53 protein-coding genes and 7 pseudogenes (2 of these 60 cut by a window edge) are annotated in these 57,671 nt (G+C 38.2%); 13 read left to right on the top strand and 47 right to left on the bottom strand.

Annotated features, from left to right (window positions below):
• From FTX43_RS14515 to FTX43_RS14505, 3 genes are all read left to right on the top strand, one after another.
• Nucleotides 1-613 (top strand): IS3 family transposase gene (locus FTX43_RS14515; RefSeq protein ID WP_094889737.1) (it extends 514 nt beyond the left edge of the window). Within the gene, nt 1-613 belong to an annotated coding region that runs on past the window's edge; the region does not span the whole gene.
• A gap of 492 nt (nt 614-1,105) precedes the next feature.
• Nucleotides 1,106-1,786 carry an IS6-like element IS1216 family transposase gene (locus FTX43_RS14510; protein WP_187160013.1) on the top strand — a complete coding sequence of 227 codons (681 nt, stop codon included), beginning with the start codon at nt 1,106-1,108 and terminating at the stop codon, nt 1,784-1,786.
• 41 nt (nt 1,787-1,827) lie between these two features.
• Entirely contained in the window at nt 1,828-2,211 is a 384-nt protein-coding gene (locus FTX43_RS14505; protein ID WP_002334635.1) for a prealbumin-like fold domain-containing protein, read from the top strand.
• Between the two features lie 87 nt (nt 2,212-2,298).
• Here the strand turns inward: FTX43_RS14505 and FTX43_RS14500 are convergent, their stop codons facing one another.
• From FTX43_RS14500 to FTX43_RS14480, 5 genes and pseudogenes are all read right to left on the bottom strand, one after another.
• Entirely contained in the window at nt 2,299-4,824 is a 2,526-nt protein-coding gene (locus tag FTX43_RS14500; RefSeq protein ID WP_016629115.1) for a sigma 54-interacting transcriptional regulator, read from the bottom strand.
• A 176-nt stretch (nt 4,825-5,000) separates the two neighbouring features.
• Nucleotides 5,001-5,822 (bottom strand): PTS system mannose/fructose/sorbose family transporter subunit IID, encoded by an 822-nt coding sequence (locus tag FTX43_RS14495; RefSeq protein ID WP_197082477.1) that lies wholly within the window; start codon nt 5,820-5,822, stop codon nt 5,001-5,003.
• 5 nt (nt 5,823-5,827) lie between these two features.
• A complete protein-coding gene (locus FTX43_RS14490) occupies nt 5,828-6,646 on the bottom strand; it encodes a PTS mannose/fructose/sorbose/N-acetylgalactosamine transporter subunit IIC (protein ID WP_002329955.1) in 819 nt (272 codons plus the stop codon).
• A 20-nt stretch (nt 6,647-6,666) separates the two neighbouring features.
• Nucleotides 6,667-7,164 carry a PTS sugar transporter subunit IIB gene (locus tag FTX43_RS14485; protein WP_002329956.1) on the bottom strand — a complete coding sequence of 166 codons (498 nt, stop codon included), beginning with the start codon at nt 7,162-7,164 and terminating at the stop codon, nt 6,667-6,669.
• A 33-nt stretch (nt 7,165-7,197) separates the two neighbouring features.
• A pseudogene (locus FTX43_RS14480) lies at nt 7,198-7,619 on the bottom strand (PTS sugar transporter subunit IIA).
• Nucleotides 7,620-7,952: 333 nt separating this feature from the next.
• Here FTX43_RS14480 and FTX43_RS14475 point away from each other — a divergent pair.
• Nucleotides 7,953-8,633 (top strand): IS6-like element IS1216 family transposase, encoded by a 681-nt coding sequence (locus tag FTX43_RS14475; protein ID WP_001015311.1) that lies wholly within the window; start codon nt 7,953-7,955, stop codon nt 8,631-8,633.
• Nucleotides 8,634-8,767: 134 nt separating this feature from the next.
• On the opposite strand, the gene FTX43_RS14470 is transcribed toward FTX43_RS14475, so the two are convergent.
• Nucleotides 8,768-9,385: a CadD family cadmium resistance transporter gene (locus FTX43_RS14470; protein ID WP_002341317.1), complete on the bottom strand. Its 618-nt coding sequence runs from the start codon at nt 9,383-9,385 to the stop codon at nt 8,768-8,770.
• Nucleotides 9,386-9,401: 16 nt separating this feature from the next.
• A complete protein-coding gene (locus tag FTX43_RS14465) occupies nt 9,402-9,764 on the bottom strand; it encodes a metalloregulator ArsR/SmtB family transcription factor (protein ID WP_002341318.1) in 363 nt (120 codons plus the stop codon).
• Nucleotides 9,765-10,071: 307 nt separating this feature from the next.
• Between FTX43_RS14465 and FTX43_RS14460 the strand changes: the two genes are divergently transcribed.
• Complete coding sequence (locus tag FTX43_RS14460; RefSeq protein WP_002329961.1) at nt 10,072-10,281, top strand: DUF6442 family protein; 210 nt, start codon at nt 10,072-10,074, stop codon at nt 10,279-10,281.
• Nucleotides 10,278-10,514, top strand: a complete 237-nt coding sequence (locus FTX43_RS14455) for a helix-turn-helix transcriptional regulator (protein WP_002329962.1) — start codon at nt 10,278-10,280, stop codon at nt 10,512-10,514. The genes FTX43_RS14460 and FTX43_RS14455 overlap by 4 nt, the downstream gene beginning before the upstream one ends.
• A gap of 269 nt (nt 10,515-10,783) precedes the next feature.
• Here FTX43_RS14455 and FTX43_RS14450 read toward each other — a convergent pair whose 3' ends face one another.
• The 7 genes and pseudogenes from FTX43_RS14450 to FTX43_RS14420 all read right to left on the bottom strand — a co-directional run bounded on the left by FTX43_RS14450 (nt 10,784) and on the right by FTX43_RS14420 (nt 17,840).
• Complete coding sequence (locus FTX43_RS14450; protein ID WP_016628643.1) at nt 10,784-12,688, bottom strand: heavy metal translocating P-type ATPase; 1,905 nt, start codon at nt 12,686-12,688, stop codon at nt 10,784-10,786.
• 197 nt (nt 12,689-12,885) lie between these two features.
• Nucleotides 12,886-13,119, bottom strand: a complete 234-nt coding sequence (locus tag FTX43_RS14445) for a heavy-metal-associated domain-containing protein (RefSeq protein ID WP_002292161.1) — start codon at nt 13,117-13,119, stop codon at nt 12,886-12,888.
• Nucleotides 13,120-13,265: 146 nt separating this feature from the next.
• Nucleotides 13,266-14,121: pseudogene (gene lgt / locus FTX43_RS14440) on the bottom strand (prolipoprotein diacylglyceryl transferase).
• The gene (locus FTX43_RS14435) at nt 14,106-14,444 is read right to left on the bottom strand and encodes a hypothetical protein (RefSeq protein WP_002320187.1); all 339 of its coding nucleotides are present in this window, start codon (nt 14,442-14,444) and stop codon (nt 14,106-14,108) included. Before FTX43_RS14435 ends, lgt begins: the two are co-directional and overlap by 16 nt.
• A 227-nt stretch (nt 14,445-14,671) precedes the next feature.
• A complete protein-coding gene (locus tag FTX43_RS14430) occupies nt 14,672-15,376 on the bottom strand; it encodes a Crp/Fnr family transcriptional regulator (RefSeq protein ID WP_025481494.1) in 705 nt (234 codons plus the stop codon).
• Between the two features lie 144 nt (nt 15,377-15,520).
• Entirely contained in the window at nt 15,521-16,093 is a 573-nt protein-coding gene (locus FTX43_RS14425) for a Dps family protein (RefSeq protein WP_002292150.1), read from the bottom strand.
• 532 nt (nt 16,094-16,625) lie between these two features.
• The gene (locus tag FTX43_RS14420; protein ID WP_261801566.1) at nt 16,626-17,840 is read right to left on the bottom strand and encodes an IS256 family transposase; all 1,215 of its coding nucleotides are present in this window, start codon (nt 17,838-17,840) and stop codon (nt 16,626-16,628) included.
• A 156-nt stretch (nt 17,841-17,996) separates the two neighbouring features.
• Here FTX43_RS14420 and FTX43_RS14410 point away from each other — a divergent pair, with 156 nt between their 5' ends.
• Both FTX43_RS14410 and FTX43_RS14405 read left to right on the top strand, forming a co-directional pair.
• Nucleotides 17,997-18,935 carry a 2-dehydropantoate 2-reductase gene (locus FTX43_RS14410; RefSeq protein WP_002335374.1) on the top strand — a complete coding sequence of 313 codons (939 nt, stop codon included), beginning with the start codon at nt 17,997-17,999 and terminating at the stop codon, nt 18,933-18,935.
• 25 nt (nt 18,936-18,960) lie between these two features.
• Complete coding sequence (locus FTX43_RS14405; protein ID WP_002339771.1) at nt 18,961-19,998, top strand: PTS sugar transporter subunit IIC; 1,038 nt, start codon at nt 18,961-18,963, stop codon at nt 19,996-19,998.
• Nucleotides 19,999-20,302: 304 nt separating this feature from the next.
• Here FTX43_RS14405 and FTX43_RS14400 read toward each other — a convergent pair.
• Nucleotides 20,303-21,256 (bottom strand): annotated as a pseudogene (locus tag FTX43_RS14400) (IS256-like element ISEfm2 family transposase); the annotation flags it as partial.
• Between the two features lie 221 nt (nt 21,257-21,477).
• Here FTX43_RS14400 and FTX43_RS14395 point away from each other — a divergent pair.
• Nucleotides 21,478-21,807 carry an AbrB family transcriptional regulator gene (locus FTX43_RS14395; protein WP_104885612.1) on the top strand — a complete coding sequence of 110 codons (330 nt, stop codon included), beginning with the start codon at nt 21,478-21,480 and terminating at the stop codon, nt 21,805-21,807.
• Nucleotides 21,797-22,084: a type II toxin-antitoxin system RelE/ParE family toxin gene (locus FTX43_RS14390; protein ID WP_104885613.1), complete on the top strand. Its 288-nt coding sequence runs from the start codon at nt 21,797-21,799 to the stop codon at nt 22,082-22,084. Before FTX43_RS14395 ends, FTX43_RS14390 begins: the two co-directional genes overlap by 11 nt.
• Before the next feature lie 194 nt (nt 22,085-22,278).
• Here FTX43_RS14390 and FTX43_RS14385 read toward each other — a convergent pair whose 3' ends face one another.
• Nucleotides 22,279-22,842, bottom strand: a complete 564-nt coding sequence (locus FTX43_RS14385; RefSeq protein ID WP_104885614.1) for a recombinase family protein — start codon at nt 22,840-22,842, stop codon at nt 22,279-22,281.
• A gap of 256 nt (nt 22,843-23,098) precedes the next feature.
• Nucleotides 23,099-25,018 carry a heavy metal translocating P-type ATPase gene (locus FTX43_RS14380; protein ID WP_162781497.1) on the bottom strand — a complete coding sequence of 640 codons (1,920 nt, stop codon included), beginning with the start codon at nt 25,016-25,018 and terminating at the stop codon, nt 23,099-23,101.
• Between the two features lie 350 nt (nt 25,019-25,368).
• Here FTX43_RS14380 and FTX43_RS14375 point away from each other — a divergent pair, with 350 nt between their 5' ends.
• Nucleotides 25,369-25,638, top strand: a complete 270-nt coding sequence (locus tag FTX43_RS14375; protein ID WP_104885939.1) for a metalloregulator ArsR/SmtB family transcription factor — start codon at nt 25,369-25,371, stop codon at nt 25,636-25,638.
• A gap of 29 nt (nt 25,639-25,667) precedes the next feature.
• On the opposite strand, the gene FTX43_RS14370 is transcribed toward FTX43_RS14375, so the two are convergent.
• From FTX43_RS14370 to FTX43_RS14235, 27 genes and pseudogenes are all read right to left on the bottom strand, one after another.
• Nucleotides 25,668-26,350 (bottom strand): IS6-like element IS1216 family transposase gene (locus tag FTX43_RS14370; RefSeq protein WP_002329884.1). Its coding sequence is split into 2 segments (ribosomal slippage): nt 25,668-26,152 and nt 26,152-26,350, totalling 684 coding nucleotides; the frame shifts between segments, so codons are not numbered across the junction.
• Nucleotides 26,351-26,479: 129 nt separating this feature from the next.
• Entirely contained in the window at nt 26,480-27,601 is a 1,122-nt protein-coding gene (locus tag FTX43_RS14365; RefSeq protein ID WP_002375434.1) for a class C sortase, read from the bottom strand.
• A complete protein-coding gene (locus FTX43_RS14360; RefSeq protein ID WP_002375436.1) occupies nt 27,598-28,794 on the bottom strand; it encodes a class C sortase in 1,197 nt (398 codons plus the stop codon). The genes FTX43_RS14365 and FTX43_RS14360 overlap by 4 nt, the downstream gene beginning before the upstream one ends.
• Before the next feature lie 86 nt (nt 28,795-28,880).
• Nucleotides 28,881-30,368, bottom strand: coding sequence for a SpaH/EbpB family LPXTG-anchored major pilin (locus FTX43_RS14355; protein ID WP_002375438.1), 1,488 nt, complete (start codon nt 30,366-30,368; stop codon nt 28,881-28,883).
• A gap of 64 nt (nt 30,369-30,432) precedes the next feature.
• Entirely contained in the window at nt 30,433-31,164 is a 732-nt protein-coding gene (locus FTX43_RS14350) for a pilin N-terminal domain-containing protein (RefSeq protein ID WP_002375439.1), read from the bottom strand.
• A gap of 1 nt (nt 31,165) precedes the next feature.
• Nucleotides 31,166-34,393, bottom strand: a complete 3,228-nt coding sequence (locus FTX43_RS14345) for a VWA domain-containing protein (protein ID WP_002375441.1) — start codon at nt 34,391-34,393, stop codon at nt 31,166-31,168.
• A gap of 782 nt (nt 34,394-35,175) precedes the next feature.
• A protein-coding gene (locus tag FTX43_RS14335; RefSeq protein WP_147607150.1) for an IS6-like element ISS1N family transposase occupies nt 35,176-35,857 on the bottom strand; the annotation gives its coding sequence in 2 pieces (ribosomal slippage) (nt 35,176-35,505 and nt 35,507-35,857; 681 coding nt in all).
• A gap of 36 nt (nt 35,858-35,893) precedes the next feature.
• Nucleotides 35,894-36,648, bottom strand: a pseudogene (locus FTX43_RS15550) (S8 family serine peptidase).
• 373 nt (nt 36,649-37,021) lie between these two features.
• A complete protein-coding gene (locus tag FTX43_RS14325; RefSeq protein ID WP_002292681.1) occupies nt 37,022-37,570 on the bottom strand; it encodes a hypothetical protein in 549 nt (182 codons plus the stop codon).
• Complete coding sequence (locus tag FTX43_RS14320; protein WP_002292680.1) at nt 37,571-38,428, bottom strand: ParA family protein; 858 nt, start codon at nt 38,426-38,428, stop codon at nt 37,571-37,573.
• A 285-nt stretch (nt 38,429-38,713) separates the two neighbouring features.
• Nucleotides 38,714-39,001 (bottom strand): type II toxin-antitoxin system RelE/ParE family toxin, encoded by a 288-nt coding sequence (locus tag FTX43_RS14315; RefSeq protein WP_002300557.1) that lies wholly within the window; start codon nt 38,999-39,001, stop codon nt 38,714-38,716.
• On the bottom strand, nt 38,991-39,320 hold the full coding sequence (locus tag FTX43_RS14310) for an AbrB family transcriptional regulator (protein ID WP_002292678.1): 330 nt from the start codon (nt 39,318-39,320) through the stop codon (nt 38,991-38,993). Before FTX43_RS14310 ends, FTX43_RS14315 begins: the two co-directional genes overlap by 11 nt.
• Before the next feature lie 76 nt (nt 39,321-39,396).
• Nucleotides 39,397-39,483 (bottom strand): annotated as a pseudogene (locus FTX43_RS15360) (Txe/YoeB family addiction module toxin); the annotation flags it as partial.
• Nucleotides 39,484-39,527: 44 nt separating this feature from the next.
• Nucleotides 39,528-40,208, bottom strand: coding sequence for an IS6-like element IS1216 family transposase (locus tag FTX43_RS14300; RefSeq protein ID WP_044145876.1), 681 nt, complete (start codon nt 40,206-40,208; stop codon nt 39,528-39,530).
• Nucleotides 40,209-40,332: 124 nt separating this feature from the next.
• Nucleotides 40,333-40,884, bottom strand: coding sequence for a tyrosine-type recombinase/integrase (locus FTX43_RS14295; RefSeq protein WP_002307628.1), 552 nt, complete (start codon nt 40,882-40,884; stop codon nt 40,333-40,335).
• Between the two features lie 237 nt (nt 40,885-41,121).
• Entirely contained in the window at nt 41,122-41,739 is a 618-nt protein-coding gene (locus FTX43_RS14290; RefSeq protein ID WP_002319351.1) for a CadD family cadmium resistance transporter, read from the bottom strand.
• A 16-nt stretch (nt 41,740-41,755) separates the two neighbouring features.
• Nucleotides 41,756-42,117: pseudogene (locus FTX43_RS14285) on the bottom strand (ArsR/SmtB family transcription factor).
• Nucleotides 42,118-42,426: 309 nt separating this feature from the next.
• Nucleotides 42,427-44,331, bottom strand: coding sequence for a heavy metal translocating P-type ATPase (locus tag FTX43_RS14280; protein WP_002319350.1), 1,905 nt, complete (start codon nt 44,329-44,331; stop codon nt 42,427-42,429).
• A 197-nt stretch (nt 44,332-44,528) separates the two neighbouring features.
• On the bottom strand, nt 44,529-44,762 hold the full coding sequence (locus FTX43_RS14275) for a heavy-metal-associated domain-containing protein (protein ID WP_002292161.1): 234 nt from the start codon (nt 44,760-44,762) through the stop codon (nt 44,529-44,531).
• A gap of 146 nt (nt 44,763-44,908) precedes the next feature.
• Nucleotides 44,909-45,247 (bottom strand): annotated as a pseudogene (locus FTX43_RS14270) (prolipoprotein diacylglyceryl transferase family protein); the annotation flags it as partial.
• Nucleotides 45,226-45,930: a Crp/Fnr family transcriptional regulator gene (locus FTX43_RS14265; protein WP_002292156.1), complete on the bottom strand. Its 705-nt coding sequence runs from the start codon at nt 45,928-45,930 to the stop codon at nt 45,226-45,228. The gene FTX43_RS14265 and the pseudogene FTX43_RS14270, both read right to left, overlap by 22 nt.
• Before the next feature lie 144 nt (nt 45,931-46,074).
• Nucleotides 46,075-46,647, bottom strand: coding sequence for a Dps family protein (locus FTX43_RS14260; RefSeq protein ID WP_002292150.1), 573 nt, complete (start codon nt 46,645-46,647; stop codon nt 46,075-46,077).
• A 778-nt stretch (nt 46,648-47,425) separates the two neighbouring features.
• Nucleotides 47,426-48,604: an IS256-like element ISEf1 family transposase gene (locus tag FTX43_RS14250; RefSeq protein ID WP_147607149.1), complete on the bottom strand. Its 1,179-nt coding sequence runs from the start codon at nt 48,602-48,604 to the stop codon at nt 47,426-47,428.
• A 108-nt stretch (nt 48,605-48,712) separates the two neighbouring features.
• Nucleotides 48,713-49,228, bottom strand: a complete 516-nt coding sequence (locus tag FTX43_RS15355; protein WP_261801563.1) for a S9 family peptidase — start codon at nt 49,226-49,228, stop codon at nt 48,713-48,715.
• Nucleotides 49,229-49,353: 125 nt separating this feature from the next.
• The gene (locus FTX43_RS15350; RefSeq protein ID WP_261801562.1) at nt 49,354-49,923 is read right to left on the bottom strand and encodes a hypothetical protein; all 570 of its coding nucleotides are present in this window, start codon (nt 49,921-49,923) and stop codon (nt 49,354-49,356) included.
• Nucleotides 49,924-49,934: 11 nt separating this feature from the next.
• Nucleotides 49,935-50,741, bottom strand: a complete 807-nt coding sequence (locus FTX43_RS14240; RefSeq protein WP_002330357.1) for an ABC transporter permease — start codon at nt 50,739-50,741, stop codon at nt 49,935-49,937.
• Nucleotide 50,742: 1 nt separating this feature from the next.
• Nucleotides 50,743-51,663 carry an ABC transporter ATP-binding protein gene (locus FTX43_RS14235; RefSeq protein ID WP_002299560.1) on the bottom strand — a complete coding sequence of 307 codons (921 nt, stop codon included), beginning with the start codon at nt 51,661-51,663 and terminating at the stop codon, nt 50,743-50,745.
• 62 nt (nt 51,664-51,725) lie between these two features.
• On the opposite strand from FTX43_RS14235, the gene FTX43_RS14230 reads away from it, so the two are divergent.
• Entirely contained in the window at nt 51,726-52,016 is a 291-nt protein-coding gene (locus FTX43_RS14230) for a hypothetical protein (protein ID WP_002330356.1), read from the top strand.
• Between the two features lie 208 nt (nt 52,017-52,224).
• Nucleotides 52,225-53,397, top strand: coding sequence for an IS256-like element IS1542 family transposase (locus tag FTX43_RS14225; RefSeq protein WP_002323245.1), 1,173 nt, complete (start codon nt 52,225-52,227; stop codon nt 53,395-53,397).
• Nucleotides 53,398-53,752: 355 nt separating this feature from the next.
• On the opposite strand, the gene FTX43_RS14220 is transcribed toward FTX43_RS14225, so the two are convergent.
• The 3 genes in view from FTX43_RS14220 to FTX43_RS14210 are tightly spaced (each overlapping or abutting the next) and all read right to left on the bottom strand, a layout consistent with a single transcriptional unit that may run on beyond the window.
• Complete coding sequence (locus tag FTX43_RS14220; protein WP_147607148.1) at nt 53,753-55,615, bottom strand: DEAD/DEAH box helicase; 1,863 nt, start codon at nt 55,613-55,615, stop codon at nt 53,753-53,755.
• Nucleotides 55,605-56,876 (bottom strand): ParB N-terminal domain-containing protein, encoded by a 1,272-nt coding sequence (locus tag FTX43_RS14215; RefSeq protein WP_147607147.1) that lies wholly within the window; start codon nt 56,874-56,876, stop codon nt 55,605-55,607. The genes FTX43_RS14220 and FTX43_RS14215 overlap by 11 nt, the downstream gene beginning before the upstream one ends.
• A protein-coding gene (locus tag FTX43_RS14210) for a type III restriction-modification system endonuclease (RefSeq protein ID WP_147607146.1) crosses the window boundary here: on the bottom strand, nt 56,866-57,671 show its end. 2,098 nt of this gene lie beyond the right edge of the window; the window shows 806 of its 2,904 coding nt (coding positions 2,099-2,904); its start codon lies off the right edge, out of view; its stop codon occupies nt 56,866-56,868. Before FTX43_RS14210 ends, FTX43_RS14215 begins: the two co-directional genes overlap by 11 nt.

Raw genomic sequence — 57,671 nt, 5'->3', positions numbered from 1 at the left:
AATGAAACAATTAAATTTAAGGTCGATTGTAGTTAAAAAATATAGACCTCAAAGATCTAATAGACCGATTATTTCAAAAGAGAACCTCTTAAATCAGGACTTTTCTACTAAGACTATCTGTGAGAAATGGGCAGCTGACATTACTTACATTCCTACTAAGAAAAATGGTTGGTGTTACTTATCTTCAATCATGGATTTACACACGAAAAAGATTATTAGCTATACATTTTCAAAACGAATGACTGTGGATTGTGTCATTCAAACGCTGAACAAAGCAAAAATGCATTATGACATTCCAGAAGGAATGATTCTACACACTGACTTGGGTAGCCAATACACAGCCAGAGAAGTGGAACAATGGCTTGAAACCAACAAAATAAGGCATTCTTATAGTAGAAAGGGAATACCTTATGATAATGCTGGAATCGAATCTTTCCATGCTTCATTGAAAAAGGAAGAAGTCTACACGACTAGCTACTCAGATTTTGAAGAATCAAATCGAGCACTATTTAGCTACATTGAAGGGTTTTATAACCGAAATCGAATCCATAGCTCGATTCACTATCTAACCCCACAGGAGTTTGAAGAGTTGGCAAAAGCAAAAATGACGTAACAGTCTCTACTAAAATATGTCCAAGATATTGACTCAAATCCACATTTTACGAGCTTTATCTAAATGATCAATAGGACTTATCTTATTTATTCCCTAGTCCATATTGTTTTTCATATGATATTCTAGATAGTCTAAATTATTAGTATAGTGAAGTTTATTCTCTTCTTTACTTCTATTTACCGCCTCACCTATTGTATTAATAAATCTCGATCTTGGTTAACAAGACCATTTTTTAAAACCAAATATATATCCTGATTTCAATCACTGACAACACATAGATTCTTCTTCTCTAACGAATCTATTATAAATTGAGATAGTTCATAATCGCTAGATATTAATTTATCCACTGTCAAATTTGCTGGATTAGATACTAGTATTATAAATGTATTTTAAAGAAAACAAGTGTCTTCTTCATAACGGTTCTGTTGCAAAGTTTTAAATCTACTATCAAATAAGGTAGAATAATAGAAAAAGATAGCAGGAGGAATGACGATGAATCATTTTAAAGGAAAGCAATTTCAGCAGGATGTGATTATTGTAGCCGTGGGCTACTATCTTCGTTATAACCTTAGCTATCGTGAAGTTCAAGAAATCTTATATGATCGTGGCATTAACGTTTCTCATACGACGATTTATCGTTGGGTGCAAGAATATGGCAAACTACTCTATCAAATTTGGAAAAAGAAAAATAAAAAATCCTTTTATTCATGGAAAATGGATGAAACGTACATCAAAATTAAAGGAAAATGGCATTATTTGTATCGAGCCATCGATGCAGATGGTTTAACCTTGGATATTTGGTTACGTAAAAAACGGGACACACAAGCAGCCTATGCTTTTCTTAAGCGGTTAGTGAAGCAGTTTGATGAACCGAAGGTTGTAGTCACAGATAAAGCCCCCTCTATTACAAGTGCCTTTAAGAAACTAAAAGAATACGGCTTTTATCAAGGGACAGAACATCGTACCATTAAATACCTGAATAATTTGATTGAACAAGACCATCGTCCAGTAAAGAGACGCAATAAATTCTATCTAAGTTTACGCACTGCCTCTACCACGATTAAAGGCATGGAAGCCATCCGAGGATTATATAAGAAAACCCGAAAAGAAGGCACTCTCTTCGGGTTTTCGGTCTGTACTGAAATCAAGGTATTATTGGGAATCCCAGCTTAAATCATAGATACCGTAAGGGATTTTATTCTTTATTTAAAACTTTGCAACAGAACCATATCAGTAATGAAGATGGCGGCGAGATTGCGTTTGAAGGATTAGAAGATGGCGACTACCTGTTGATGGAAACGAAAGCATTACCAGGGTATCAGCTGCCGTCGGGGTATTGGATCATTTCTGTCAATAATTCAGAGGAACTGCCGGTGGATAAAATCGCTATCCAAGGGTATGGCACCCACGCCCCACCGGCCTTTTACAGAGATAGCAGAAGTGCCCTGCATCTACCGAACTTTAACCAGTATACGCTGCCGGCTGCCGGTGGCAAAGGCATGATCGCCAGTATCATCTTAGGGATCATGGTGATGGGTTGCGGCGTACTCTACTACCTGCATCCGAAGACGAGAAGAAAAAGCTCACAAAGTAACTAGTAGAAAGAGACCGCCACGGTCAACTGTCGATGAAGACAGGAGTCGTGGCGGTCTTTTATAGCGTTCAAAAGGAGTTGCTTAGGTCAACTACCCACCCAAAATCTCATACAACACATACAGCTCCCAATCAGAAATCGTGATCCGGTAAAACTGCTCCAGATTATACAAAATCGTTTTGATATTCGCTTCGAAAGGTTTGTCGTTGAGCTTAAGGCTGCTGAGTTCTTCCGGTAGCGGGTAATCGGCACCGCCGAGAATAGTACGTTCCACCATCAAGGCCAGGTGCATCGTCAAGTTGAATTTCATCTTGGCATTCAGCTGCAGACCGAAGCGGCGTTCACACTTGTCGGTGGTGTCTTCCACCTGACGAATGATCACGTCAGGGTTGAGAAATTCCAGTTTCTCCGAAAGGCCTTCTTTGGAGAAGAAGTGGATGAATTCATTCAGCATCGGTTTGACGTTGTTGGGATGGATCAAGTGATGGAAGGACTGCTCCAATTGTTGTTCAGCATTGTCATCCAGCACGTCCAACAGATTCAATGTTGGTACAGCGACGTCGGTATCCAAGTAGGAAGTGGTCAGGATCAAGGAAGTCTCCTTCAAGTATTCCGTTTCGTCGGCGGCGCGGTCGATGGCGGCGCTGAGTTCGTTGTAATTCAGAATGATCAGCTTGATATCCGGCTTCACGTATTGTTGGCAGATGCCCCGCAGTTTCTTGGAAACGTCCCGGCCGGAAATGCTGGAGATGATGATGTTTTTCTCCACGGAGAAGCCTTCAAAATATTGGACGTTGGTGACGAAGTTTTCTTCCGCTGCCTTGGCGATGGTGTGGAAACGGCTGCCGTTCAACAGCTGTTGGCCGATCTCCAAAGCGAAGGAGGTGGTGAGGTTGTTGATTACCAAAAGTTCTCCCATAATCTGGGGCTTCAAGCTCTTGTAAAGCTGGGTCAGAGAGCCCATATCCACCAGCATGATCACGCCGTCACCGGTCTCCCGTTCCGAGAGCCAGTTCTTCACCTGAGCCACGATATCATGGACCGAGGAGGTGAGGGGCATATTGATGGCGTCGAAAAGGTACTCGCCGCACATTTTGTTGGCGACCCCTTGGATACTGGAGGCGGTGCGCTCCCCGTGAGCCACCAAGAGGGCGTGATAGCGGATCTCTTCATTGACAGAACCTATGAGTAGGATCGCCAACAAGCATTTGGCTGCCGGAATCAGCTCCAAAGGCAGTTCTTTGGTCAATAATTGAGCCAAGTGATAGGTTCGGGGCTGTTCCTTCAATAAGCGATACTGAAGGTTTTCCCAGAGGGTCATCGGCAGTTGATTCTTGGTAAAGTCCAAGAAACAGCTGACGGTGGCGGTGGCTTCCTCCGTCAAGGGCAGATCCCCTAGTACGCGTCGATTTTGCTCTTGGATGCTAGCGGTCACTCGTTCCCCCAAGGCCGTGGTGCAGACACTGCCTGCTTCATGGCGTAAGTGATGATGAAGGCTCGCCAGCTCCTCTTGAATCTGGAGCAGCGTTTGGTCGCTAGCTAACAGTTGTTGAAGCTGGACTTGTTGGGTTTGCAGGTCATCAGGAGCAAAGGCCTCGTTGATCTGGTCGAAATGCAGCTCCAAGGAGGGGCGTTCGTTGCCTAAAATGAGCGCAATGGTCTCCGCTGTCGGATTCTTTTGTAAAGCGCCGGCACAATACATGCGGATCTCGTTAGCCAGACTGCCGACATTGCCGGGATAGGCCCGCTCGCTAAGGTAGTCCAATAATTCCTGACTGATGGCCAAGTCCCGCTTGATCCGTTTGGCTTCTTGCAGGAAAAGATACTTGATCAGCTCAAAGCGCTCATAGATCGGTCGTTCATGGAAAGAAGGCAGATCTATGATCACAGAGATTCGGCGATAAAAGGTGGGCAGCAGAACTTCCTCCGGTGTTTCGGTGGTGGCGAATAAAAGGCGGACTTGGGAATGTTGGAGTTTCTCGTCTTCACCGATAGGACGGAAATTGCCGCTATCCATAAATTGGAAAAGTTTTTCTTGGTTTTCCTTTGATAGGCGGTGGACTTCATCTAAGAAGAGGACGCCTTGATCCGCTTGCGCCAGCAGACCTTTCCGCTCGCCTTCAGCGCCGGTAAAGGCCCCTTTGGTGTGACCAAAAAGAATCGACGACAGCAGCTCCGGGTTGTTGGCATAATCGGCACAGTTGAAGACGAAAAATTTCTCTGCTCCTTTGGCGTTGTTTTGTTTCAAGTAGTCATAGATCAGCTTGGCTAAGAAGCTCTTGCCCACGCCGCTGGGGCCATGGATCAGTAAAGGCAGACCTAACGGCGGATACATCACAGCGGCGATACATTTTTTGATGGCTTCCCGGGCGCTGCCTTGACTGCCGATAAAGGCTTTGAAGACGTCATCAGTAGTCTCGGAGGCAGCGCTGGCGGGCAACCAATAGACGGGCTTCGTGCCGGTCTGTTTGACAGTGCCCTCTTGTAAGAGCTCGTTTAAGTAGAGACTGGTGGCGGAGCGGCTTAAGTCGATCTGTTGGGCGACTTCAGCGGTGGTCAGTCCGGTTTCGTTATTGGATAAAACAGCTAATAATTGCTGGCGAGTTTCTATTTTCATATTGCTCACTCCCTTATGGTTTTCTCCCTACTCTAAACATACCGTAAAAGCGGGTATTCGTCATGTTTCAAGGTGATTCCGGTCAATATTGGAAAAAATGAAAGAAATGACGAAGTATCCCTGCCACCTTTGAGCGACAGGGATACTTCTTTTTCTATTCCCATTCTTACAAACCTTTAGCAGATCCCTAGTAAACCTAAGATGATCCCTAGGAACATGATAGCGAACATCACGATGTTGACGTTGACTTTCTTACGTAGCAGGTAGAAGGCCAGCAAAGTCACACACAGTGGCACGATACCGATGAAAAGTTGGTCCAAATAGTCTTGGATCTTCATCGCTTCTTCGGCACCTTTAGCAGAAACTTCCAGGATCGTTTTGAATTTCACGTTGGAAGCCGTCATGGAGCCCATCATCATCAAACCTAACATACTGGAAGCTTTGGTGAGGATCTTCATTCCGCCAGATTCGTACATTTTTTTGATGAAGCTGGCACCAACGGAGTAGCCGCTGTACAAAGCATAGTAATGGATCAAGAAGGCTGGGATGTTATACAAAGCTAAGAACACGATGGCTCCTAAGGGAGAACCAGTGGAAGCGATTGAGATCCCGATCCCAGCTGCGATGACCCGCAGGATCCCCCAGAAGAAGGAATCACCGATCCCAGAGATAGGGCCCATCAAGGAAGCCTTAACGGCGGTGATGGAGCTGTCATCGAAGGTTGGGTCTTCACTGTTTTGTTTTTCCATGGAGGCTACCAGCCCCATGATGAAGTTGTTGATATGCATGGTGGCATTGAACCAAGTGGTATGGCGGACCAAGGCATCGGCCCGTTCTTCTTTGGTTTTGTAGAAACGATTGATCACTGGTAACAAGGTGTACATGACACCGACTGCGTGGTATTGAGTGGCCCCAGTCCGGCTGGCATTCATGGTCCAAGACCGCCAGAAGACGGACCGCATCATTTTTTTATCTTCAGGGCTCATATCTTTAGTCATCTTACTCATGCGAAGAAATCCTCCTCTTCATCTTCTTTCGTCATAGGGGCACCATTATTGCCGGAATGAGCAACTGCACCGCTTTCGATATCCCGGATCTGCAAGTCCCGTTGGGCACTTACGACACAGATCACGACACCTAAGACAGCGACAGCCACAGCTGGCAAGCCTAGGTAAGCTGTCAAAACAAAACCTAAGATATAGAAGACAGCTAGTTTGTTATCCCAAAGTAACTTCATCAACATTGCGAACCCGACAGCAGGTAGTAGGCCCCCAGCAGCACTTAATCCGTTCATCAGATTTTGGGGAATATTCTCAACGAAGGTGTTGACTGGGCCACTACCGGCCAGGATGCCGATGAAGGAGATGGAAGCGATGATCACGTAATAGATCACCCAAGTCCCATAATGGAGGGCAACCACCATTTTTTCATTGCCTTCACGGGCAGCTTTATCCAAAGAAGGTGCGAAGATATTCATAAAGACGTTTTTCAAGAACATAACAACAACGGCAGCTAACATACCGATCGGCACGGCCAAGGTCATGGCAGCTTTGGTTTCAACATTGGAAATAATTGCAAAGGTCGTTGCCATCGTCGTAGCAGTTACTGGTTCGGCAGCGATAACACCGCCGATATTGACGTTTCCTAAGAAGATCGCTTCTAGGGAGGCCCCCATCAGGATCCCGGTTTTCATATCGCCCATCAAGATCCCGGTCACTAGACCGACGACTAGCGGGCGTTCCATCATACTTTGGCCTGTTAGGTAATTACCTGCGAAACAGATAAAGACGGCTAACGCGGCCATGGTTGCGTGCATCAACATAATTTTTTCCCTCCCTTATCCTAGACTTTCGCTACTGCGTCTTTGAGACTCAGCTGCGGATTTGATGGCAATACTTGGTTGTAGCTGTTGACCCGAGTCAGTTGGGCTAATTCTTTCGCCGCCGCTAATTCCTCAGGGTTTAATTGCACACTTGGAAAGATCATCGTTTTTGATTTCGGATCGGATTTGTCGAAGCGGCCAGCGTTGGCAACATTGACGGTTTCTAGGTCTTCCACGTTTTGGGCGATCTTATTGGCATCGCTAACGGAGTTCACGATCACGAACATCCGTTTATCTTTTCCCCGAGGATCGTTGAAGACGTTGATGGCGTCATCGACTTTTCGGATCAATAATTTCATGCCGTTGGGCACGGCCATCTTCAAGGTCATTTGCATGACTTCGTTGTTGGCTGCTTCGTCATTAGCAACTACTAACAGGGGTGCGTTCAATTCTTTGGTCCATACTACGGCTACTTGTCCGTGGATCAAGCGGTCGTCTACACGAATTTGGGTGATCATTTTTCATTCCTCCAGTTTTGGGTGTGGGTTGGTTTAATCGAAGATCGAATCATCGTCTTCGTCGGCGATCTGAGTCGGTACCACTTGTACCTGACTTTCACTGACGGCTTGTTGGATCTGTTCCAGGCTGAGGGCTTCGTCACCGCCTAAGAATAGGACGGATAAGATCACTGCCAGGTTGGCATTGGTGATGATGACGATGTTGTCTTTTTGGCATTCATTAGTTCAGTGAAGGCCTTTTGGTTGACGCTGCCGCCGAAGAGATCGGTGAAGATAAAGCCTTGTTCCTCCGGTTGGACGGAAGCGATGAATTCATCGATGGCGGGGGTGTAATCTTCGTCGATGATGTAGGCGTTGATGACTTGGAAGTCATTGCCTTTGTCCGCCAGAATGTTCAAGGAGCTTTGGAAGCCTTTGGCTAATTCGCCGTGAGTGGCGATCAAATATTTCCGCATGGGTTTCACCTCGCTTTTGTCTGTGGTTTCGATTTGTTTTTACACTTTACTATACGCAAGAGGTGTGCCAAGTTTTTCGTTATGGGAGAATGTTGATGTGGCGGTGTTTATGCTGGATGTTGATGTGTTTAAACAGATAGGAGATTGCTTAAACAGATGGTGGTAGTGAGCAAAAAAGGTGGGAATAAGAGTGGTTTTCCGGTACTGAGGGGGAATTTTCCTGTTTTGAATAATGAGGGGTGCTAGAATTAAAGTAAAGGGTTCTGTTGCAAAGTTTTAAATCTACTATCAAATAAGGTAGAATAATAGAAAAAGATAGCAGGAGGAATGACGATGAATCATTTTAAAGGAAAGCAATTTCAGCAGGATGTGATTATTGTAGCCGTGGGCTACTATCTTCGTTATAACCTTAGCTATCGTGAAGTTCAAGAAATCTTATATGATCGTGGCATTAACGTTTCTCATACGACGATTTATCGTTGGGTGCAAGAATATGGCAAACTACTCTATCAAATTTGGAAAAAGAAAAATAAAAAATCCTTTTATTCATGGAAAATGGATGAAACGTACATCAAAATTAAAGGAAAATGGCATTATTTGTATCGAGCCATCGATGCAGATGGTTTAACCTTGGATATTTGGTTACGTAAAAAACGGGACACACAAGCAGCCTATGCTTTTCTTAAGCGGTTAGTGAAGCAGTTTGATGAACCGAAGGTTGTAGTCACAGATAAAGCCCCCTCTATTACAAGTGCCTTTAAGAAACTAAAAGAATACGGCTTTTATCAAGGGACAGAACATCGTACCATTAAATACCTGAATAATTTGATTGAACAAGACCATCGTCCAGTAAAGAGACGCAATAAATTCTATCGAAGTTTACGCACTGCCTCTACCACGATTAAAGGCATGGAAGCCATTCGAGGATTATATAAGAAAACCCGAAAAGAAGGCACTCTCTTCGGGTTTTCGGTCTGTACTGAAATCAAGGTATTATTGGGAATCCCAGCTTAAATCATAGATACCGTAAGGGATTTTATTCTTTATTTAAAACTTTGCAACAGAACCTAATGCGCCAATCTGTTAGCACAAAAAAAGACATCGATTAAATCTCGTTGTCTTTTTTGTGCTAACAGTCAAACTACTTATTAATTAAATAAACTTAATAAAGTTTGAATCGTACCATTTTCGATCAATATATAAATTCCTAAACCAATAAACACTATAGGAACAATGATTCGTTCATATTTTTCTAATGTTTCGGAAACAAAGGAAATTTTTGCTAATTTATAACTGACATAGCAAAGAATTGCAACAGAGAAAGCAAATACGATTAAAGTAATAACAATTTCTGAAAAGGCTAACGAAGTAAAGTAAGGAATATAAATGCCTAAATTATCGCCACCTGACGCAATGGTTATTAAGGCGACAGTCCAAAATAACCAACTGGTTCCTCTAGATTCTAACTTTTCAACGACTTCCTCTTCTTCTTCCTCCTCTTCACCTATCACAGCGACACGAATACCTAAATAAATTGGAATTAATCCAAGAAGTCCAATGATCCAATCTTGCGGAATAAAATTTAGCACATAAGCAGCAAACAAACTTACGGCTACCAAAATACCTGTTCCAAGATATTGACCCCAAAAAATGTGACGAATACCTTTTTGTGTGTGGCTTTGAGAAAAGATAATGAGCAAGATAAACAAATAATCAATACTGGTAGAAATATAAACAGCGATAGCTGAAAAAATACTTTGTAACAAAATAACTTCCTCCAAACTAAGATTTCATAGATAGATTTTCTGATAACTTAAAAAAAACACGAATAGCGGAAAGGATGTCTTCATTCGCTAAAGAGTAATAAACTACTTTTCCATCTTGACGTGATTTTGCCATTCCATGTTTTTTTAAAAAACGTAAATGGTGTGACGTTGTAGCGACACTAGCAGTAAGTATTTCTGCTAAATCACATACACACATTTCCTTATAGGTTTCTAAAGCATAGAAAATTTTAATTCTAGAAGAATCGCTGAAACATTTTCCTAACACAAGTAAGTTTGAAAAATCTTTTTGATCCAATTTATTTTTTATTACATTTACTTTTTCTTTATGTACGATAGTCACTTGGCAAACTTTTTCCATTCATCTCACCTCACATTCAAACGATTGTTTGAATGAAGTATATCTATTTGATCACTCGTTTGTCAATCTACCTTAATTCCAATACACTATTATAAGCAATTTCATGTATCAAAAGATTGTTCAAATAAAGAGCAGCATTGACAAGCGTACTTGTCTGAGTTATTCTTTATTCAGACAAATAAACTTGTCATTATAAAAGGAGGATAATTATGAAAAAAGAAAAGATATTAAACAGTTACCGAAATGAAAAAAAGATGAAGGCAACGACCATATCAATAATATGAGTGATGAGAAAGGTTTCTTTGCTATGGCTATGTTAATCATGCTTATAACTATCTATAAAATATATATGAATTTGCCGTTTGGAGATACTGGTGCAATCCCATTATCTTTTTTATCTTTTCATAGCTTTAATCGTTATAAGCAAACGAAAGAAAAAGATACCTTGGTATATGGTATTGTTACTGGTTTTATTGGAATTGCGTTCTTAGTTTGGTATGTGATCGAAACAATATGAGTAAACAAGATAAAAATTATTCAGAAGAGACAGATTTAGTACTGAAAAATCATTTAAAGGACACCCGTAGAGAATTAGGGCTTTCTCAACAACAACTCGCAGATATGATCGGTGTTTCTAGAAATACGATTGGTTCAATAGAGAGATGTGTGTTTGTTCCTACAGCAAAATTAGCATTGATATTATGTATCGCTTTAGATAAAAAATTTGAAGAGTTGTTCTACTTTGATTAAATATAAAAAAATTAAAGAACCTTGTTAATACAAATTTCTAGATACACGATTCTATGTAATTTCATGTGTTACAACTTAATAGGAATTTAAATTTTATTATTAGATTTTTTAATCATTTACACGAAAATTAATTTTATAAAGAACATACTCTATACTCTTATTTTTTTTCAAGAACTCAAAAAAGCGGAAAATCCCAGATTTAAAAATCTGAGTTTCCGCTTTTGTCATTTCAAGGATGGACTATTGTCTCAGCCTCTTCTAATTTATTCTTAAGATATTTTTACTTTCTCTGCAGGTGCTGATACTTCTTTTTGTTCTTTTCGACCTTTCAACTTATACTTCATTAATCTCATGCCATTGAAAATTACCACCAAGATACTACCTTCATGAACCAACATTCCGATAGACATATTCATCCATTCGCTGAAGAAGACGCTGGTCAACAAGACCAACACTACTCCAATTGAAATCACGATATTTTGTTTCATATTATTTGCGGTGGCTTTTACTAATCCTAATGCGTGAGGCAAGTTGCTGAAGTTCGAGTTCATTAAAACGACATCGGATGTTTCAATCGCTACGTCCGTTCCGCTTCCCATTGCAATCCCGATATCTGCTAGCGCCAAGGACGGGCTGTCATTGACACCGTCCCCGACAAAGGCGACCGTGTGCCCTTTTTGCTGGAGTTTTTCAATATAAGCCGCTTTGTCTTCCGGCAGCATATGCCCGTGCGCTTCGGTGAGGTTCAGTTCACGCGCAATCCGGTCCACTGTGCCTTGGTTGTCGCCGGAAAGAACCACTAAATCTTTCACGCCTAAATTCTTCAATTCCTGCAAGTCTTGTTTCACTCCTGGACGGATTTGGTCGCGGATTCCCATCAGAATCTTCAATTCCCCGTCGACTGCTGTCAATACTAAGGAGTTCCCATTTTTCTCGAATTGTTTGACGTCTTTCTGCGCTTTTTTACTCAACTGCACATTTTCTTTTTCCATCAACGCCACATTTCCAACCGCGATGCGGTGTCCGTCCACTTGAGCGACAATGCCGCCGCCTTTGACGACGTCTGTGTCTTCTACCGGGAACAGTTCTACCTTGCCGGTATGCTGGAGGACGGCCTTGGCTAGTGGATGGTCTGATTCAGTCTCCACGCTGGCTAAATAACTGTAGGCTTTTTCTACATTGTCTCCGTACACTTCTGTTTCCGCGACTTCAGGATTACCGACAGTCAGCGTTCCTGTTTTGTCGAACACAATCGTATCAACTTTGCTGAAGTCTTGAATGACTTCACTCCCTTTTAAAAGAACACCGTTACGAGCACCATTCCCAATACCGGCAACGTTTGAGACAGGCACTCCGATAACTAATGCGCCTGGGCAACCTAGAACCAAGATGGTGATTGCTAACTCAATATTTTGACTGAACGCCCATACAACAATTGCCAGAACCAAGACAGCTGGTGTGTAGTATTTAGAAAAGCGATCAATGAACCGTTCCGCTTCGGATTTAGAATCTTGTGCTTCTTCCACGAGTTCAATAATTTTACCAAATGTGGTGTCCTCACCAACTCGGTCAGCTCTGATTTGAATCGTTCCGTTTTCTAAAATGGTTCCTGCAAAAACTTCTGCATCAGCTTGCTTATTGACCGGAACAGCTTCCCCTGTAATGCTAGCTTCATTGATATGCCCTTCACCCGTAAGGACTATGCCATCTACTGGAACTTTCGCACCCGTTTTAACGAGTAAGATATCCCCTTCATCTATATCATCCACGTCTACTTCTTCAAATTCGCCATTATCCATTTGTTTCAAGGCGCTTTCGGGTGCCATTTCAGTCAATTCTTTGATAGCAGATCGCGTTTGGTTCAATGTTCGTTGTTCCAAGTAGTGTCCGAATAAGAATAAGAACGTGACAATAGCCGATTCTTCATAGTTTTGAATAAAAAGCGCACCAATCGCTGCAATACTGACTAAGACATCAATACTGATGACTTTGACTTTCATTGCTTGAAACGCTTGAATGGCAATTGGCGTAATCCCAAAGACAGAGGCGATGATCAAAGACCACTCTGAAAGTCCTACGTTTTCTAAAACAAAGTGACTGAAGAAACCGAGTACGATTAACAATCCACTGATGACGGTGATAACATTTTTCTTGCTTAATATATATTGTTGCATGCTTTTTCCCTCCAAATTTAATTTCTCTTTTATTGATAAACACAGTATAAGATAATTGCCTAAGTAATTAATTGACTGACATCAAGTTTAGAAAGTTCTCTTTTATCGTTTCTAGGCACCTCGAATCGGATTGCAACAAAAAAAGCAATCCTGGAAAAATAGCTTTTCTTCCAGAATTGCCTAGTTCATTTAATCTGTTAAGCGGCCTTGACTTTTGCTTTAAGGACCGGATAGCCTACGTTTTCGATAGCTTTTTGAATCTCTTCAATCGAAGTGACAGCTGAATCAAAATTGGCTTTGACTTTGCTGGAGTTGAATAATACTTTAATGCTGTCTTTATCAACACCGTTAACTGATTTTACGGCACCTTCAATTTTTTGCATACAACTTGGACAAGACAACGTTTCTAATTGCAATATAGCTTTTTCCATAATTCCTATCTCCTTTATGTGTTTTTATTTTATCGGCAGCAGATTAATGAACACTGCCTTTTCCTCTTTACAACTGTAGTATAGCTCACTTTTAGCAAACGAAAATAGACGCATATCAAGTTTTGCACTTCTTTTTATCTTTTTGCTCAATTCACCATCTTAATAGTCTTTTTCTGCCCCTTATTGCCATCAGAATAATAAGAAATTGGTGGATAATCTTGTCTGCGTATAAACTATACTACAATCGCGCCAATAAACAGGGCCAGAGACAAGGCTTGCGAAACGCGGATCCACTCGCCAATCCATAAACTGTCCGTTCGCATACCTTCAATGAAGAACCGACCCACTGAGTACCACAAAACGTAACTCAAAGCGACTTCTCCTTGACGCAAAAGCTGTTTTCGGTTCCGTATAGTGACGATGAGGACAAAGCCCAACAAACTCCACAATGACTCGTATAAAAAAGTCGGATGGTAGTAGGTACCATTGATATTCATTTGTTCAAATGATAAATTCAGGTAAATAAAGATTTTCCAAGAATTGACGAGTAACCGGCCCACCATGAGCTTCCTGATTCATAAAATTGACCCAACGACCAATGGACTGGGCTAACAATACATTGGGCGCTAAAATATCAAGAACGAGTGCCAAAGAAGTACCTTTTTTCTTTGCATACCAATATAGCGTACCCCCTCCTGCAATCAATCCCCCATAAATCGCAATACCGCCATTCCAAATCGCAAGGATTTGTCCTGGATTTTGCAGATAATAACCAAGTTCAAATAACACATAATAAAGCCGAGCGCCGAGGAGTCCAATCGGAATTGCCCATAAGGCCATATCGATAATGGTATCCTCTTCCAGTCCTTTTTTCTTTGCTTCCTTGGTGCTCAACTGGAGAGCCGCTAATATGCCCGCTGCAATAATGACTCCATACCAATGAATCACAACAGAACCAATCTCCACCACATGGGGATTCAAAACGCCTAATACGAATCCCATTCTATTTGCTCCATTTCTTCAATTTTTCGCGTCATTCTAGTCATGGTGATGTTGAACAAGATTCCGGCTAAGCTCCATGGAAACCAAACAGTGAATACACTTTTATCTCCCTGGTCACTCGCTTCGTAATACGCCACTTTTCCGTGTCCGATTACGCCGGCTCCTTTTACAACTTCCTCTTCTTTTTCCATAGCTAACCTATCTGCCTCAACAACGTTAGACGTTTTTGCTTCGCCGCCAATCGTGTTCTTGGTGAAAGGGACGACAAAGAATGCACCCGCTGCTGACAACGTGATGGCAACTATCACCCAAAAACAATGCACATTCACCCTACTTATTTTTACGTTTTGTTCGACAACCCTATCTTAAAGAAAAATAAAACAAAAAAACTTGAGGGTTATCATGTTTGTGCTTTTATTTTTCCAATGAATGAAGGTCGTTCTGTCTTAAAAAAGCCAAAAACGGACAGATGGAAGCAAAAGCACTGAGTTCTGTCCCGTTGTTAATGAAGAGCGACAGAACACCAACGTGTAGAAAAAAGTGTGTCCGATTATTCGCTGTAAAGCAATAAATCATCTAAATCCTGAATCTTGATCCTTTTCCCAGACAGCTGTTGAATCAATCCCTCGTCCTCCAATTCTCCAAATTTGCGACTGATGGTCTCAGGTGTCGTTCCTAAATAGGAAGCAATGTCTTTTTTTGCCATCGGCAGGGTGATGGTGGGAGAGTTGCCCATTTCAGGTTCCACATTTTCTGCCAAAAACAAAACTAAACGGGTAATGACACTCTCCACGGCTACTTGTGTCGTTTGACGTTCTGAACTTTCTAACCGTTTAGACATTTCCGCCAATAGTTTTAAAGAAATAGCTGGGTATTGTTCCAGAAAATCTTGGACATCTTTTTGCTGAATCATACAGACAACGGTATCTCGGGTTGCTTCGGCATATTCCTCGTGTACTGCATCCAGGTTGAACAAGGTCCATTCTCCGGTGAAATCACCAGGGCTCAAGATCCGCACTAGCTGCTCTTTGCCAGAGTCTGCCAATCGATAAATACGGATTTTCCCACGATTGATAATATATAAAGTATCCTCTTTTTCTTGTGAACGAAACAGAAACTCTCCTTTTTGATACTGTTTCGTGTGGGCTTTTTCAGCAATGTAATTCATCGCGCTATCCTCTAAGTGATTGAATATTGGAACCAAGCGGATACAGGCTGCGTGGTCGCCAATTTCATGATGGGTATGTTTAGTCAATTCATTCTCCCCCTTTATTTATTTTGTTTATATTCGCTGCTTTTATTATATAAGTCTCTTACTACAAAAAAATTGATGCACATCAAGAAAATGGAAAAAGGACTGGAAAGAATTCCAATCCCTAAATCAGCTTCTACTTTTACCTTAATCTTCATCCTCATCAAGAGCGTCATCATCTTCTAATGCTTCTTTACCAATGAACGCTTGCAGCATCCAAATGTTCTTGTCTAAGTCATTTTTGAAAGCAATCAATGTATCTTCTAAAGCATCGTCACCCTCGTCTTGAGCTAAACGAATCGCGCGAATAGTTAGGTCACGAGTGCTTCTGAAGTCCTCGATAATATTTTCAACCATGTCTTCTGCTTTAGCGTATTTATTAACTGCATCTTCCGAAAGCATCGAATATTTTTCAAATTCAACCGTTGTCGAAGCAGGTTTATGCCCAGAAGTAATTAGACGCTCCGCAAGTTTGTCGAACCATTTTTCATTTTCGTTATACAACTCTTCAAATTTTTCATGCAACGTAAAGAAATTGGCTCCTTTTACATACCAGTGATATTGGTGCAGTTTCACATGTAATGTATGCATGTTGCCTAAAAGATGATCCGCAATGGCCGCTGCATTAATTTTCGTATGATGAACATGTTCCTTGTGTTCTTGTTCTTCTTGCAATCTTTCTTGGGGTGTTCTTTCTTGAGTAGCTTTATTTTCAGTCATGATTTATTCCTCCTATAATTTTGGTTTGTTTAAAATAGCTTTCTTTGATTCCTCCTTTTTCTTTACTGAATTTAGTATAGGATAGATTTCAGTTAAAAAAATTGATGCTCATCAAGAAAAGTATTTCTTAATAGACGCCAGGCTTCTCTATTAAATTCAACTGAAATAATCAAAGGAATGAAGTCGTTCCCTCCAAACAAAAATTTCATTAAAGTAGGGCCTAAAAAAAATAGCAACTATACTTTGTCAAGAGACCTGACTGCTATTTTTTGCTTGTTATTCTTCAATTACCAAATGTCTTACCTTGCAGTATATTTAATACTCTTTCTCACTAGTGTTGCATGCAACACTAGTGAGAAAGAGCATTAATAAGATTAACCTAGAAGAATAACTTTACTTTATTTATGTCACACCATAAATAAAAATTGAAAAGAATTTTTTTGTTTATTTTTAGTAGATCGATTAATAGGAGTTTTAGCTTGGGAGCGTCAATAATTTTGTGTAAATGGTTCTTCCCTACTGTAGATTGTTTCTAATTCTCCATCGGTTGACTCAGCATTTGTTCGAGCTCGCCTTCGGCCTGTTGGAAACCTTTATGACTGCGACCTAGGAATTTTTGGTTGTAAGTATCAAAAGACGAGACTAAGAAACGTTCCATCGACTCTTCATTTTGGAACTGTTCCTTGCGGTGGCTGTATTTCTTGATTTGCTTATTAAAGGATTCAATCAAGTTCGTAGAGTAAATACTCTTGCGTATGGCTAATGGGAAATCATAGAAAGTGAGCAGGTAATCGTTAGAAAGGATCGATTCCACCATTTTTGGATAACTGGTTTTCCATTTTTCCGCAAAAGCACCACGTGCTTCCAATGCCGCCTTTTTAGATGACGCTTGATACACCATTTTAAAATCATCACAGATTTCCTTACGATCATCGACACGCACTTTGTGACTGATATTACGGGAAACGTGCACACAGCAACGTTGAAAACGGGCTTTGGGGTAGAACCGCTGCACGGCCCCTGCCATCCCCTTTAAGCCATCCGTGATGAAAAGGAGGACGTTTTTCACGCCACGTTCCTGGAGGTCTATTAAAATCTCTTCCCAAATCGTGATCGATTCAGTTGGTGCAATCGCATAGCTCAATACTTCCTTTGATCCGTCCGGGCGAATGCCAACTGCGATATGAATGGCTTCCTTGGCGACGGTTTTCCGCTTTAAAGGGATATAGGTTGCGTCCATATAAATAGCGGCATAACGGTCATGAAGCTCACGTTCCTTAAATGAAGTGACTTCTTCCGTAAATGATTTAGTCATATTGGACATGGTTTGGGGCGTGTAGTGATGCCCATACATTTTCTCAATCAAGTCTGCGATTTCCGACATGGTAATACCTTTTCGGAAGAGGTGAATGACGGTCTCCTCTAAGGTATCATTCGTCCGTCTATAAGCAGGAACAGTCTGTTGCTTGAACTCGCCGTTGCGGTCGCGCGGAATCTGGAGATGAAGTTCCCCGTACTCGGTCTTGACCGTACGGTCATAGGAGCCGTTACGAGAATTACCCGTGTTAAAACCAATGCGATCGTACTTTTCGTAATCGAGGAAAGCCGTTAACTCCGTTTTGAGAAGCGTATTGACAGCTTTTTCCAAATGGACACGGAATAATTCATTCAAATCGCCTTTGTTCGCTAGAGTCTTTAGAATTTCTGTAGTAAAATCGTTCATATGGAAGTCCTCTTTTCTGTGAATGTGTTGTGGTAACTCTATTCTACAGAAGGGACTTCCTTTTTTCTATTTACACAAAATATTTTACACTCTCCTACTTGAAGTTTCCGAATGAAAACTCTATAATGAGAAATGTGAAAATTTTCACTTATTATAAATTAAGTTTGGAGGCTTTTATTTATGAAAATTGCAATTGCAGGGGCCGGCGCGATGGGTTCCCGGTTCGGACTGATGTTGAAACAAGGTGGTAACGATGTTTTGCTAATCGACGGCTGGCAGGAGCATATCAATGCCATCAAAGAAAACGGATTGAAGGCTAATTATAATGGCGAAGAAATTACTGTTAAAGTCCCAATTGTTAATCAGAATGAGGTGCCCACTGGTGAGCAATTTGATTTGATTATCTTATTCACGAAGGCAATGCAGTTGGAAAAAATGCTGCAGGATGTTAAACCATTAATTGCTGATCACACAGAAGTTTTGTGTCTTTTAAACGGTATCGGTCATGAAGACGTAATCGAAAAATTCGTACCGATGGAAAAAATCTTTATCGGCAACACCATGTGGACTGCTGGTCTAGAAGGTCCCGGCAAGGCTAAATTATTTGGCAGCGGGTCTGTTGAATTGCAAAATCTAGGTATTGGCCAAGAAGAATCAGCGAAAAAATTGGCGGAAACTTTGTCCGCGTCTGGTTTAAATGCCAAATATTCCGACAACATTCATTATTCAATTTATCGTAAAGCTTGTGTCAATGGTACGATGAATGGCTTATGCACGATTTTAGACGTCAATATGGCGGGGCTTGGTGCAACCAAACCTGCTCATGACATGGTAGTGACTATTGTTAACGAATTTGCAGCTGTTGCTGCCAAAGAAAACGTCAACTTAGACATTCCCGAAGTAATCGAACATGTAGAAACTTGTTTTGACCCGACTACGATTGGTATGCATTTCCCATCGATGCACCAAGACTTGATAAAAAATAACCGTTTGACCGAGATTGACTACATCAACGGAGCCATTTCTCGTAAAGGTAAAAAATATGGCGTAGTAACTCCTTACTGTGATTTCTTAACGCAACTGGTTCATAGTAAAGAAGAAATTCTAGGAGCGAAATAGTAATCATTAGAAAGAGGACGAGAAAATGGAAGAAAAATTAACTCCAAAAATATTTTTAAATAAAGTATTAGCGGGTACCGCAACGGGGATCATCGTAGGGTTGATTCCTAACGCGGTATTGGCAGCAATTTTGAAATTATTTGGTGAAAATACCTTAGCAGTAACGATCACACAAATGGCAGTTATTTTCCAACTAGCTACTCCACTATTGATTGGCGCTTTGATTGCGGTGCAGTTTGGCTTCAAACCAATGCAAATGTTAGTAGTTGCCGGTGCAGCTTTCGTTGGCTCCGGTGTTGTGAAATTCAATCCTGACACAGCTACTTATATCGGTGCTGGTACCGGAGACATCATCAATACCATGATTACTGCATCAATCGCTGTCGGCATGATCTTGTTGATCGGCGAAAAATTTGGGTCCGTGGCAATTGTTGCAACACCAATCGTTGTTGGTATCGGCGCTGGTCTAATCGGCTATTATTTATATCCTTACGTAACCAAGATTACTGCCGCTATCGGTGACTTAATTAATACCTTTACTACTTTGCAACCAATTTTGATGTCAATCTTGATTGCATGTTCCTTTGCTTTCTTGATTATCTCGCCGATCTCTACAGTTGCCATTGGTATGGCAATTCAATTGAACGGTGTTTCTGCTGGTGCAGCCGCTATGGGTGTTGCCGCAACAACAGTTGTCTTGGTAGTTAACTCTTGGAAAGTCAACAAACCAGGGGTTACTTTGGCCATCGCATTGGGTGCTATGAAAATGATGATGCCAAACTTGTTTAGGAAACCAATTATCTTGGTGCCATGTCTATTCACCGCTATCATCTCAGCAATTCCAGTAGCGTTATTCTCAGTCTCAGGGACTCCTGCTTCTGCTGGTTTCGGTTTGGTAGGGTTGGTAGGTCCGTTGGCTTCATTGGACGCCGGTTTGAGTATTATTCCACTATTAATCAGCTGGTTTGTTGTACCAATCGTAGCTGCTTTCGTAGGTCAAATCTTATTTGAAAAAATCTTGAAATTGTATGATCGTAAAGATGTTTTCGAATTTTTAGGATAGTCAACTAGAAAAAGTGTGAGCCTTGTGCTCACGCTTTTTTGTGCAATTGAAGTTGGTGAATCTCAGCGAAAAGAGAAAGGTACCTTAAATAGTGTGTTTCTGGTCAATAGCACAATGAAATATCTAAATACATTATGAACTGCTTTTCGTTTTATGAAGAGCAGTTTGTGCTATTTGAGAAATTGCTCAATTTAATCATTAAGTAGTTTCATCAATGGTGACTATGCTACTGCAATTCTTGTTGTACCAACCGGGAGCGTCAATAATTTTGTGTAAATAACTCGTCCTTCTGCAAAATAATGGGTTACTCAGTAAACATTGAAGCTAATGTATCCGTCACTTGTTGGAAGCCTTTATGGCTTCTATTTAAGAATTTTTGATTGTATGTATCAAAGATGGATACTAGGAAACGCTCTAGTGATTCTTCATTTTGAAACTGCTCTTTTCTGCGGCTGTATTTCTTGATTTGTTTATTGAAAGATTCGATTAAATTAGTTGAGTAAATGCTTCGGCGGATACCAGGCGGAAACTCATAAAAAGTCAATAAATCTTGATTTTTTATCAGTGACTGCGTCACTTTAGGATAAGTTTTCTGCCACTTCTCAATCATACTCCCTAAAAAGGTATTTGCCTCTTCCTTTGAGCTAGCTTGATAAACAGCCTTAAAATCATCACAGATTTCTTTTCGATCTTTGACACGTACTTTATGAGCAATATTACGGGAAATGTGAACACAGCAATGTTGGTATTTAGCTTTAGGATAAATCTGGTGAATCGTATCTTTCATGCCTTTTAAGCCATCGGTAATAAACAGTAAGACATCATGAACCCCTCTGGAGTAAATGTCCTGTAACAACTCATTCCAAACGTAGGTCGATTCAGTCGGAGCAATCGCATAACTTAGTACTTCTTTAGTGCCGTCTTCTCGTATACCAATGGCAATATAGATTGCTTCTTTGGAGACGGTTTGCCGTTTTAAAGGAATATAAGTAGCATCCATGAAAATAGCGACATACTTATCATTTAGAGTTCTAACTTTAAATGCATTTACTTCTTCAGTCAGCACTTTAGTCATGTTGGACATGGTTTGTGGAGTATAGTGATGCCCATACATTTTCTCAATCAAGTCTGCGATTTCCGACATGGTAATACCTTTTCGGAAGAGGTGAATGACGGTCTCCTCTAAGGTATCATTCGTCCGTCTATAAGCAGGAACAGTCTGTTGCTTGAACTCGCCGTTGCGGTCGCGCGGAATTCTGTGAATGTGTTATGGTAACTCTATTCTACAGAAGGGACTTCCTTTTTTCTATTTACACAAAATATTTTACGCTATCTCTAATGAACATAAACCCCATTAAATCAATTAAAACTCCTTTGGAAATTATTCTAAGGAGTTTTATTATTTTGTATTTGTGCTAAAAATAGCGTACAATGTAATTACTAAGTAATTACGAAACGTTAAATGATGGAGGAAATCATATGATTACAAAAACAAGAAAACAAGGAAATTCTATTATGTTAACTGTCCCTAAAGAATTCGACGTTCCCAATGGTGTTGAAGTAGAAGCTAAGCTTGTAGAGAATGGTATACTTTATGAGTTTGTAGAGCCTAAAAAAGAGTTTTTTGATTTTAGTGAAGATGTTTTGGCTGATATTCTTTCAGAAGGTTACAACAAACATGAGATATTAAAAGAATTTAGAAATAGAAAACATGCGTTAACTTCTGCATTTAGATCTATTGCTGAAGATACTGTTGCAAATTCTAAAACGATGACAAAAGAGGAGTTGGCAGCAGAAATTGGCTTATGAGATTCTACCTTCTAAACACGTAGTAAAGTATCTAAAAAAATTAAAAGAGAAAACATTAAAAGAACGATTTTTAACGATAATTTATGATGAGATAGCTGTTCGTCCTCATTCTGGAGAACAAAAAACGGGTGATTTGTCAGGAATTTGGGCTATGGGATTTAAGTATGCAGGTACAACATATCGGGTTGCGTATGAAATTAATGATAATACAATTATACCTATCTTACTCTGTGGAACGCATGAAAATTTTTATGAACAATTAAAAAAGATTAGGTAAGCACCCAATGGTATTAACTTGAGAGGATAGACTACACTTCAAAAGATAATTTTTAATAGCTGAGAGTTGGAATACCCTATATTTTTAAACCACTAACCTGTATATTTATGAAAAATAGAAAAAATTAAAACGTATTTTAAGCCTCTTTCAAATTAGGCGCTTTATCCTTATACACGAAGAGGGTTTAAAATGCGTTACTTTGTATCGCCTTTTAAGTAGCGATAGAGAGTAGCTTTACTGATACCAGTCATTTCTGTAATCTCTTTGCCACTATACGCTTCGCTCTCATACAGTTTCACGGCTCGTTCAATATCACGTTTGTTCACACGTGGTCTTCCGCCTATCCGACCTCGGGCACGGGCACTCTTGAGCCCCTCTTTCGTCCGCTCCACAATCAAATCACGCTCGAACTGGCTGAAGGCCTGGAAGACGGTCATCATGAGCCTCCCCTGCGGGGTGGTTGTATCGAAGTTCTCCTTCAGACTGACCAGCTTCACGTCCTGCTCCTCGAAGTAGGTGACCAGGTCAATCAGATCCTTGGTGCTTCGTCCCAAGCGGGAGAAGCTCTCCACCACCACCGTGTCCCCAGGTCGCAATTTATCCTTTAGACGGTTCAACTCAGGACGATTGCTCTTAGTCCCTGTCATTTTCTCCGTCAAGATTTCGTTGCAATTTTGTTCCGCTAGCAAGTCTAGTTGCCGGTTCAAATCCTGGTGTTGCGTGCTGACACGCGCGTATCCGTAGATATATCCACTCATAGTTCTAACCACCCTTTCTTACCCTCATTGTATCACAAAGGGTGGTTAAGGATACATAGATATTGATACAACTTTTGAGACTAAAAAAGAGCGCTTTTAGAGAAGAAAGAGTCGCTTCTCAAAATAGTCTCATAATCGATTGTTTTTGAGACAAAGTAATTTATAAAAAATATGCCTCTAACGTTTTTAGAACGTTAAAGGCATATTAACTTCAGACAGTTATTACTATACCCTAGATTTATGGGTTTTGATAGAATTAATTAGATTTTAATAAACGAAGTCCATTCAGAATAACGACCAACGTACTTCCTTCATGAATAATGACACTGATTGCTATATCTGTTAGACCTAATAAACTCACTACAACTAAAAAGGCTACGACTGCCATTGAAAAAAGGATGTTTTGCCATATGACACGATTCATTTTAGAAGAAATTCCATGAGCTTTAACCAATTTAGATAAGTCATTCTGCATTAAAACTAAATCAGACACCTCTACTGCTACATCGGTTCCGTCTCCCATGGCAATCCCTACATTTGCATTCACAAGGGCTGGGGCATCATTTACACCATCACCCACCATTGCTGTTACGCCGTATTTCTCTTTTTGCTCGTCTATAATTCGAGATTTATCTTCTGGCATGACATTCGCGATTACTTCATCTATTCCTAATTGTTCAGCAACTGCTTTTCCTGTCATTTCTGAGTCGCCAGTGATTAGAGTGGTGTGTATGCCTTGTTCTTTAAAGTATTTAATAGTTTCTTTTGCATGTTCACTTGGAACGTCCATGAGAGCTATAAGTCCAATGACATTCTCATCTTCTGCTACATATACGACTGTCTTACCTTCTGATGCCCACTCATTATTTAAACGAATATATTCATTTGCAACCTCGTCAAATGAAGTTGGTTTTCCGATCCGATAATTTTTGCCGTTGTAATCTCCTGTCAACCCTTTACCAATCTGATTTTCTACTTCAATAGTCAGTTGATTTTTTTGTTCAAACTTTCTTAGAATGGCATCTGCTAAGGGGTGATTGGATTCTTTTTCAAGAGCTACCACGATATCAATCATATTTTCTTCGTTCACGGAATCAGCAAAATAATAATTGGTTACTTCAGGTTTTCCTTTGGTCAAAGTTCCGGTCTTATCAAATGCAATGGCTTGAGTATCGGCTAATTGAGACAGGTAAGAACTACCTTTTGAAAGGACGCCTTTTTTGGCCAAGTTAGAAGTCGTCGATAAAGTTACCGATACAGTAGCTGCTGCTAAAGCACAGGGTGAAGCTGCCACTAAAAGGACCAATCCTCTATAGATACTTTGTGACCATGTCCAGTCTAGGAGAAAAGGAGCCAATAACATGAATAACGGAATGGCAATTAAAACAACTGTAACGTATTTCGGTTCAAATTTTTGGATTATACTCGCAGCTTTTGTTTGGTTGTCTTGGTTCTGGTTTACTAACTGTAAAATTTTTGAAAATACTGTATCTTTATTTTCTTTAGTGACTTCCATTGTGAAAGTACCTGTTCCATTGATTGTACTTCCGAAAACGTAGTCTCCTTTGGACTTCTCTTTTGGGATACTTTCTCCATTAATAGACGACTCATCAATGGACGTAGAGCCTGACAAAATGACGCCATCAATGGGGACTTGATCGCCATTCAATACTTGAAGTTGATCTCCCACTTTTAATTCACTGACATCAACAATCTTTGTATTCCCATCAGGCAAAATTAACCGAGCAGTCGTTGGATTCATTTCGAGTAATTTCGTGATTTCTCGTTTACTTCTTCCTTCAGCGTAATCTTCCAGGAAATGTGCGCCTGAAAAAATGAGAATCAACAACGTTCCTTCCCAAAAATTCCCTATTGCTGAAGCTCCTATAGCCGCTAATCCCATTAAAATATGAGAATTAGGCGTGAACTTATTATTTGCTTTTGTGTTCTCAATTGTTTCCCCAAGGCCTTCAAGAATAATGACATGATACCCCGCACTGATTGTAGCGATTGAAAATAAAATGTTTTGTAGCAACTGATAATCTTCATTCAAAAATAAAGCGATCACCGCTAAGGCTAAACCAATAAAGTATAAAACGATTGGCATTTTTCCGTGTTCATGGTCGTGGTTGTGATTATGTTTTTCTTGAGATTGTTGTTCTTCGATAGTTTCCATTTTTATCACCTTCCTATATAATTCCTTTGATTTCCATTCATTTACTTATTAAATCACACAAATTCCCACTACCACTAAAAGAAGAGAAGTATTCATGTAATTTCCATTGTCTCTGACTCCTTTCAGTTGTCCCATATGTAAATCGGAATCTTTACGTTTCACATATGAATAACAAATCATATGTCTATGAGTTCATTTTATAGTGCTCTATAAGTTTTGTCAAGAAAAAGCAGTCTCAACTCCTTTCTCATAAACTAACAAACGCCCTTATAAACAAAATACTAGCTTTGTTTCGCACATATGGTATTATATATATGAGCACCGAGTCATATGAGAGGAATAAAAACACTATGGATATAAAAACAACTTCTCCAATCGATAAAGAATCTATTCAGTCAATAAGCAAACTATTTAAGGTGATTAGTGATCCTACACGATTGTCGATTCTCTTTCTTTTACAGCAAAAAGAGTGTAGTGTTGGAAATATCGCCATTTCTCTGGACATGGAACAGTCCGCTATTTCTCATCAATTAAAAACGTTGAAAGACGCACGCTTAGTGAAATCAAGAAGAGAAGGAAAAAGTATGCTTTACAGGGTTCTGTTGCAAAGTTTTAAATAAAGAATAAATTCCCTTACGGTATCTATGATTTAAGCTGGGATTCCCAATAATACCTTGATTTCAGTACAGACCGAAAACCCGAAGAGAGTGCCTTCTTTTCGGGTTTTCTTATATAATCCTCGAATGGCTTCCATGCCTTTAATCGTGGTAGAGGCAGTGCGTAAACTTCGATAGAATTTATTGCGTCTCTTTACTGGACGATGGTCTTGTTCAATCAAATTATTCAGGTATTTAATGGTACGATGTTCTGTCCCTTGATAAAAGCCGCCGTATTCTTTTAGTTTCTTAAAGGCACTTGTAATAGAGGGGGCTTTATCTGTGACTACAACCTTCGGTTCATCAAACTGCTTCACTAACCGCTTAAGAAAAGCATAAGCTGCTTGTGTGTCCCGTTTTTTACGTAACCAAATATCCAAGGTTAAACCATCTGCATCGATGGCTCGATACAAATAATGCCATTTTCCTTTAATTTTGATGTACGTTTCATCCATTTTCCATGAATAAAAGGATTTTTATTTTTCTTTTTCCAAATTTGATAGAGTAGTTTGCCATATTCTTGCACCCAACGATAAATCGTCGTATGAGAAACGTTAATGCCACGATCATATAAGATTTCTTGAACTTCACGATAGCTAAGGTTATAACGAAGATAGTAGCCCACGGCTACAATAATCACATCCTGCTGAAATTGCTTTCCTTTAAAATGATTCATCGTCATTCCTCCTGCTATCTTTTTCTATTATTCTACCTTATTTGATAGTAGATTTAAAACTTTGCAACAGAACCAAACAATGAAACGTGTATCTTATGGATTTAAATCATTTGATAACATGAGCATTTTTTATTTGACTTCTAGCATTCTTTCTTCTTTTAACATAACTTTTTTCTTATTTATCTTCCAAATCTTGGATGGCCTCTTTTTTTTCTTCAAACCAAACTGCACCAACCAACTCTTGCCCAATTTCAAACGATAGCAATCCCCTGGTAGATCGGTAAAAGTGACTTGTCCGGTTTGATCTGTTAGTTCTTGATAGGCTTTTCCATTACGCCGCAGGGCTTTTTTCCCTTTTTTATCATAGAGTGCGATTGGCGTATGTTCTGCCACGCCTTCTAAGCAAACAGTGAAATCAAAACGCACTTTCCGCAATCGGTAACGGGCGATCACATGATACAATTGATAAATAGCGGCTAAGATCAACAGGGCCGTTCCCCCCAAGATAGCGATTTGTTTCAACTTACGAAAACGATCGCCTTTGACTTGTTTTTTCTCGGCAGCCGGTGTATATGGCACGCGTTTTCCTGTGACTAACAAACGGTGACTATTGATCATATAAGGGGTACAGGTCATGAGCGTCACCAAGTCTTGGCCTGGTTCGATCTTTAAAACCGAAGTCTGATCTGGCGTCACGACTTGGCTGTCAAACACTTCATAAGCCAAGGTTTCCCCTAAGACATTTAGCAGAAAAATATCACCGTTTTTAAGCTCCGGCAGATTGGTGAAGAGTTCCCGTTCTGGCAAGCCACGATGAGCCGAGATCACCGCATGGGTACTTGCGCCACCAACAGGAAAGGACGTGCCATCTAGGACCGTCGCACCTTGTTCCAATAAATCATCATTGGTCGTATCAAATAGCGGTAACTCAATGGCCAAATCAGGAAGATTGATGGTCCCAATCAAATGCTTTTTGTAATAAGCAGATGAAACCGTACCACCATTCGGATTCGCAAACGGATCGGCACCCGGAGCTAACCCGCTGTCGCTCAATTTATTATTTTCTTCCGCCAGTCGCTTGCGTTCGGCTTCAAATTCTTTCTGGCTTTCCTTCAAATAGCGATCGACGCGCACTTGATCAATCACATTATTCAACGCATCGACATAAAAAGGATAGAGCATGGTCAAGATGCCGACCATAAAAATGAGGATGATCGCAATTTGCGAGATCACTTGCCGATTTTTCTTCATTTTTTCGCTCCATTCTCCAGATAATAAGTAACTTTCTTACCGTGCTTTTTCTTCGTGACGTGGCTTAAAACAAACTGCCGATCTTTTAAACGGCGGACCTTGCCCTTAACTGGTTTTGTCGACCCATCGATCGCCTTGGCATAATAACGACCCCCTCTGATCTCAGGGAAAGACACCCATCCATCCACCTGGCTTACAGCAACTGGTTGGCTAGTGACATCTGTTGCCCAGCGTTTTTTACGGACTAAGGTAAAAGTCACGCCTGCTTTGGGTTGACCATTTTCCAATAAGTAAAAACAAAAGTCATAACTGTGTTTGCCGCTTTGATAATAGACGAACTTGCGATACATCCAATAGAAAATCATGGCAAAGAAAAGCGGGATCAGTAGTAAATACAAGCGAAAACGCCGTTCGACCGCTTTTTTGGTACTGGTCACTTCCTCCGCCATTTCCTCCACATAAGGTACACGGTGTCCAGTGACTAATAAACGATGGGTATTGATGCCATAAGGTGTACAAGTCAATAAGGTCACCAAGTCCCGCCCCGGTTGGATGACCACTTTGTCGATATCCGACGGTAAAACGATCTGGATGTCATCGACCGCATAAGCCAATTTTTCCCCAGCAATGGTCAAATAAAAATCATCGCCAATCACCAACTTTTCTAAATCTGTAAAAAGTTTACGTTCCGTCAAGCCACTGTGGCCTGAGATCACCGAATGGGTACTATTGCCACCGATCGGATAAGACGTTCCTTGTAAAATCGTCGCGCCTTTTTCTAAAAGAGCAGCATTGGTTTCATCAAATAAAGGTAAGCTGACCGAAATTTTTGGAATATAGATAGCACCCACGGTATGCTCTTCATAATAGGCTTTACCCGGATCTTTGGCATCATCGACCTCATTTTCAAACGGGTCTTCTACCAGTCCCATGCCAGGAATATTGGTCATGTTCTTACTTTCAGCTAGCTCTTTATTTTTTTCGGCCATTTCTTGGTGCCTTTTTGCTTGTTCTTTGGTATTTGTTGCGGCCATCTCAGCCAAGTTTTTTTCCATCATCTTTTGGTCATAATAGGAATTCACCGCATTGGCCAAAAAGGGATAGCTGAAAATAATGGCACCGGTCGTAAATAAAATCGCCATTAGCAGTTTTAAAATCAAATTGATCCGTTCGTTTTTTTGGCGCTGATCCATGCTTGCACCTCCTTCTCCCTATTTAAAAGAAAGAAAAGGCAACTTCAAGAAATGAAGCTGCCTTCTCCCTATTTTAAAACTATATCTTAGACTTCAGCTTGTGTTTTAGATTTCTTGAACCAAGCGTAAGCACCGATCATAAGAGCAGCACCGATAAGTAAGAAGGCATAGATCCCGTTACCACCTGTTGATGGAAGCAGACCTTTAGGCGTGTTAAGAACAGACTTTAGTTCTTGACTGCCATATTGACCGTGTTCAACAGTGAAATCGACATCTTCATCAAGTAACACATATTTATCACTTGAAGTCGCTTTTTCTTCTAATTGATAGTCACCATTTTTCAAACCAATTACTTTCAACTCACCTTTGTCGTCAGAAACGATTTTCGTTGCTTTTGCTTCATCAGTCGTCCATTCTTTAAAGATATATTCACCTTTAGTGTTTTTAGCATCTTCAAATATTGCAAAGTTAGAGTCTTGTTTTACGACAAATTCCGCACCAGATAAGGTTGCACCAGATTGTGAATCTTTTTTGACGAATTTATAACCACCTGTACCAAATTGTGTTGGAGGTGTAATTTTATCTTGAGGTTTGTTACCAATTGTTACTTGGGCACTATTGTTTACTAAATTGTCAGGATTTACTTCAGCAGTTAATTTCATTTTGTAAGTAGCAATCAATTGACTACCAGCTAATTTTCCTACATTTTCACTTTGTTTCAAAGTAACAGTAAATCCGCCAGTTGCAGAATCTTCAGCTAATTTATAGTCAGTTTCAGCTACTAAACCAGTTGCTGCAAAAGAATCTTTTACATAAGCAAGTCCAGCAGTTGGCGTATCAGTTACAGAGTAAGTGACGCCATCTTCCAGAATGTCCGCAGGAATATTTAAAGTTAATTTATATTCGATTTCATCGCCAGTTGTAAGGTTATGATATAAAACATTTCCATCAGCACCCTTAACTTCAGTGAACTTATCTAAATTGGCAACTTCTTTTTTATCAGTCTTAGTTTCGTTCTTTGGATAGACTTGAACGTTGGTATTGATTGTATCTGAATATTTGCCATCTTTAAACGTATAGATTGGCATTGCTAAAACGATTGGAGCGGCCTTTGTCGTTACGGAAACATTGCCTGGCGTGCTTGTTTCAACAAACATATAGACTTTATCTTTGTCGCCGTCTTTTAAAGCAAGTCCTTCAAAAGTTGTTTGACCATTGGCATCCGTTTTTTGTTCTGCTTTTGCTACAGTTGTGTAATCTGACGCATTATCAGCAATTTCTTTTGTTGCTTCTGCTTGTGACTTACCATCTGCAATCAGAGCAAGATAAGCATCTGTTACATCATAGGCTGTAAAGCCGGCTCCTTCAAGTGGATCTCCACCAAAGTCCATTTCTTCCCCAGTATTTTGCATGGAACCTTGTGCTGGAGCTTCGCCATCTTTCCAGATTCGTTTGTTGATCGTTACATTTGTCGTTGTTGCTTCAGCAGCACTTACTGTTTTCGCACCAAACACGCCGGTGAATAAAGGTACTACAAGTAGTGCTGCAAAAAGTGTTTTCCATAATTTCTTCATTTCCTAATCCCTCCTTGATTTTTTGTACAATATTCCAATAGACCTTAGTCTTTTGTACCTTTGATTAATTGTTTCGTACAGAGTATTTCCGCCATAAAATGATCGCCGTACCGATCAAAAGAATCCCCAATATACCTAGGAAGGATTTTGCTTCACCTGTTTGTGGCAAGCGTTTCTTCGGTTTACTTGGTTTTTTAGGTTTAGTTGGTGTCACTGGCTTTTCAACGATTGTTCCCACATTTTTAGGATAAAGGTGAACGGTAGCTAATTCTTTGTCCGTATAGGTTTTACCGTCTGTGCTCATTTCATATACTGGTAAAGCCACTACTAAGGGTTCGGCCGCTTTTTCGACTTTTACCTTTTCAGGATCAGGCAATGCCGTTTCAACAATCAGGTAAACCGCATTTTTACCGCCACTGCTTTTAGGTAGTTGGGTAAATTTGATTGTGCCTTTTTCATCAGTCAGGCCTTGTTCTCTGATAATTTTTTGATAATCAGCAACATTTTCTTGAATCATTTGAATAGTTGTTGTTTCGTCAGAGCCTTTGACCAATTTATAATAATCCTCTGTAATGTCATAAATCGTAAAGCCGACCCCTTCGATTGGATCTTTGATATCTTGATCGGCCGCTCCCGTATTTTGAATAGCTGCATCAGGTGCTTGGTCCCACAATTGTTTGTGGATCACAATATCGATCGTCCCGTCATCCGCAAAGGCTTGTTGCCCCGTAAAGATCCCTACCAGCAAAGTTGAAAGAAGTAAGGTGATTTTGATGAACAATGATTTATTCTTCATCTTAGTTCAACTCCTTTCGATTACGGTAGACATAAATGCCACCGACAAGAGCCGATAAACCAATCACTAGTAGTGCAAATTCCATTAAATGTCGAATGCCTTGTCCACCAGTAGATGGCAAAAGTCCTTTTTGTTGGTTAGCAACATTATATTTAATCACATTGCCATCAGTGGTAATAACATCTTTTTGTTCTTTCCCATCAATGGTGACTTTGCCGTCTTGATCAATGACGATCTTAATTGAATCTTTCAATCCAACATAGCCATCCGGTGTGACTGTTTCAATCAGTTCATATTCACCGGGTTTTAAGCCAGTAAATTTAAAGACATTCGTATCAGAATCGAGTTCCTTAGAGTAATCTTTACCTACTAATTTAAACTTGGCACCTTTCAAATCTTTCCCGAGGTTGTCTTTCTTAGTCACGATTAATTCAAAGTCTTTCAAAAGATTGACTACTTGATTATCTTTGATACCAGAAACAGTTAATTTACCATCTGCATCAGCAATCATAATTTCAATCGGATCTTGTGTCTCATAACCCAAGGGTGTCGTGGTTTCTTTGATAACATATTTACCAATCGGTAACTCTATGTCAAAAGTAACTTGACCATTGTCATCCGATGTCACTTCTTTACCGATAGCCGTTGTTCCGTCTGCTTTGTACAAAGTAAAGCCAGCACCTGCTAACGGCGTTTTACCATCATTCCCTACTTTCGTAAATGTAACAGAAGTTTTTAGCAACTTATTGGTGACTTGTAAAAGTTTCTTATCCGAATTTACATTGATAGATGTTGGAGAATAGCTAGCTTCTTCATACCCATTAACTCGTTCTTCGACTACTCGATACTCAAGCACATTTTTAGAGCTGTCATAAGCGGGTACATCAGAAAACTTCCCTTTCAGGCTATCTCCGGTTGCATTTGCTTTAATAGTTATTGTTTTCCCAGAAACATTGGCCCAATTTTCATTGCCACTCTTTTGTTGTAGTTGTAGGGTCACTTCTTTACGCGTTCCCCACTGATTATCCTCATCGTCCCAGATTTTTTCTGCTTCAATGTCAAATTTTTGTGGTGGCACTTTAACTGATGGAACCGCAAAGCCAAATTGATCTTTATATTGGTTGTCCGCTAAATAAGTCGGTCCATTTGCCGGATAGAACTTGCCATCTTGATACTCTTCTTTGAGAGAAACAGTATAAGTCACACGCAAGCCATCTCGCTGTGTATCATTTCCAGATAAAGTAAGATTGGATAAATTTACCGAATTGTTGCGTGTATCCACGGTAACATCATTTACATAATCTGGTTGAGTCCCTGTCGTTACATTCAACGACTTAGGTGAGCTTGTTTTTAATGTTAAAGCTTGCGTTTTAACTGAACTAGTATCTAACGCTACATACTTGCTCATCGGATCAAAAACATTGGCATTACTAATCAGAGCACTCACATCTTGAATTTTTTTCTTGATTTGATTCAATACATTATTTAAGTCAGTTTGACTTGTTGCTGAATATTTTCCTTGAGGTCCTAAAGCATCTAAGATATCATTAACATTTGTTACTCCAAAGCCAATGGCATAGCGATCAATTTCAGGATTTTGTTCGGTTCTTTTTTGTCCGTGAGAAATGGTATTACTTCGGACTGTACTAATATCTGGTCCAGTCTCTGATCCATTTCCAATATAAAGAGTAGTATTAGTTGCTTTAAAAGTCTCTACTCTACCATTATTGTCAGAAGAACGTGTCATCCCACTCTGACGAATTCCACTACTGCTACTAGTATAAGTAGTAGTTGGTCCCCAAGTTGGTAATCCATCTGTTAAAATAATCAATACTTTTTGGGCGTCTTCTCTTCCGTTATATTGGCTATTAGTTAAAAGTTCTAAGCCAGCATCTAATCCTAAGAAAGTTGGTGTTCCCCCACTTGGGCTTTCATTTAATAACGCATGAGTCAAAAAGGCATCGGCGCTTGTAGTAAATCCAGTGTAGTTTCCTTGAGTGCCACCAAAATTTCCTACTTTTCCATAAGGAACATGGGTTGTTCTTTCTTGAACTGAACCAAAGCCTGCTATTCCAAGTTGGACACTTCCACCTGGATTATCATCTAATAGACCATGAGCAAATGTACCTAAGGCCAACTTTAAATTCGTCCATCTATTATTAGCCATACTCCCTGACTTATCAACGACAAAAGCAACGTCGACATTTTTACGTGTCTTCAAAGACCCCCCAATGATATCTAGTTGAATTTGAAATTGAGTGGGATTATCAGTAGGAATAACGATTTTCTTCAAATTAATATTTTGGTTATTCCCTACATCGTAAGCATGATAGCCATTATCAAAATTAAGATTACCTTCGAGGATATTTTGAATTTCTACATTACTATCTGAATCTCCTGCAGAACCATAATTATAGTTTTTAATCATGTCACTTGAATCTGATTTCGTATACTGATTCGTGTCATGAGACGGGTATTGTCCTCCATCAGGTGTATACTTAAAAGGATCATTATAAGCACTCACATCATAAGTAGAAGCTGCTGAAGAACGATAATAGTTTTGTTGAGGCCCTACCATAGTCGAATCATCAGAAGTTTGTATTGTTCCTTCAGTTGCTTCACTGGCTTCTTCCGTTTGTGTCGTCGTTTCGGTTGCTTGGCTACTAGTGGTTTCTTCAGCCGTTGTCTGAGAAGTAGCACTTACTTCTGTCGTTTTTTGTGTAGCCACTGCTGGTAATTTCAACGCATGCGGACCTTCTACCGCACTAGTCAAAATATTCTTGTTAATAGTGACAGCTTGTGTTTCATCCGTTTTTGTTGCATCGGCTTGAATTTCAAGAGCTACCTTGGAGACATTTAGCACCGTTGTAAATGAAAGAGAACCCTGCGATTGTTTCGAAAAATCTTTTTCCGCAAACCATTGGTCATCATTAGTAGCAAAACTGGCATCTTCATTAAAAGCTATTGCTTCTCCATCAGCCGTCACTTTGAATTTCAGTGCTTGATCATTGCCATCACTTGCGACATCTTTTTCATACTGTAATTTCCAATTTAAAGAATTTCCATCTGATGAAACAGAGGAACTAACTTTTAAACCTGATTGATCTACGATTTTATCCGGCTGAGTTTCTATAGCCTGTGCGATACTCGAATAAGCAGTCAAGATTTGCGGGATAAAGCCCATCAAAATAGCAACCATCATAAACCAGACCGATTTCTTCTTCTTCATTTCTTCCCTCCTCTAAAAAACATGATATCTATTCTTAAACAAAATTTAAATAGCACTACCTAAGATTTGATACTGCCATCTAAATTATAAACAATTTATAGAGATAATACTATTACTATCTCTTTCACATTCCTATGCTTTGCTGTATCCGCCACTGTTTCCATGCAACTTTTATGATGTCTTGATAATAAATGACTACTCTAAGAAGAAGCGCACCCACGACTAAACTGAAAACGAGCCGTAACACTAAGGAAAAATCTTTTCCAATATCTTCAACTCACTTGAGAAGGCACTTACCCTTCAATTCCGATTTTCACAGAGATATTGTCTAGCAGAAATAAAAATGGATAGGTCGCTTTTATCGTATAAGGTACCGTATCTCCAAACACTTCTTTTTACCCTAATGATGAATTTTGTATCATATACTAGCCTTGAAATTGTTTATTTGAGTAATCTTTGAGCTCTGCAACTGCTTCAGCTGTCAATCCACTTTTCTGTTCAATCTGATAATTGACTTGTTAGTGATAAGTAGTGATTGTTTGAATTCGATATCCGAAGACAACAACACTCAAAAAAACGTTACAACCTTGTTGAACATCATGATGTTCAACAAGCTATCTTGCTATACAAGGATGTTTTAGAAACGAAAACAATAATTTGACACTAATCCATTTAAGAATGCTGCTTGAGAAATTTTTATCAAATGACACTACTCAAATTCCTAAAATGGTTCTGTTGCGAAGTTTGAAAATCAAACGCGCCCTCTCTGAACTCCAAATATCTTAGGCTGTTATTCCCATTAATACCTTGATTTCAGTAGACACCGAAAAGCCGAAGAGCGTTCCATTTCTTCGGTTCTTTTTATATATTCCTCGAATAGTCTCCATGCCCTTAATCGTGGAAGAGGCTGTACGGAGACTTTGATAAAATTTATTTCGTCGTTTAATAGGTCGATGGTCTTGTTCTATTAAATTGTTAAGATACTTCACAGTTCGGTGCTCTGTCTTAGTATATAAACCCACACTCTGTAACTTTCTAAAGGCGGAGCCAAGAGAAGGTGCTTTATCGGTCACAATTGCTTTCGGCTCACCAAACTGTTTATGGAGTCGTTTTTAAGAAAGCATAGGCTGCTTGCGTATCCCGTTTCTTTCGTAACCAGATATCTAAGGTTAAGCCGTCCGCATCAATTGCACGATAAAGATAATGCCAACGTCCCTTAATTTTGATATAGGTTTCGTCCATTTTCCATGAATAGAAGGATTGTCTATTTTTCTTCTTCCAAAGATAATAGAGGACTTTGCTGTACTCTTGTACCCAACGATAAATCGTAGTATGACAAACATTTATTCCACGATCATATAACAATTCCTGAACTTCACGATAGCTTAGATTGTAACGCAGGTAGTAACCAACAGCGACAATAATGACGTCTTTTTTGAATTGTTTGCCTTTAAAATAATTCATTACTCTGTCCTCTCTGTCTTTTTTCTCAATTTTACACTAAAATAGATTTTTTGGAAAACTTTGCAACAGAACCGCATAATTAATAGCTTCAGTTAAGATTGCCAAACTGGTACCTCCACTACTACCAAATACACGTATAGGTACCATCGTAACATCCCAATTTATTCCAGCAACACCTAATTCGTTGTTTGTTTGAGCACCAATAATCCCGGCAATATGTGTCCATGTCCCATAGTATCCATAGGATCTGTATCATCGTTAAAAAAATCGTATCTCAAACTTTCATCTACATTTCCAGAAAGATCTTCATGTTGATAATCAATTCCTGAATCAATGACCGCTACCTTCACATCCTTAGAACCCTTGGTTTCTTCCCAAGCGGATGGCATGCTAATCTCTCTTAAATTAGCTTGTTTACTCCAATTAGGATCGTTAAGAATAATTGATCGATTTCCTAAAGAATCAGTTGTATTTGGCTCCTCAACATCATTCAACGGCTCTAGTTCAGCCACATAGTTTGGCTCTGCATAATTGACCATATCAGAAGCATTAAATGTTTTTACTGCCTCTTCCACACTAATTTCTTCGTTCAATTTCACTAATAATACTTGATCTCGCTTATTATAATCGCTTTCATTTGTCCTAAGAGTCAAATCTTTTTCCACCATAACTTTTACACCCAATAAATTTTGCGGTTTATTTTTCTCTGTTGAAATTCTTTGTGTAGCCTTTAAACTGACAATTAGCTCATTGGGTACATACTCTATTTGAGAGTCATCTAATTGGCTCATAATCCTTTCTTTTTGGTTAGTATCTGCAGTTACTTGTTTAGTGTGAGCCATGAACCCAAACATACTCACCCCAACAACCAATCCTAAATATATTTTCTTTTTAAACTTTTTCATCTACATCTCCTCCTAATAGTTTTATTTTAGAGTTAGCTCTATTACTTATTTACTAACTCAACAACAGATTATCATACACTTGTTAATGAAATTACAATATCTCATTAAAACACACCCTAAAATCATAACCGTTCCTATGCTCATTTTTTGGATTTTTTAATCACGTAACCAGAAAAATAAATCCTCTCTATTTCACGCAAATCAAAGAAGAACTAAGTAACTACCGTTTAAAGGTAGTTACTTAGTTCTTCTTTGATTATTATCTAACTTTATTATTCATTCCCCACCCTTTGCGCAGTGAGTCTTCGGTATCTTGTTTTATCTGACTGGTAGTTCTTATTATTTCTCCACGATCATCTAATTCTGGAACAATTGGATATTTTTCTCTGAACAAGTCTAGTTCTTTCACCACGTCATTAAACAAATCTTGCTTATCTTCTTGCGTAAGATTCTGTTTAATATACTCATCTAAAGCTTTTCTAAGCAATTCATCTCTTGTCATATTAGTCTCATACTTTTCTACTAAAACTCTGGAAGTCGCATTTAACAAAGTCGACAGTTTTAAAGGATGCTTGGTGGAATAAACCTTATCAAACTTTCTGATTGGTGCGCCAACTTTTTTTGTTCTTCCTCTACTCTGTCTTTCAACATTGGAGGAAGTTTTTATTTCTTGAACTTGGTGCACTTCTAATTGCTTATTTTCAGATGGTGTAATTGCTTGCTGCTTTTTCTTTGCTTCTGCTTCTTTTTTTATTTTGGCGAGTCCTTTGTTGTTCCCAAAAATATCAAGTCCTTTGATGTCAGCCAATTACTCCACCTCCGCATACCAATTCTCGTGTTCTTCCAATTCTTTCAAAATACTGATAAATAATTCGTGGCTTTTGCGATCCCATTGTTTTAAGAGACCTTTCTTTGTCTTCTCCATCGTAATACCTGATCCGTCGTATCGTTTTAAGCGCGCATTTTTGAGTACAACATTTTTAATCAAATGTTCCCCATAAATCTCTTGGGCTTGTTTATACATTTCCTGATCTACTGCGTCACCGCTTTCCAACATGAAAGGAATAACACCAGCAACATATAAATTTGTATCAAATTCTTTCACAAAAAAGTCCATATACTCAAGATATTGCATCGCATTTCTCATCGATTTTACTTGGGTCTGTAAGACGACGATTGCCCAGTCCGCAATGTACATCGCGGATTTACTATATACAGAAATAGAAGGTGGGACATCTAAATAGATGACGTCAAACTCATCAAATAATGGTTCTAGCTTTTCTTTCATATATTTGAATTGGGATAATGAATCATTATATTGGTCTTTGATCCAATCATCATACATTTCAAAGGACATGTCTGCTGGAAGTATATAGAGGTTATTGATTACTTTATAGACAGCCTCTTTAGGTGGAAGATTGTTTATCAACACGTCAGTCACAGTATTTTCGTAAACAATCGGTTCACCTTCTCCGCCTCCTTCTTCGTTAGTGAAGTTCATATGCGTTAAGTTCATCACATCAGAAGTATTTCCTTGCATATCCAAGTCAATTATCAAGGTTCTTTTTCCTTCATTAACTGCTGATTCAAACCCTAACATTTGCGCGCACGTACTTTTACCTACGCCACCTTTAAAATTACCGATTACATATTTCTTCGCTACCACGTTCCTACCTCTTTTCTTTTAGCAATATTCATTTGATACTATTATAACATATTTATTTTTAGTTACTACCAAAAAAAAGATATATATGTACTACCTTATAATTAATAAGTAAAAGGTAGTACATAAATAAGGAAAAGCTGAAATATATTGATTTATAGCTTTCCTCAAAGTAATGACGTTATTTAATTTATCGAGAAGCAGAGAATACTCGCGACTTTAGTCATGTAGACGAATCAGATTTTCGATAAAAAAGAAGCCGTCCTTCTTAAGAACGACAACAAATCACTAGATTAATTTTTTCAACTGTTCATAAAAGTTTTCATGCGTTCCACATAACAATACTGGAATAACCTTGTTTTCTATAATCTCGTAAGCTACTCTATATGTTGTGCCCGCATATTTGAACCCACTAGACCAAATACCTGATAAATCCCCAGTTTTTTGTTCACCCTTATATGGATCAATCGCAATTTCATCATAAATTAAATTCAAAAATTTTTCTTTCAATGGCTTCTCTTTTAGCTTTTTTAAATACTTAATGACATGTTTTGAAGGAACGATTTCATAAGCCAATTTCTGTTGCCAACTCCTCTTTAGTCATTACTTTAGAATTAGTAAGTGTATCTTCAGCAATATCTCTAAAGGAAGAATGCATTTTGTTTTTTCTATTCTTAAATTCTACAAGAATCTCATCTTTATCGTAGCCTTCTGCAATTATATCAGACAAAATATCTTCGCTAAAATCATAAAATTCTTTTTGTGGTTCAACAAATTCATAAAGAATACCATTCTCTACCAACTTTGCTTCAACTTCGACTCCATTAGGAACATTAAAATCTTTAGGTACTGTCAACATGATTGAATTGCCTTGTTTTCTTGTTTTTGTAATCATTTAAATCCCTCATTTCTAACAGTATGTAATTACTTAGTAAATACATTATACCACGAGATAATGTATTTACAAGTAATTACTGTGACTCGTAATGCGTCCTTGCTGAATAAATTTCAACCACGTGTTCATCTTCATCTACCTTATAAACAACCCGGTTCTGTTGCAAAGTTTTAAATAAAGAATAAAATCCCTTACGGTATCTATGATTTAAGCTGGGATTCCCAATAATACCTTGATTTCAGTACAGACCGAAAACCCGAAGAGAGTGCCTTCTTTTCGGGTTTTCTTATATAATCCTCGAATGGCTTCCATGCCTTTAATCGTGGTAGAGGCAGTGCGTAAACTTCGATAGAATTTATTGCGTCTCTTTACTGGACGATGGTCTTGTTCAATCAAATTATTCAGGTATTTAATGGTACGATGTTCTGTCCCTTGATAAAAGCCGTATTCTTTTAGTTTCTTAAAGGCACTTGTAATAGAGGGGGCTTTATCTGTGACTACAACCTTCGGTTCATCAAACTGCTTCACTAACCGCTTAAGAAAAGCATAGGCTGCTTGTGTGTCCCGTTTTTTACGTAACCAAATATCCAAGGTTAAACCATCTGCACCGATGGCTCGATACAAATAATACCATTTTCCTTTAATTTTGATGTACGTTTCATCCATTTTCCATGAATAAAAGGATTTTTTATTTTTCTTTTTCCAAATTTGATAGAGTAGTTTGCCATATTCTTGCACCCAACGATAAATCGTCGTATGAGAAACGTTAATGCCACGATCATATAAGATTTCTTGAACTTCACGATAGCTAAGGTTATAACGAAGATAGTATCCCACGGCTACAATAATCACATCCTGCTGAAATTGCTTTCCTTTAAAATGATTCATCGTCATTCCTCCTGCTATCTTTTTCTATTATTCTACCTTATTTGATAGTAGATTTAAAACTTTGCAACAGAACCCTGTGGGTGATTATAACCGTCTTACTGTGCTTATCTATTATATAATACAATCAAAAACCTAACCGAAAATTTAATAACGTTTCACTGATTTCATCTTCATTAATTCCGATGTAGCGTTTGGTAATCTTCTCGCTGCTGTGACCAAAGATTTCCATTAAGGTGGCCACGTCTTTGGTTTTCTTGTAATAGTGGTAACCAAAGGTTTTTCGTAGGGTGTGGGTGCCGATATCGTCCCTTCCTAACAGCTTCGCGACCTTTTGAAACATCTGGTAGACCGTATTGACTTCTAAATGGCCGCCCTTAGTACTGGGAAACAAGTAAGCCTCCGGATCTAAGGGTGCGGTATAGCCGTGAATCAAGTCCTGTAAGCTGCTTAAGTATAAAATGCGTGTTTTCCCTGTCTTTTGCTCCACGATGCGCGGGTTTTTTGAGGTAATCACGTCTTTTTTCTTGAGTTTAACGATGTCGGACATGCGCAGACCGCTGTTAATTCCAATTAGAAACAAGAAAACGTCACGTTCCGCATTTTTATTCCGTCGCAGGCAAAATAAAAAATCATTAATCTCCTGTTGCGACCGTAGTGGCTGAACATTATAGCCCATGACAATCCCTCCTTTTTAGTCTGTTCGAATACATGATTATAGTTATTACAACACGAAATCGTGTGTTTAGGGGGAGTAAAAAAAAGAACCCTATAAGGATAGGATTCTTGATACATGATTTTATGTAATTTCATGTATCGAATTATATTACTTAGATAATGCGCCAATCTGTTAGTACAAAAAAAGACAACGAGTTTTAATCGCTGTCTTTTTTTGTACTAACAATCAAACTATTTATTAATTAAATAAACTCAATACAGTTTGAATCGTACCATTTTCGATCAATATATAAATTCCTAAGCCAATAAACACTATAGGAACAAGGATTCGTTCATATTTTTCTAAGGTTTCGGAAACAAAAGAAATCTTGGCTAATTTGTAACTGATATAGCAAAGAACCGCAACAGAAATAGCAAATACGATTAGAGCGGTGACAATCTCTGAAAAAGATAACGAGGCAAAGTAAGGAATATAAATCCCTAAGTTATCGCCACCAGAAGCAATTGTTATTAAGGCAACGGTCCAAAAGAAGCGGTTTGTTCCTCTTGATTCAAGCTTTTCAACGACTTCCTCTTCTTCTTCCTCCTCTTCGCCAACCAATGCCACTCTGATTCCTAAGAAAATCGGAATTAGACCGAGAAGCCCAATGATCCAATCTTGCGGAATGAAATTCAGCACATATGCTGCAAATAAACTTACGGCTACTAAGATACCTGTTCCTAGATATTGACCCCAAAAAATCTGACGGAGCCCTTTTTTTGTATGACTTTGAGAAAAAATAATCAGCAAGATAAACAAATAATCAATGCTGGTAGAAATATAAACAGCGATAGCTGAAAAAATACTTTGTAACAAAATAACTTCCTCCAAACTAAGATTTCATAGATAGATTTTCTGATAACTTTAAAAAAACATGAATAGCGGAAAGGATGTCTTCATTCGCTAAAGAGTAATAAACTACTTTTCCATCTTGACGTGATTTTGCCATTCCATGTTTTTTTAAAAAACGTAAATGGTGTGACGTTGTAGCGACACTAGCATTAAGTATTTCTGCTAAATCACAGACACACATTTCCTTATAGGTTTCTAAAGCATAAAAAATTTTAATTCTAGAAGAATCGCTGAAACATTTCCCTAACACAAGTAAGTTTGAAAAATCTTTTTGATCCAATTTTTTTTTATTACATTTACTTTTTCTTTATGTACGATAGTCACTTGGCAAACTTTTTCCATTCATCTCACCTCACATTCAAACGGTCGTTTGAAGGTAGTATATCTATTTGATCACTCGTTTGTCAATCTACCTTAATTTCAATACACTATTATAAGCAATTTCATGTGTTACAACTTAATAGGAATTTAAATTTTATTATTAAATTTTTTAATCATTTACACGAAAATTAATTTTATAAAGAACATACTCTATACTCTTATTTTTTTTCAAGAACTCAAAAAAGCGGAAAATCCCAGATTTAAAAATCTGAGTTTCCGCTTTTGTCATTTCAAGGATGGACTATTGTCTCAGCCTCTTCTAATTTATTCTTAAGATATTTTTACTTTCTCTGCAGGTGCTGATACTTCTTTTTGTTCTTTTCGACCTTTCAACTTATACTTCATTAATCTCATGCCATTGAAAATTACCACCAAGATACTACCTTCATGAACCAACATTCCGATAGACATATTCATCCATTCGCTGAAGAAGACGCTGGTCAACAAGACCAACACTACTCCAATTGAAATCACGATATTTTGTTTCATATTATTTGCGGTGGCTTTTACTAATCCTAATGCGTGAGGCAAGTTGCTGAAGTTCGAGTTCATTAAAACGACATCGGATGTTTCAATCGCTACGTCCGTTCCGCTTCCCATTGCGATTCCAATGTCTGCTAAAGCTAAGGACGGACTATCGTTAACGCCATCTCCAACAAAGGCTACAATTTGACCACGTTGTTGAAGTTTTCCGATATAAGCCGATTTGTCTTCCGGCAACATGTGGCCGTGAGCTTCGGTCAAACCAAGTTCGCCGGCGACCACATCAACGGTTCCTTGGTTATCTCCTGAAAGAACGACTAGATTTTTCACGCCCAAGTCTTTTAATTCCTGCAAATTAGCTTTCACACCCGGACGGACTTGATCGCGAATGCCCATCAGTACTTTTAATTCACCGTCGACCGCTGTCAAAACGAGAGAGTTCCCATGTTGTTCAAACCGTTTGATATCTTTTTGCACCTTTTTGCTGAGAGTGACATTTTCTTTTTCCATCAAGGCCACATTCCCAACAGCCACTCTATGTCCAGCTACACTTGAAACGATTCCGCCGCCTTTCACGACTTCAGTTCCTTCAACAGGATAAAAGTTTGTTTCTCCAATTTGATTTAAGACCGCTTTTGCTAATGGATGATCTGATTCCCGTTCCACACTGGCCAGATAGCCAAGCGTTTCAGCAGGATCTTTTTCATACAGTTCAGTCGCTGCAACGGTTGGGTTTCCGACAGTTAAAGTACCTGTCTTATCAAATACCATTGTATCCACATTGCTGAAGTCTTGAATGACTTCACTCCCTTTTAAAAGAACACCGTTACGAGCACCATTCCCAATACCGGCAACGTTTGAGACAGGCACTCCGATAACTAATGCGCCTGGGCAACCTAGAACCAAGATGGTGATTGCTAACTCAATATTTTGACTGAACGCCCATACAACAATTGCCAGAACCAAGACAGCTGGTGTGTAGTATTTAGAAAAGCGATCAATGAACCGTTCCGCTTCGGATTTAGAATCTTGTGCTTCTTCCACGAGTTCAATAATTTTTCCAAATGTGGTGTCCTCACCAACTCGGTCAGCTCTGATTTGAATCGTTCCGTTTTCTAAAATGGTTCCTGCAAAAACTTCTGCATCAGCTAGCTTGTTGACTGGAACAGCTTCACCTGTAATGCTAGCTTCATTGATATGCCCTTCACCCGTAAGGACTATGCCATCTACTGGAACTTTCGCACCCGTTTTAACGAGCAAGATATCCCCTTCATCTATATCATCCACTTCTACTTCTTCAAATTCGCCATTATCCATTTGTTTCAAGGCGCTTTCGGGTGCCATTTCAGTCAATTCTTTGATAGCAGATCGCGTTTGGTTCAATGTTCGTTGTTCCAAGTAGTGTCCGAATAAGAATAAGAACGTGACAATAGCCGATTCTTCATAGTTTTGAATAAAAAGCGCACCAATCGCTGCAATACTGACTAAGACATCAATACTGATGACTTTGACTTTCATTGCTTGAAACGCTTGAATGGCAATTGGCGTAATCCCAAAGACAGAGGCGATGATCAAAGACCACTCTGAAAGTCCTACGTTTTCTAAAACAAAGTGACTGAAGAAACCGAGTACGATTAACAATCCACTGATGACGGTGATAACATTTTTCTTGCTTAATATATATTGTTGCATGCTTTTTCCCTCCAAATTTAATTTCTCTTTTATTGATAAACACAGTATAAGATAATTGCCTAAGTAATTAATTGACTGACATCAAGTTTAGAAAGTTCTCTTTTATCGTTTCTAGGCACCTCGAATCGGATTGCAACAAAAAAAGCAATCCTGGAAAAATAGCTTTTCTTCCAGAATTGCCTAGTTCATTTAATCTGTTAAGCGGCCTTGACTTTTGCTTTAAGGACCGGATAGCCTACGTTTTCGATAGCTTTTTGAATCTCTTCAATCGAAGTGACAGCTGAATCAAAATTGGCTTTGACTTTGCTGGAGTTGAATAATACTTTAATGCTGTCTTTATCAACACCGTTAACTGATTTTACGGCACCTTCAATTTTTTGCATACAACTTGGACAAGACAACGTTTCTAATTGCAATATAGCTTTTTCCATAATTCCTATCTCCTTTATGTGTTTTTATTTTATCGGCAGCAGATTAATGAACACTGCCTTTTCCTCTTTACAACTGTAGTATAGCTCCCTTTTAGCAAACGAAAATTGACGCATATCAAGTTTTGCACTTCTTTTTATCTTTTTGCTCAATTCACCATCTTAATAGTCTTTTTCTGCCCCTTATTGCCATCAGAATAATAAGAAATTGGTGGATAATCTTGTCTGCGTATAAACCATACTACAATCGCGCCAATAAACAGGGCCAGAGACAAGGCTTGCGAAACGCGGATCCACTCGCCAATCCATAAACTGTCCGTTCGCATACCTTCAATGAAGAACCGACCCACTGAGTACCACAAAACGTAACTCAAAGCGACTTCTCCTTGACGCAAAAGCACTGAGTTCTGTCCCGTTGTTAATAAAGAGCGACAGAACACCAACGTGTAGAAAAAAGTGTGTCCGATTATTCGCTGTAAAGCAATAAATCATCTAAATCCTGAATCTTGATCCTTTTCCCAGACAGCTGTTGAATCAATCCCTCGTCCTCCAATTCTCCAAATTTGCGACTGATGGTCTCAGGTGTCGTTCCTAAATAGGAAGCAATGTCCTTTTTTGCCATCGGCAGGGTGATGGTGGGAGAGTTGCCCATTTCAGGTTCCACATTTTCTGCCAAAAACAAAACTAAACGGGTAATGACACTCTCCACGGCTACTTGTGTCGTTTGACGTTCTGAACTTTCTAACCGTTTAGACATTTCCGCCAATAGTTTTAAAGAAATAGCTGGGTATTGTTCCAGAAAATCTTGGACATCTTTTTGCTGAATCATACAGACAACGGTATCTCGGGTTGCTTCGGCATATTCCTCGTGTACTGCATCCGGGTTGAACAAGGTCCATTCTCCGGTGAAATCACCAGGGTTCAAGATCCGCACTAGCTGCTCTTTGCCAGAGTCTGCCAATCGATAAATACGGATTTTCCCACGATTGATAATATATAAAGTATCCTCTTTTTCTTGTGAACGAAACAGAAACTCTCCTTTTTGATACTGTTTCGTGTGGGCTTTTTCAGCAATGTAATTCATCGCGCTATCCTCTAAGTGATTGAATATTGGAACCAAGCGGATACAGGCTGCGTGGTCGCCAATTTCATGATGGGTATGTTTAGTCAATTCATTCTCCCCCTTTATTTATTTTGTTTATATTCGCTGCTTTTATTATATAAGTCTCTTACTACAAAAAAATTGATGCACATCAAGAAAATAGAAAAAGGACTGGAAAGAATTCCAATCCCTAAATCAGCTTCTACTTTTACCTTAATCTTCATCCTCATCAAGAGCGTCATCATCTTCTAATGCTTCTTTACCAATGAACGCTTGCAGCATCCAAATGTTCTTGTCTAAGTCATTTTTAAAAGCAATCAATGTATCTTCTAAAGCATCGTCACCCTCGTCTTGAGCTAAACGAATCGCGCGAATAGTTAGGTCACGAGTGCTTCTGAAGTCCTCGATAATATTTTCAACCATGTCTTCTGCTTTAGCGTATTTATTAACTGCATCTTCCGAAAGCATCGAATATTTTTCAAATTCAACCGTTGTCGAAGCAGGTTTATGCCCAGAAGTAATTAGACGCTCCGCAAGTTTGTCGAACCATTTTTCATTTTCGTTATACAACTCTTCAAATTTTTCATGCAACGTAAAGAAATTGGCTCCTTTTACATACCAGTGATATTGGTGCAGTTTCACATGTAATGTATGCATGTTGCCTAAAAGATGATCCGCAATGGCCGCTGCATTAATTTTCGTATGATGAACATGTTCCTTGTGTTCTTGTTCTTCTTGCAATCTTTCTTGGGGTGTTCTTTCTTGAGTAGCTTTATTTTCAGTCATGATTTATTCCTCCTATAATTTTGGTTTGTTTAAAATAGCTTTCTTTGATTCCTCCTTTTTCTTTACTGAATTTAGTATAGGATAGATTTCCGTTAAAAAAATTGACGCTCATCAAGAAAAGTATTTCTTAATAGACGCCAGGCTTCTCTATTAAATTCAACTAAAATAATCAAAGGAATGAAGTCGTTCCCTCCAAACAAAAATTTCATTAAAGTAGGGCCTAAAAAAAGAATAGCAACTATACTTTGTCAAGAGACCTGACTGCTATTTTTTTGCTTGTTATTCTTCAATTACCAAATGTCTTGCCTTGCAGTATATTTAATACTCTTTCTCACTAGTGTTGCATGCAACACTAGTGAGAAAGAGTATTAATAAGATTAACCTAGAAGAATAACTTTACTTTATTTATGTCATACCATAAATAAAAATTGAAAAGAATTTTTTTATTTATTTTTAGTAGATCGATTAATAGGAGTTTTAGCTTGGGAGCGTCAATAATTTTGTGTAAATGGTTCTTCCCTACTGTAGATTGTTTCTAATTCTCCATCGGTTGACTCAGCATTTGTTCGAGCTCGCCTTCGGCCTGTTGGAAACCTTTATGACTGCGACCTAGGAATTTTTGGTTGTAAGTATCAAAAGACGAGACTAAGAAACGTTCCATCGACTCTTCATTTTGGAACTATTCCTTGCGGTGGCTGTATTTCTTGATTTGCTTATTAAAGGATTGGGAGCGTCAATAATTTTGTGTAAATAAATTGTCCTCCTGCAAAATAATTAGTTACTCAGTAAACATTGAAACTAATGTATCGGTTACCTGTTGAAAACCTTTATGGCTTCTGTTTAGAAATTTTTGATTGTATGTATCAAAAATGCTGACTAGAAAGCGTTCTAGTGATTCTTCATTTTGAAACTGCTCTTTTCTACGGCTGTATCTTTTAATTTGCTTATTGAAAGACTCGATTAGATTGGTTGAGTAAATGGTTCTACGAATGCTAGGTGGAAAATCATAAAAAGTTAATAAGTCTTGGTTTTCTATGAGTGACTGCGTCACTTTAGGATAGTTTTTCTTCCATTTCTCAATCATGCCGGATAAGAAGGTATTCGCTTCTTCTTTTGAGTTAGCTTGATAAACAGCCTTAAAGTCATCACAGATTTCTTTTCGGTCTTTGACACGTACTTTATGAGCGATATTACGAGATACATGGATACAACAATGCTGATATTTTGCTTTAGGATAAATTTGATGGATAGTATCTTTCATGCCTTTTAAGCCGTCCGTAATAAAAAGCAAGACTTCTTGAACTCCTCTGGAGTTAATATCCTGTAGCAGCTCATTCCAAACGTATGTTGATTCAGTTGGAGCAATCGCATAACTCAGTACTTCTTTAGTGCCGTCTTCTCGTATACCAATGGCAATATAAATCGCTTCTTTGGATACGGTTTGACGTTTTAGTGGAATGTAAGTAGCGTCCATAAAAATAGCGACATACTTATCATTTAAGGCTCTGGATTTAAAGGCATTTACTTCTTCAGTCAGAACTTTAGTCATGTTGGACATGGTTTGTGGAGTATAGTGATGACCGTACATTTTTTCGATCAAATCAGCAATTTCAGACATCGTAACACCTTTTTCGAATAAATGGATAATAGTGGTTTCCAATGTATCGTTTGTTCTTTTGTAGGCTGGTAAAGTTTGTTGTTTAAACTCACCATTACGATCTCTAGGTATTTCCAATGTTAATTCACCATATTCGGTTTTGATTGATCGAAAGTAAGAACCGTTTCTCGAATTACCTGAATTAAAACCAGTGCGATCATATTTTTCGTAATCTAAAAAAGCCGTTAATTCAGTCCGTAGGAGTGTGTTTATCGCTTTTTCTAAGTGCGAACGGAATAATTCATTTAAATCGCCTTTAGTGACTAGAGTTTGCGCAATTTCTGTAGTAAAATCATTCATAGGGAAGTCCTCTTTTCTGTGAATTGGTTGTCGTTAACTTTATTCTACAGAAGGGACTTCCTTTTTTGTATGGATTTTTTCATTTACACAAAATATTTTATACTCTCATTACTTCAATAATCTGACTATTCTTTTATTTCTGATTTTTTCTTTTTTTATATCTACTTCATAATGAGAAAAACCATCTAGTACTGTCAAATGCATTCCTTCGTATTTTTTTACAAAATAGTTAATTTGTGCAATCGGACAAGTTTTATCTTCACTTCCATGAAGAAATCTTATAGGTAATAATTCTTTCATTGCCAGATTTTTTTCTGGAGAAAATTTCCTATAATCAGAAAAATACTTTTCAATAAGGTTTCTCGAATCTGAACAAAGATACATATAAAATAAATTTGTAAATCCACTAACAGAGACTATTCTTGCTATACTAAAATTAATAAATTGAGAGAGACAGATTGCGATATACGCTCCATAACTCTCACCATATATTTTTATTTTAAATCCTTGAGAATCATAATAGCTAACGACAGATTTTACAGCTTCAACATCAACAACACCTCCGTTACCTATTAACTCATTTTCATATTTTTGGGAATATCCTGTACTTCCAGGAAAATTCACCAAACAAATATTATTGAAATTATGATAGAAATCAAAGATTAAATCTAAGTATTCATGATTATAGTGATATTTAGGTCCTCCATGCAAACATATCAGAACTGTATCATCACTTCTATTAATGTGAGTTAAACAAGGAATTTTTTTTCACCAATTATTTGATGTTCAAAAAAAGAAAGAGGGAAAGTAAGTTGACTAGTCATCTTTAAATAATTTAATTCTCTTTCAGGAATACTGTAATAAAATAGCATTGAGCTATTCAAAGTTGAACTACATAAAAGAATCAATGTTTTGTTATCAAGAAAATAACAATTTTTTACAGTAAAATGTACTGGAATATTTAATTTTTCTTGGTTTACAAATACAATATTGCCTCCTTTATCATTCGTAACAGTTAAACTCAAATTTTTATAAGTATCATGCAACAGAGTATTATAATCAATTGATCTGACGTTATTTAAGAAACCAGAGGCTTTACAATTAGGCACATAAAAATGATTCACTTGATTTTTTTCTTTATAGATAAGCTTTCCTTTTTTTATACCTATTGGCACTATCATAAAAGATCTTTCGCATATCATATCTTTTTTTTCAAATGGATACAGCGAATAATAAAGTCTATAATTACCTGTTTTACTTAGCATACTTGCAATTATACATTTTCGATCATTAGTAAAAAAAATGCTTAGGATTCTCACTCAGTCACCTTCTATCGTTCTGTCAGCACTAAACTCATCTTGGAAACAGCAAATGACGAAATACTTATCATAATCAATGTGGCTAAAAATACTAAAACGATGATTAATAAACTATTTGCTGGTGTAGCAAATACTATAGACCTTATTGCATATAGTTGATAAGTTAACGGATTAAAGTAACCAATAACTTTAATAAATGTAGGGACATTTGTAATTAAATAAAATGCAGGAGCTGTAAACCCTAATGGAGTAATAATAAACGAAATAATTGAATCTCTTCGCTGATAATCATTAATTTTCATCGTAATCAATGCAGCTATGGATGTCCAAAAATACAAGACAATTATCACAACTATTATCCCTGCCAAATAATTGATTAAACCAATTGAGCTTCCAAACAAAGTAGCTATAATATAAAGTACACTAGACTGAATACATATGCCTATAGTAGGATACATACTCATTCCTATAATGTAATAAAATGGTGAAACTCCACTTTGACGTTTCAAAGCTAATAGACCATATCTTTTATCTATAGTAATTCGATAAATTGTTTGAGTCATTTGTGAAATAATCAATATTCCCAAAATCCCAGTTAAAGCATAATCGGCATAAGAAATTGTTTTCCCCTCATAGGCAATATTTGTGACAAAACTATTGATACCTAAGACAATAAAAATATAGTACAAGATTGGTTGAACCAATTGTGATATGATCAATCCTTTGTTTCTAAGAAACGCATTTAGCTCATTTTTTACAATGATTTTTAATCCCTTTATTCCTAAATAATGTTGCACCCTAAATTGACTTGGCATCATTTTAAAGACCCCCTTCTCTATAATGAATGTATAAGTCTCTTAATGACATAGTTTCCTTAACAATTTCATCTATTCTAAAGAATTCTTTTGTATCCATAAACAATTGTGTTAAATCACTTTCTTGATTTAATATAAATCTATACTGAAAGTTGTCTAATCCTGTCACAGCAATACCTTTTTCATTTAACTTATGAATAATTTCTTCATGGATTGATCTATCAGTAGTAATCTGGTAACTTTTTTTAGGCGCGTTTTCGATCAAGAAATTTTTTAGATCCCCCGCGTATAAAACCCTTCCTTTATCTATCAAAACTAAATTATCACAAAATTCTTCTAATAAATGTAAGTCATGTGACGACACAAAAACTGATTTCCCTTTAGCTGCTTCTTTTTTTAAAAATGACAACAACCGATTAGATGTTTCTGCATCTAGTCCTGTTGTTGGCTCATCTAACAAATAGAAGTCAGGCTGGTGAACAATGGAGCGCGCAATTTGAACACGTTGTTGCTGTCCCCCAGATAGTGCATCTACAGGTTTATTTTTTAAATCCGATATACTTAATAAATCTAAGGCTTTTTCGGTCAATAATTTTCCTGTTTTTGCATCTATTCCTGCTAATTGACTGCCTAAGTAAACGTTATCCCACACATTTGTGTACCAATCCATCACCTGAGTCTGCGGTGAAAAACCTATAGTTGCAAATAATCGTTTTTCTATAAAATCCTGATCAAACTCTACTGAACCCGTCGTCGGAGTTTGAATCCCAGCAATAATATTGAATAAGCTTGATTTACCTGCTCCATTATGCCCAACTAATGCTACTATTTCACCGGTAAATATGGAAAGATTAATGTCTTTTATCGCAAATTTTTTTCCATATTTAAGACTTAAATCTTTTATATCTAATACATTTTTTTTCATTACTAAACTCCTTTTCTAAGGTATAATTAATTAAATCTTACTTAAAAGAGAGGGATTCTAATATGGCTGAACGAACCATCGATCAGAAAATTCAGAATGTTTTAAAAAAATTTATTGATTCCTATAAGGATAATCGAAGTCTCACACCCCAAACCTCCTATTTATTTTATGATTTTATAATTCTATCCTACCATAATAAAAGAAAAAATCGTTACAGTATTTCTACGTTGTCAGAAATATTATTAGCGGAAGGTATTGAAGCAAATTTATTAATAAATATATACGCTCATTCCCTTTATGTACTAGCATTGAACGATGGCAAGCAGATATATGATAAAGGATTTTTAATATGAACTACTATGATCGAGTTAAGAGGCAACATGGTATCTATTTTAATTTATTATCTAAATATAACTTACATCCCCTAAAAAAAGATCACTGGATTTATGCATACAAACAAAGATAAAGTCCATATAATTGTGTAAAAGATAAAAGGCCATGTAACAGCCCTTTTACGGTACAATGTTTTTAACCACAAAAACATACCCAGGAGGACGTTACATGACCCAAGTACATTTTACACTGAACAACGAAGAGGTTCAAAGTATTATTGAACATTCGGTAAAAGATGATGTTTCTAAAAATATTTTAACCACTGTTTTCAACCAATTGATGGAAAATCAACGAACAGAATATATTCAAGCCGATGACTATGAACGTTCAGAAAGTCGTCAGAGTCAAAGAAATGGCTATTATGAGCGAGACTTTACGACTCGTGTGGGTACACTCGAATTAAAAGTGCCTAGAACACGTGATGGTGAATTTTCACCGACGGTGTTTGAGCGTTATCAGCGAAATGAAAAGGCACTGCTCGCTTCAATGCTTGAGATGTATGTTTCGGGCGTTTCGACACGTAAAGTTTCAAAGATTGTTGAAGAGCTATGTGGAAAATCTGTATCGAAATCTTTTGTTTCTAGCCTGACTGAGCAGTTAGACCCGATGGTCAACGAATGGCAGAACCGTTCACTCTCAGGTACGAATTATCCTTATCTGATGACTGATGTTCTCTACATAAAAGTCCGTGAGGACCATCGAGTGCTTTCTAAAAGCTGCCATATTGCGATCGGGATAACAGAAGGTGGCGACCGTGAAATCATTGGCTTCATGATTCAAAATGAAGAAAGTGATGACACATGGTCCATCTTCTTTGAATACTTAAAAGAACGCGGCCTAAAGGGGACAGAACTCATCATTTCTGATGCCCATAAAGGCCTAGTGTCTGCGATTCGTAAGTCATTTACCAACGCAAGTTGGCAGAGATGCCAGGTCCATTTTTTAAGAAACATCTTCAGTTCCATTCCAAAAAAGAATTCAAAACCGTTTAGAGAAGCAGTAAAAGCGATCTTTAAGTTTACGGATATTGAACTCGCTCGAACAGCTAAGAATGCCTTAGTCGGTGAATATATCGACCAGCCTAAATATACAAAAGCCTGCGAAATATTGGATAATGGCTTCGAAGATGCCTTTCAATACACGGTTATCGGAAATAGTCATAATCGGCTAAAAAGCACCAACCTTCTTGAACGACTGAACCAGGAAGTCCGCAGAAGAGAAAAGATTATTCGGATTTTTCCCAACCGAACGTCTGCCAATCGATTAATTGGAGCTGTCCTTATGGACCTTCATGACGAATGGCTCAGTTCTACAAGAAAATATATTAAGTTTGATCAATGAGAGACCGGTAAAACATTGTATAGTATTTTACACAGGATTATGGACTTGACTAGTTGTCTCATTTTGAAATTTTAAAACAATATTTTGCGAATACAAATATCGCAGAAAATAGAAAGAATACTTAGGTGTTCTGTCAGTCAGCAGTCCGATAAAAAGCCTATAACCCAGTAAATAAAAACAGTAGCGACTATTAAATTCGCTACTGTTTTTATTTCTGATATAGACCAATAAGTATCAAAATGACAAGTTATATTAAAGATAAGTCAATTAACATTAAAAAATCAACAAGTCCAAAAAGCAGCGATTAGCAAATAATTTATCCGGTCCACTGTTCAATCATTTTGTAATTAATATTCTATACTCTAATCTTTGTGATTATTTTCTTCACATCCTCCAAATAATCATCTCCTACCTCTGGAAGTAACAAATTACCTTCTATGGCATTTATCATCACTAACTCTTTTTCTTTCAGCCGATCATAGACTAATTGGTCAATGAAGCCGTTATGTGCATTATTTCCATCTGTCATCAAGTAATAATAGCGAGTATATTGATTATCATCTAAACCTAATCGGTGAATACGATCTCGAGATTGTAACATAAAAGTCAGATTGAAATTGTATTCAAAATAAACAGCATCATGAACTGATTGATGCAATGAGATAGATTCTCCTAAAGTCGCAGGGTTTGAAATAAGGACTTGAACGGGGCCATTACGAAACTCATTAATCAATTCAACACGATCTTCTTTAGGCGTTTGCCCGTAAATCAAATGTGAAAGTATTTCTCTTTCACTTAACTCATTGTGTATTTTGTGCATAGTCCCAACAAACATTCCCCATACAATAACTTTTTTCCCTTCAGCAACCAGTTGTTCAATCAGTTGCATTCCTGTGGTAAACTTAGGTGTCACCATTGATTCTACGCCAGCATCAAAATACATACGTTGTTTCGCTTTATTTTGCTCAACATGATCTAGTGCAGATTCAATCGAATAGTCTATTTCATCAAATAAAAAACCTAAATCATTCAAATTAATTTTTTCAGTCAAGAGTGCCGGATTAGTTGACGCTTGCAATAAACGAATATATCGGCCCAAAACATTCGTTTCAACTTCATGAATCGTTTTAGCTAAGTCAATTTGTCGCTCACTGGGTTGGACAACGAGGAGTTGGTCTGGGTCCGCTTCAGGGACATTCAAATCTTTTTTAGTGGTACGCCAAAAAAATGGCTGTAGCTTCTCATTAATTTCGTTAGTATTCGATGCTTCTAAATCGTGGATATCCCAGCTAAAGAAAGACTCATACTCATTGTCATAGAGCAAATGCAGAAAATTGTAGATATCTTTGTAAGAATTTGGGATAGGAGTTCCTGTGAGTACGTAATGATAACGTGCTTGCTTTCCTAGCTTTAAGGCACTTTGAGCTCTTTTCCCTGCTGGATTTTTTATACGATGAACCTCATCGAACACTATCATCGTCTTTTCATCAATTAAGGCATTCAAGACCGATAGTTTCCAACCAAAAAGTGATTCATAATTAATCACAATTACATTAGCAATTCCCCAATCTGTTCGAATATCACCTGGATTATCAAAGTCTTTCAAATTCATAAAATGGAGCGAACGCTTATCGCCAAACACCTCAATAAACTCTGCTCGCCAAGCTTCAAAGGCATTAAGGGGAGAAATCACTAACACTTTATTGACTTCATTCATAGCTGACGAAGAGAGATAAGCAAAAGCCCCATAGGTCATCGCGGTCTTGCCAGCCCCAGGCACACTAAAATTTGCAGCACGCTTCATAGTTGCTAAATAGAAACTCGCTTGAATTTGTTGTGGTTTCAAGGGACGACTGATCTCTCGATCGACAATCTCTTCAAATTGCTGTAATTCTAAGTTCCAACGATTATCGTATTCTTTAATAGTTATCCCGGCAATTCTCTGTTCGTCTATTGCATAGCGATTTTGTTCAATGAAAGCTCGTATTTCTTGAGCTACATCAAGATCGCCCTTGAGTCTGTCGTTGAGTTTTTCAATCAATTCAGTGAGCTGAACGTAATTTAACTCACTGGAAAGCACTAATTGGTCAACATTTTGAAAGAAAGATTGGTATCGCTCTATTAGTCGTTTAACTTTGCGTGTTTTTAGAATTTCCATATCATTATCGATGAACTTAAATGTTCCATCTAAACTTACCAACCGAACATTAGAGCTCATCTTCGTATACCTCTATTAGGTCACCGCTGATGAGATTGATTTTAACCAACATCTCCCGAATTTCAGCTACTTGATCCTTAGAAAAGTTTGAGAACTGTAGGTTACCCGTTAAACCATCTCCGCGTTTCATATCATTTAAGGTATTCAGCGTTTCCCTTACATCTGCGATAAAACTATCGACATTCTTACCACGATTTTGACGGTTGACGGTCTTATTATATGCTTCACTGATTTGGCGTAATTCTGGCGTGGCTTCTTCCAGTCGGTTGCGATAGTCTGCAGCAGATTGGATAGGGTCACTTTCTAGCTTGTCACGAAAATCTTCAACAGTTTCTTCAACTTCATCATTAAAATGCTTATTAACCGCAGAACCAACTATTTCCTTAATGTAGTCGCGAGACTCTCTTAAAGTATCTCCGCCAGTCAAGAATGCTTTGCCCAAAAAGGTAAACGTAGTTATCTTTGTCTGCTCATAGTTTGGACCTTTATTCGGGAATAAAGACGTTAATTTTTTAGCCAACTCATATAAATGCGTATAAAGCTTTAAGTCTTTTATAATATGATAATTCTCTGAATCGCTATTGATAAAAAGTAAAAAATCGTGTATTAAGCCAACCGTCGCAATGCGACTTTCGACATCCTTCACATTGATATTCGACTCGATTGCGTAATCTTTAGCACTCATCAGTTCATCTGTAATGACCGTCTTATAAATATCTACAGCTAAATCAACAGGATCATACTGAAGTTTTTCTTCGGTTCCCATCTGTATGGCTAATTCAAGTCGCTTAATCTGAGCACGATCTGCTTTGGCATCATAAGTGAACGGCAAAATCACTGCTTCAAAGTATTGACTCGTTCCAGTTTCAGCTTGTAACTGTCGCAAGGCCGTAAAGCGTCGGTTACCGTCAATAATACGCCCATCTTGCAGTACATAACCATAAACTTGTTGTCCTTTTTCTTTGATTGATTTTTTAGTCTTTTTTAAAGCAGTAGCATTATCTTCTTCGATAAACATTGCAATCTTGTTGTTGTAGTCAGAGTCTGTTTCATCTGTTTGAGCTGTTAAAGTACCAAATTCTCTTTTAATCTGTGTGGAAATACGCCCATTTTCATCGTTATAGTACAAATATTTTAGTGGTATACGATACACATCGAGCATCGTATCTGTTAAATTCGGAATCGTTGTAGGCAATTTAGGTTTGGCACCCGTTTTAGCAATTTCGCCAGTTCTCCCTAAATCCATCAAATTATTTGTCATTTAACTTCGCCACCTTTCTTAATTTATCGTATACATCTTGTGCTGCCGTTGCCTCCTGGTATTCGACACCATATTGTTTTAATGCCCCAAAGAAACGCTCTTGTATTACCACAATCTGCTCATCGCTAAGACGCTTCCCAGAACCCTCCGCTTTGGTTTCGACCAATAAATAGACATGCGACTCATCTTCTCGCTCAACAATATAAACAAAGTCAGGAGTTGTCGTTCCTCCCATATACTTTGGAACCTGAATCGCTTTTTTAGGCAATTTACCGAAGGAAAGGATATTTGGAGCATATCCGTACTTCAATAGTTCTCTTTCAGGTTTCGCTGAATCGTACCGATGTGGCGGAATTTCATAGAGTTGTCGACCGTCATCTACTACATCGTTGTCTTCATTGATACCAATAATAGTTGCTAGAATATCCTCTTTAAAATCATTCTTCATCACATCAAAAACAGACGTACTGGCCTGAAATTCAAGAGGGTGGTAGTGATAACTTTGAGCATAGCGCTTTTCAAATCGATCTTTGAAGTCACGGACTAAATTACTAAGCGTTAATTCATTTAAATAATCTTTATTGCCACCATAGGTTTCTTTTAAAGCACTAAATAAACTCTTATGCAATAGCGCTGGTTTCAATTTAGTGCGTTGGGTCAATTTTAATAAAAATTCACCATATTTCATACCTGCAATTGGTTTACGGCTATCGTAATTGGCTGTTTGTTCACGTACACGCATTTCACCGTTCTCGTCATTATAATACAATTCGTTGCGAGTGAATTCTGGATACT

The sequence above is a fragment of the Enterococcus sp. DA9 genome (assembly GCF_008000875.1).
Lineage (GTDB): Bacteria > Bacillota > Bacilli > Lactobacillales > Enterococcaceae > Enterococcus_B > Enterococcus_B lactis.
This window is presented reverse-complemented; position numbering and strand designations above follow the sequence as displayed.

Bases quoted from the DNA above. Each gene is read 5' to 3' on its own strand.
- FTX43_RS14405 (WP_002339771.1), top strand. From the start codon at position 18,961: ATGGAAGAAAAATTAACTCCAAAAATATTTTTAAATAAAGTATTAGCG.
- FTX43_RS14300 (WP_044145876.1), bottom strand. From the start codon at position 40,208: ATGAATCATTTTAAAGGAAAGCAATTTCAGCAGGATGTGATTATTGTA.
- FTX43_RS14410 (WP_002335374.1), top strand. From the start codon at position 17,997: ATGAAAATTGCAATTGCAGGGGCCGGCGCGATGGGTTCCCGGTTCGGA.
- FTX43_RS14240 (WP_002330357.1), bottom strand. From the start codon at position 50,741: ATGATGCCAAGTCAATTTAGGGTGCAACATTATTTAGGAATAAAGGGA.
- FTX43_RS14385 (WP_104885614.1), bottom strand. From the start codon at position 22,842: ATGAGTGGATATATCTACGGATACGCGCGTGTCAGCACGCAACACCAG.
- FTX43_RS14445 (WP_002292161.1), bottom strand. From the start codon at position 13,119: ATGGAAAAAGCTATATTGCAATTAGAAACGTTGTCTTGTCCAAGTTGT.
- FTX43_RS14235 (WP_002299560.1), bottom strand. From the start codon at position 51,663: ATGAAAAAAAATGTATTAGATATAAAAGATTTAAGTCTTAAATATGGA.
- FTX43_RS14225 (WP_002323245.1), top strand. From the start codon at position 52,225: ATGACCCAAGTACATTTTACACTGAACAACGAAGAGGTTCAAAGTATT.
- FTX43_RS14295 (WP_002307628.1), bottom strand. From the start codon at position 40,884: ATGGGCTATAATGTTCAGCCACTACGGTCGCAACAGGAGATTAATGAT.
- FTX43_RS14475 (WP_001015311.1), top strand. From the start codon at position 7,953: ATGAATCATTTTAAAGGAAAGCAATTTCAGCAGGATGTGATTATTGTA.
- FTX43_RS14510 (WP_187160013.1), top strand. From the start codon at position 1,106: ATGAATCATTTTAAAGGAAAGCAATTTCAGCAGGATGTGATTATTGTA.
- FTX43_RS14425 (WP_002292150.1), bottom strand. From the start codon at position 16,093: ATGACTGAAAATAAAGCTACTCAAGAAAGAACACCCCAAGAAAGATTG.
- FTX43_RS14460 (WP_002329961.1), top strand. From the start codon at position 10,072: ATGGCTATGTTAATCATGCTTATAACTATCTATAAAATATATATGAAT.
- FTX43_RS14455 (WP_002329962.1), top strand. From the start codon at position 10,278: ATGAGTAAACAAGATAAAAATTATTCAGAAGAGACAGATTTAGTACTG.
- FTX43_RS14360 (WP_002375436.1), bottom strand. From the start codon at position 28,794: ATGGATCAGCGCCAAAAAAACGAACGGATCAATTTGATTTTAAAACTG.
- FTX43_RS14465 (WP_002341318.1), bottom strand. From the start codon at position 9,764: ATGGAAAAAGTTTGCCAAGTGACTATCGTACATAAAGAAAAAGTAAAT.
- FTX43_RS14275 (WP_002292161.1), bottom strand. From the start codon at position 44,762: ATGGAAAAAGCTATATTGCAATTAGAAACGTTGTCTTGTCCAAGTTGT.
- FTX43_RS14450 (WP_016628643.1), bottom strand. From the start codon at position 12,688: ATGCAACAATATATATTAAGCAAGAAAAATGTTATCACCGTCATCAGT.
- FTX43_RS14495 (WP_197082477.1), bottom strand. From the start codon at position 5,822: ATGACTAAAGATATGAGCCCTGAAGATAAAAAAATGATGCGGTCCGTC.
- FTX43_RS14310 (WP_002292678.1), bottom strand. From the start codon at position 39,320: ATGATTACAAAAACAAGAAAACAAGGCAATTCAATCATGTTGACAGTA.
- FTX43_RS14490 (WP_002329955.1), bottom strand. From the start codon at position 6,646: ATGTTGATGCACGCAACCATGGCCGCGTTAGCCGTCTTTATCTGTTTC.
- FTX43_RS14355 (WP_002375438.1), bottom strand. From the start codon at position 30,368: ATGAAGAAATTATGGAAAACACTTTTTGCAGCACTACTTGTAGTACCT.
- FTX43_RS14215 (WP_147607147.1), bottom strand. From the start codon at position 56,876: ATGACAAATAATTTGATGGATTTAGGGAGAACTGGCGAAATTGCTAAA.
- FTX43_RS14345 (WP_002375441.1), bottom strand. From the start codon at position 34,393: ATGAAGAAGAAGAAATCGGTCTGGTTTATGATGGTTGCTATTTTGATG.
- FTX43_RS14365 (WP_002375434.1), bottom strand. From the start codon at position 27,601: ATGAAGAAAAATCGGCAAGTGATCTCGCAAATTGCGATCATCCTCATT.
- FTX43_RS14220 (WP_147607148.1), bottom strand. From the start codon at position 55,615: ATGAGCTCTAATGTTCGGTTGGTAAGTTTAGATGGAACATTTAAGTTC.
- FTX43_RS14485 (WP_002329956.1), bottom strand. From the start codon at position 7,164: ATGATCACCCAAATTCGTGTAGACGACCGCTTGATCCACGGACAAGTA.
- FTX43_RS14395 (WP_104885612.1), top strand. From the start codon at position 21,478: ATGATTACAAAAACAAGAAAACAAGGAAATTCTATTATGTTAACTGTC.
- FTX43_RS14500 (WP_016629115.1), bottom strand. From the start codon at position 4,824: ATGAAAATAGAAACTCGCCAGCAATTATTAGCTGTTTTATCCAATAAC.
- FTX43_RS14260 (WP_002292150.1), bottom strand. From the start codon at position 46,647: ATGACTGAAAATAAAGCTACTCAAGAAAGAACACCCCAAGAAAGATTG.
- FTX43_RS14250 (WP_147607149.1), bottom strand. From the start codon at position 48,604: ATGAATGATTTTACTACAGAAATTGCGCAAACTCTAGTCACTAAAGGC.
- FTX43_RS14280 (WP_002319350.1), bottom strand. From the start codon at position 44,331: ATGCAACAATATATATTAAGCAAGAAAAATGTTATCACCGTCATCAGT.
- FTX43_RS14375 (WP_104885939.1), top strand. From the start codon at position 25,369: ATGGATATAAAAACAACTTCTCCAATCGATAAAGAATCTATTCAGTCA.
- FTX43_RS14350 (WP_002375439.1), bottom strand. From the start codon at position 31,164: ATGAAGAATAAATCATTGTTCATCAAAATCACCTTACTTCTTTCAACT.
- FTX43_RS14230 (WP_002330356.1), top strand. From the start codon at position 51,726: ATGGCTGAACGAACCATCGATCAGAAAATTCAGAATGTTTTAAAAAAA.
- FTX43_RS14380 (WP_162781497.1), bottom strand. From the start codon at position 25,018: ATGGAAACTATCGAAGAACAACAATCTCAAGAAAAACATAATCACAAC.